Consider the following 47,453-nt stretch of genomic DNA (forward strand, 5'->3'; position numbering starts at 1 on the left):
AGTCCGGAGTGAGGGGACCCCGGAGCGTAGCGTAGGGGCCGGATGATGGGAGCCGACGGCTTTGGTTACTTTGGCCACGACCAAAGTAACCCGCCGGAAGGGCGGAAAGGTGACTACGCGCCACCTTCGCGAATGAATACCTACTTGATGTGGATGCTCACATCCAAGAAGCAAGAAGCAAGAAGCAAGGAGCGAAGTGGTCTGTTTTGACTCGGCGAACCGTCATTTGCGATGGCGACGCTGACTCACCTTTTCGCAAAAGGCTTAAGGCAGTTAGCTCTGTAACCAGCTTCTTGGCGTCCGTTGTCACGGGGCAAGCCCACCAAAAAACGCTGCGCTCCCATCATCCGGCCCCTGCGCTGCGCTCCGGGATCCCCTCTCTCCGGCCTCCTGAAGTCGCGAAGATCAAAAGCGGGAGTGAAACCTGAAATCAACGTTGATGCTGGCCCGCGAGCGGCGATAGCCGCAGGACTATCAGCACAATAGCGAACGGTGGTTGTCCTGAAACCTGCGAAAGAGGACAATTATCGGCTTCCCGTCACAACCAGCGACCTTGCATGGCCTTTCTTGCACTTGGTATCAACCATAAGACTGCCTCGGTAGACGTACGCGAGCGCGTGGCGTTTACCCCAGAGCAGCTGGTAGACGCCCTGCAGCAGCTCTGCCGACTGACGTCCAGCCGCGAGGCGGCGATCCTGTCGACCTGCAACCGCAGTGAGCTCTATATAGAGCAGGACCACCTGTCCGCCGACGCCGTGCTGCAGTGGCTGGCCGACTATCACCGCCTCAGCCTCGACGAGCTGCGCGCCAGCGCCTACGTGCATGAAGAGCACGAGGCCGTGAAGCACATGATGCGCGTGGCCTCGGGCCTGGACTCGCTGGTTCTCGGCGAGCCTCAGATCCTGGGCCAGATGAAGTCCGCCTACGCCGTGGCCCGCGAAGCCGGTACCGTCGGGCCGTTGCTTGGGCGCCTGTTCCAGGCCACCTTCAGCGCCGCCAAGCAGGTGCGTACCGATACGGCCATCGGTGAAAACCCGGTTTCGGTTGCGTTCGCCGCGGTCAGCCTGGCCAAGCAGATTTTCGCCGACCTGGGCCGCAGCCAGGCCCTGCTGATCGGTGCCGGCGAAACCATCACCCTGGTCGCCCGCCACCTGCACGAGCAGGGCGTACGCCGTATCGTGGTGGCCAACCGCACCCTGGAGCGCGCCAGCATCCTGGCCGAGCAGTTCGGTGCGCATGCCGTGCTGCTGGCAGACATCCCCCAGGAACTGGCCAACAGTGACATCGTGATCAGTTCCACCGCCAGCCAGTTGCCGATCCTGGGCAAGGGCGCGGTCGAGAGCGCACTGAAACAGCGCCGACACAAGCCGATCTTCATGGTCGACATCGCTGTACCTCGCGATATCGAAACCGAAGTCGGCGAGCTGGATGATGTCTACCTGTACACCGTCGACGACCTGCACGATGTAGTGGCGGAAAATCTCAAGAGCCGCCAGGGCGCGGCCCAGGCGGCCGAAGAGCTGGTATCCGTGGGCGCCGAAGACTTCATGCTGCGCCTGCGCGAACTGGCTGCGGTGGACGTGCTCAGGGCCTATCGCCAGCAAAGTGAGCGCCTTCGCGACGAAGAACTGCAAAAGGCCCTGCGCCTGCTGGCCAATGGCGGCAACCCCGAAGACGTGCTGGCCCAGCTGGCCCGGGGCCTGACCAACAAACTCCTGCATGCGCCCAGCGTGCAGCTGAAAAAGCTCTCGGCCGAGGGCCGCCTTGATGCGCTGGCCATGGCCCAGGAACTCTTTGCCCTCAACGAGGGCTCCACGGACAAATCCCCGCAATGAAAGCGTCGCTGCTGAACAAACTGGAAATCCTCCAGGACCGTTTCGAAGAACTCACCGCCCTGCTCGGTGACGCCGAGGTTATTTCCGACCAGACGCGTTTTCGCGCCTACTCCCGCGAGTATGCCGAGGTAGAGCCGGTCTACGCTGCTTATAAAGAGTGGCGCAAAGTCCAGGACGACCTCGAAGGCGCCCAGGCGCTGCTCAAGGACAGTGACCCGGACCTGCGTGAAATGGCCGTGGAAGAGGTGCGTGAAGCCAAGGAGCAACTGCTGACGCTGGAGGCGCAGCTGCAGCGCATGCTGCTGCCCAAAGACCCCAACGACGGTCGCAACGTGTTTCTCGAAATCCGCGCCGGTACGGGTGGCGACGAGGCAGCCATCTTCTCTGGTGACCTGTTCCGCATGTATTCGCGCTACGCCGAAAAGCGCGGCTGGCGCCTGGAGATCTTGTCCGAGAACGAAGGCGAGCACGGCGGCTACAAGGAAATCATTGCCCGCGTCGAGGGCGAGAATGTCTACGGCAAGCTCAAGTTCGAGTCCGGTGCACACCGGGTTCAGCGTGTGCCCGAGACCGAGTCCCAAGGCCGTGTCCACACTTCCGCGTGCACAGTGGCGGTGCTCCCCGAGCCGGACGAGCAGGCCGCCATCGAAATCAACCCGGCCGACTTGCGCGTGGATACCTACCGTGCCTCCGGTGCCGGCGGCCAGCACGTCAACAAGACCGATTCGGCGATCCGTATCACCCACTTGCCCACCGGTATCGTGGTCGAATGCCAGGAGGAGCGCTCGCAGCACAAGAACCGCGCCCGCGCCATGTCCTGGCTGTCGGCCAAGCTGAACGACATGCAGACCAGTGCCGCGCAGAACGCCATTGCCAGTGAGCGCAAGCTGCTGGTGGGGTCCGGTGACCGCTCCGAGCGCATCCGCACCTACAATTATCCACAGGGGCGGGTGACCGATCACCGCATCAACCTGACCTTGTATTCGTTGGACGACATCCTCAGCGGTGGCGTAGACGCGGTGATCGAACCGCTGCTGGCCGAATACCAGGCCGATCAACTGGCCGCCTTGGGGGACTGATGACTGTCATCGCCAGCCTGTTGCGCAACGCGCAGTTGCCTGAATCGCCCACTGAGCGCCTGGATGCCGAACTGCTGCTGGCTGCGGCCATCGGTAAATCGCGCAGCTACTTGCATACCTGGCCCGAGCGTATCGTCAGCAGCGAAGATGCCGAGACCTATGCCGGCTACCTGCAGCGCCGCCGTGGCGGCGAGCCAGTGGCCTATATCCTTGGGCTGCAGGGCTTCTGGAAGATCGACCTGGAGGTTGCGCCGCATACCCTGATCCCGCGGCCGGATACCGAACTGCTGGTCGAGACGGCGCTTGAACTGCAACCCGCTTCGCCCGCCAAGGTTCTCGACCTGGGTACCGGTACGGGGGCCATCGCTCTGGCGCTGGCCAGCGAGCGCCCGGCCTGGCAGGTGACAGCGGTTGACCGGGTGGAGGAGGCTGCTGCCCTCGCCGAGCGCAACCGCCAGCGGTTAGGCCTGGCCAACGCTCGGGTAAGGCTAAGCCACTGGTTCGACAGCCTGGCCGGGGAGCGTTTTGACCTCATTGTCAGCAACCCGCCCTACATCGCCGCTGAAGACCCGCACCTTGTGGCCGGCGACGTGCGCTTCGAACCCAGCAGTGCCCTGGTGGCCGGTGCCGATGGCCTGGACGACCTTCGCGTGATCGCCGCCCAAGCCCCCGCGCACTTGTTGCCAGGTGGTTGGCTACTGCTGGAACATGGCTACGATCAGGCGGCAGCGGTACGTGCTCTGCTGGCTGAACATGGCTTTATCGAGGTGGCCAGCCGCAAGGACCTGGGCGGCCATGAACGCATTACCCTGGGGCGACTGCCATGCTGAGTGATCAGGAACTGCTGCGTTACAGCCGCCAGGTGCTGCTGGCCCAGATCGACATCGATGGCCAACTGCGGCTCAAGCAGAGCAAAGCGCTGATCATCGGGCTGGGTGGCCTGGGCTCGCCAGTCGCCCTGTACCTGGCCGCCGCTGGCGTGGGTGAGCTGCACCTGGCCGACTTCGACACCGTCGACCTGACCAACCTGCAACGCCAGGTCATCCACGACAGTGCCAGCGTTGGCATGAGCAAGGTCGACTCTGCCTTGCAGCGCTTGCAGGCAATCAACCCGGAAGTCAGCTTGGTTGCTCATCGCCAGGCACTGGACGAGGACTCGCTGGCGGCTGCGGTGGCGGCTGTCGACCTGGTACTGGACTGCTCCGACAATTTTTCTACCCGCGAGGCGGTCAACGCTGCCTGTGTCGCCGCCGGCAAGCCGCTGGTCAGCGGAGCGGCAATCCGTCTGGAAGGCCAACTGTCGGTGTTCGACCCGCGGCGCGACTACAGCCCGTGCTACCACTGCCTGTACGGGCATGGTAGCGAAGCCGAACTGACCTGCAGCGAAGCTGGCGTCATTGGCCCGCTGGTGGGGCTGGTGGGTAGCCTGCAGGCGCTGGAGGCGATGAAGCTGCTGGCTGGCTTCGGTGAGCCGTTGGTCGGCCGCTTGCTGTTGATCGATGCCCTCGGCACCCGTATCCGCGAGCTTCGTGTCAAGCGCGACCCGGCGTGCACGGTCTGTGGCAAGCGCGATGGCTGAGCGCTCGGCGCCGGTCGGCGTCATGGACTCGGGGGTTGGCGGTTTGTCGGTGCTGGCCGAGATCCAGCGCCTGCTGCCCAACGAGACGTTGCTGTATGTGGCCGACTGCGGGCATATACCCTACGGTGAGAAGTCGCCGGACTATATCCGCGAGCGCTGCCGGCACATTGCCGAGTTCTTCCATGAGCAAGGCGCAAAGGCCATGGTGTTGGCCTGCAACACCGCCACGGTGGCGGCAGTGGCCGACCTGCGCGAGTTGTATCCGACCTGGCCGTTGGTGGGCATGGAACCGGCCGTCAAGCCTGCAGCGGCAGCCACCCGCTCGGGCGTGGTCGGTGTGCTGGCCACCACCGGTACCCTGCAGAGTGCCAAGTTCGCAGCCTTGCTCGACCGCTTCGCCAACGACGTACAGGTTATTACCCAGCCTTGCCCGGGGCTGGTCGAACTGATCGAAACCGGTGACCTTGCAAGTCCGGCGTTGCGCCAGATGCTGCAAGGCTACGTGCAGCCGCTGCTGGCAGCAGGTTGCGATACGCTGATCCTCGGCTGCACCCATTACCCTTTCCTTCGCCCATTGCTGGCCGGCATGGTGCCGAATGACGTGGCCATCATCGACACCGGCGCGGCCGTGGCGCGTCAGCTGCGACGGCTGCTGGGTGCCAATGATCTCTTGGCCGAAGGCCCGGCCGGCGCTGCACGCTTCTGGACCAGCGCTGACCCAGAAACCTTAAGAAAAATCCTACCTGTGCTGTGGCATAAGTCTGACGATGTGCAAAGCTTTGCGTTGTGAAAAAAACGTGAAAAAAGGCTGAACTATCGTTCCACTTCTGCTTTCTACCGCTTTGCCTGAGATGAGGCGGACACTAACAACAGCATCAGAAAGAAGGATGTTTCTTATGAGGAAACTGCTCGGCTTGGCAGCGGCTGCTGCCTTTGTTTTGGGGCAAGCGATGTCGGCACAAGCTGCCGATGTTTCGTTTTCGGTGGGGCAGACCGGCGATTCGACAATGGTTTACCGGCTAGGGCTGCAATCGAATTGGGATGCGAGTTGGTGGCAGACCAGCGTTGGTCGGCTGACCGGCTATTGGGATGGGGCCTACACCTACTGGGATGGCGACGAGACCGCAAGCAATCACAGCCTGTCCTTCGCGCCCGTGTTCGTCTATGAATTTGCCGGGGAGTCGGTGAAGCCTTACATCGAAGCCGGGATAGGGGTAGCGGCGTTCTCCAGCACCGAGCTGGAAAGCAACGAGCTGGGTTCGGCTTTCCAGTTCGAGGACCGCATCGGCTTTGGTTTGCGCTTTGCCGGCGGGCATGAGATTGGGGTGCGGGCGATTCACTATTCCAATGCCGGCATCAAAGAGCCCAACGATGGTGTAGAAAGCTACAGCCTGCATTACAGAATGGCGCTCTGAGTTCGCCTGCACTCGTCACTTCGCGGGCAATGCCCGCTCCTGCCGGCATACCACAGCACTCAAGGTCTGGGTAATCGGCAGGAGCGGGCTTGCCCGCGAAGACGGTAATGCTGATTTCAGGTGTTAACGCGCCAGTGGCCACAGGCTACTGAGGTCCAGTGTCTCCAGAACCAGTTCGGGTTCCCTGTGGGGCCACCGCCGCAGCAACTCCTCTGCGGCACTGCCGGGCGTCCACGCCTCCGGTATCGCCTGTGCCGACGTTACCGTGACCTTCAACGATTGTGGCCCGACAATGGTCAGTGCTACCCCTTGGCCCTCAAGGGCCTTGCGTTGCTCACGCATCCATTGCGGCAAATTGTTCCAGCCCGCAGTCACCTGTGTCGGTGCAAACAGCTGCAACGCCGAATAGCGGTTGAAAAGCGCCATCACCTGCGGCGACCGACTCTTTTCCAGCAACGGCAGCGCTTTGCTCAGGCAATGCTCTGCGGCCAGCTGGTTGGTAGTGACGATCGCTTCGATCAGCTCACTGTCACTGGCATTGTCTGGCAGGTAATCGGTGGTGCCGGTGTTGAGGATCAGCCCGTCCAGCGAACACCAGGCATGGCAAATCTGTTGGCACGCATGGGTAACGTGATGTTCTTCATGCAACTGCCACGGCAAACGCAACAATTGGCTGCCGTAGCGTGTCCCCAAATCATCCAGTGCATCGCAATCCTTGCCACTCGCGGCAACGCGATGTCCTTCATCGAGCATCCGCTCCACCAAAGCCAAGCCAATTCCGTTGCTTGCGCCCGTAACCCAGAAACTGCGTGAGTTAATCAAGACGTTATCCCCTAATTCTGCCGGCGTGGCAGCCCTTTGAACGCTTCCAGGGCCCGCTGGCGACTGCTGCTGAGATCTACGATTGGACTTAGGTACGAAGTATTACCGAAAAGGTCCGTCGATTTAATGGGGTGATGGATGGCTTTTTCATCGAGCTCCTGTAGTTCCGGTACCCAGTGGCGAATGAACTGACCCTGTGGATCGAAGCGTTGCGACTGTGAAACCGGGTTGAAGATACGGAAATAGGGCACCGCGTCGGTGCCGGTGGACGCACTCCACTGCCAACCGCCGTTGTTGGCGGCCAGGTCGCCGTCTATCAGGTGGCGCATGAAGTGCCGCTCGCCCTTGCGCCAGTCAATCAGCAGGTTCTTGCTGAGGAACATGGCCACGACCATGCGCAAGCGGTTGTGCATCCACCCGGTGTGCAGCAGCTGGCGCATGGCGGCATCGATGATTGGGAAGCCGGTGCGGCCCTGCTCCCAGGCCTCCAGGTCTGCCGGGGCGTCACGCCAGGGCAGGGCTTCGGTCTGGGCGCGGAAGGCGCGGTGGCGCGAGACCTGTGGATAACCGCTCAGGATGTGCTTGTAGAACTCACGCCAGAGTAGCTCATTGATCCAGGTCTGCACGCCTGTGCTGCCACTGTCGAACTCGCCCCGGTTGCCGGCCAGTGCACCGTGCAAGCATTGGCGGGGCGAAATCACGCCGGCGGCCAGGTAGGGGGAAAGCTGGCTGGTACCGGGCTTGGCAGGCAAGTCGCGCAGGTGGTGGTAGTCGTCGATGGTTTCGTCCAGGAAGCGTGACAGGCGGGATTGTGCCTCAGCTTCACCGGCTGGCCAGTGGTCGCGCAGTGCGGGCGTGGTTTTTCCGAACCCCTCTACGTGTTGCGGGATCGGGTCGCTGCCGATGTTCAGCGGGGCCTGGCGCTTCACCCGCCCTGCCAGGGCCGGCAGGCTGCGGTGCAGATGCTCCAGGCAGGTTTTCTTGAACTGGCTGAACACCTGGAAGTAATCGCCACTGCGAGTCAGTACGGTGCCCGGACGGAAGAACAGCTGGTCGAGGTAGCTGTGCGCCTGGATGGCCGACTTTTCCAGCAGTGCCCGGGTGGCATCATCCCGGCGCTGCTCATTGATGCCGTACTCCTCGTTCCAGTGCACGCTTTGCACCTGGTGTTGGCGACAGGCATCGAGCACCGCCTGTGGCGCCTGGTCCCAGGTATCGATTGTGCGGATCAGCAGGGGTATGTTCAGCTTTTCCAGTGATTGGCGCAGGTCATGCAGGTTACGCAGCCAGAAGTCGACTTTGCAGGCGGCATCGTCATGGGCTTGCCATTGTCCGGGGCTGACCAGCCACAGGGCGATGGTCGGGCCGCGCTCGGTGGAGGCGCTGAGTGCAGTGTTGTCATCGATACGCAGGTCGCTGCGCAGCCAGGTCAGGTGCATGGGGCATTTATCTCTACAGGCTGTCGATCATGGGCTTGAAGCACGCGCAATGCCGCCTGCGGGGTGTCGAACAGGAAAAGGTCGGGTAGCTCAAAAGCCTTCAAGCGGGCTTCATGCAGCGCCAGCGTGGCACCGCCCAGCAGCTTGGGGATCGGCAAGCCTTGCAGGGTGCGCAGCAACGCCTTGTCGTCGATGCGGGGCCCCAGGTGCAGGACTAAGGCGTGTGGTTTGAGTGCGTTGACGGCGCTTAGCAATTGCGGGCCTGCAACGGGCTGCTCGAGCACCTCGACCGGGAAGCCATTGCTGGTGAGCAGCCAGGCGCATAACCATAAGTCTGGGCTGAAGGTGCGTTCGCTGTCTTCGGCCAGCAGCACGGCGGGCCCTTGCAGCAGCTGGTTGTCGTGGTACACGCGGGCACCAAGCTTGCTGCGCAGCCAGCTGTGGAAAAAGACCTGCTCCAGCCGAGCGTTGAAGTAATTGCGCCAGCGCTGGTCGAGCATGTCGAGCAGCGGCAGCAGCAATTGTTCGCACAGGGTGACTGCCGGGTACAGCGCCATGGCCTGGTTAAGTTGCTGGTCGAGGGCGCGCTGTGAAAGGCCGGCGATGGCTTCGATCAGCTGGAATTGCCTGGCTTGCCAGTCCCCCTTCGGTGGGGTGCTGGCGGGTTTGTCGAGCAACTCGCGGACTTGGCCGACCGACGCGCCACGCTGCAGCCAGGCCAGGACCGCCTCGACGCGTTCGACCTGCTCAAGTGGGTACAGGCGATGCCCCTTGGCGGTGCGCTGTGGCTTGAGCAACCCATACCGGCGCTCCCAGGCGCGCAGGGTGACCGGGTTTACGCCGGTGCGACGGGCAAGTTCGCCGATGGGCAGCAAGTCCTCAGACCGCATTGCGTAAGCCCAGGCTCTCGGGGTGAGGCTGCAGGTAGGCTTGTTGCTGCAGGTAGGGGTCTGGGTGCTTGCGTAAATGGTGTTTGAGCAGGGTAAGTGGTACTACCAGGGGTACCACGCCTTGTTGGTATTGGCCGATGACTGCCTGCAACTCGGCCTTGTCCTGCTGCGTCAGAGCATCCTTGAAATAGCCGCTCAGGTGCTGCAGCACGTTACTGTGGGTGCCGCGGCTGGCGCAGCGGCGCAGGGCCTGCATCAGCTGGCTGAAATAGCGCGGGCCGATGCTCTGTGGTTCATCAGCCTTGCTCATGCTGCCAAGCAGGCGGCCGAGGGTGCGATAGGCCTGTGGGTTGTTGGCCATCAGCAAATACTTGTAGCGCGAATGAAAGCGCACCAGCGCGCCACGGTTCAGGCCCTCGGCCAGCAGGCGCTGCCAGTCGGCGTAGGCGTAAACGCGGCTTATGAAATTCTCGCGCAGCACGGGGTCATGCAGGCGGCCTTCTTCTTCTACTGGCAGGTCCGGGCGCAATGCGCAGAAAGCCTGGGCATAGACGCCACGGCCGCCATGCACGGCCGGGTGGCCGTTGTCCTGATAAACCTTTACCCGTTCCAGGCCGCATGAAGGTGACTTCTGCATGAAGATGTAGCCGCAGATGTCGTCAAGCTCGTTGGCCATCTGCTCGCCATAGGTGCGCAGCGGGTCGGTGAGGTCCTTGCCGGGCTCGCGGGTGCCGACCACTTCGGGTTGCTCGGGGTTGCCGACCAGGCGAATCGGGTCGCGCGGGACACCCAGGCCGATTGCCACTTCTGGACACACGGGTAACCAGTCGAAGTGCTGTTCCAGCTGTTTACGGCACAGGTCGGAGGCCTTGTGGCCGCCGTTGTAGCGCACGCTGTGCCCGGTCAGGCAGGCGCTGATGGCGATACGCGGCTTGCTGTGGGCGGAAGGGTCGTGCATGGCTGCCTCCGAAAATAAACCTGTACGTGACTCGAAACTTGTACAGGTTTATTTCAGCACAGCGCTGAAGTTATGCAAACTAGTATTTTTGTATAGTTCGGCATCACTCAAGGTGTTCGAGCAAGCGCCGCGCCGCTTCCTGGCCACTGAGCCATGCGCCCTCGACGCGGCCGGACAGGCACCAGTCCCCACAGGCGTACAAGCCCTGGTCAGCATCGGCCAGTGCGCCCCACTCATGGTTGCTACTGGGGCGGGCATAGAGCCAGCGGTGGGCCAGGGCGAAGGTGGGCGGTGGTACCACGCAGCCGACCAGTTCGGCGAATTCGCCCCACAACTGTTCGATCACTACTTCCTTGGGCAGGTCGATGTGTTGGCGGCTCCAGTCTGACGTCGCGTGCAGTACCCAGGTGTCCAGGTGCTCGTCGCGGCCGGGCTTGCTGCGATTGCGGGCCAGCCAGTCCAGCGGGTTGTCCTGCACGAAGCAGCCTTGCATTGGCGTATCCAGCGGTGCCTGGAAGGCGAGGGCCACGGCCCAGGTAGGTTCCATTTGCACGCCAGCGGCCACGGCCGCCAGCTTCGGTGTGGCGGCCAGAAGTGGCGTGGCCTGCGGTGCCGGTACGGCGATGACCACACGGCTGTAGGGGCCGTGGCTGCAACCTTCGGTATCTTGCAGGTGCCAGTACTGCTTGCCGCGAAACACTTCCGCTATGCGGCAGCCGAAGTTGACCGTGACGTCCTTGAGCAAGCCGCGGGTAATGGCGCTCATGCGTGGCACGCCTACCCAGCGCGTCTGCTCGTCAGGGGAAGGGGTGAGTTCGCCGTCACGGTAGTTATACAGTTGAGGCTTCCATTGTTCGGCCCAGCCGGCGGCCACCCATTGCTGCACCTGATCGACAAAGCGTCGGTCACGGGCAGTGAAGTACTGTGCGCCCAGGTCGAGCGCGCCGGCTTCGCTGCGCTTGCTGGCCATGCGCCCGCCACTGCCGTGGCCTTTGTCGAACAAGTGCACGGATTGCCCGGCCTTTTGCAAAGCCTGGGCGGCTGACAAACCGGCGATGCCGGCCCCGATGATGGCGATAGGTATTGTCATGATGGCCTCTTCAAACCTTGCTGTGAGCAGACTACGCTGTCAGGCAAACCTGTACAATGCAAAAATTCTGTATAAGGTTATTCCGTGTTAGCGGGCAGGTTGGCCTATGTTTATCCGAGAGCGTCGGGTCAAAAAAGTGCCTTGCTGTTAAAAATAGACCACCGACGCATTCTGCGAGGACACAGCCATGCATATATTGCTGACAGGTGGCACCGGTTTGATTGGCAAGCATCTGTGCCAGTACTGGCTGGGCCAAGGGCATCGGCTTACGGTTTGGAGCAGGCGTCCTGAACAGGTGGCGAAAATCTGTGGTAGCGGGGTGCGTGGTATCGCGCGCCTGGAGCAGCTGGAGGCCGACGATCATCTTGATGCGGTGGTCAACCTTGCCGGTGCGCCGATTGCCGACAGGCCCTGGACGGCCGCCCGGCGCAGCGTGCTGTGGGCCAGCCGTGTCACCCTTACCGAGCAATTGCTGGCTTGGTTGGGCACCCGTGAGCAGCGCCCGGACGTGTTGATCTCCGGCTCTGCGGTAGGTTGGTACGGAGACGGTGGCGAACGCGAACTGACCGAGGCTTCACCCCCGGTCCGTGAAGATTTCGCCAGCCAGTTGTGTATTGCCTGGGAAGAGACCGCCCAGCGTTCGCAAGCGCAGGGGATACGCGTGGTACTGGTCCGTACCGGCCTGGTGCTGGCCAGCGATGGCGGCTTTTTGTCGCGCCTGCGCATGCCCTTCAAGCTGGGGCTGGGCGGGCCTTTGGGCAATGGGCGGCAGTGGATGCCCTGGGTTCATATAGACGACCAGGTCGCCCTGATTGATTTTCTCTTGCAGCACAAGGATGCCAGCGGTCCTTATAATGCCTGCGCGCCGGAGCCTGTGCGCAACCGTGAGTTTGCCAGGCGACTGGGCCGCGCCCTGCATCGGCCGGCGCTGTTGCCAGTGCCGGCATTGCTGCTCAAGGCCGGGCTTGGCGAGATGTCCACCTTGCTGCTGGGAGGCCAGCGGGCGCGCCCGGTACGCTCGCTGGAAGCCGGCTTCACCTTCCGCTTCAACGATCTGCAATCGGCGCTGGACAACCTGTCCAGTCGCCTCTGACATAGGACGCTGCATGACCGATCACGCCCTGCTGCTGGTCAACCTGGGTTCCCCGGCCTCCACCTCGGTGGCCGATGTGCGCCGCTACCTCAACCAGTTCCTCATGGACCCGTACGTGGTCGACCTGCCGTGGCCGGTGCGGCGCTTGCTGGTGTCGCTGATCCTGATCAAGCGCCCAGAGCAGTCGGCACACGCCTACGCTTCGATCTGGTGGGAGGAGGGCTCGCCTCTGGTTGTGCTAACCCGTCGCCTGCAGGCAGCGATGGTCGAGCACTGGCCCCATGGACCAGTGGAAATTGCCATGCGCTACGGCCAGCCAGCGTTGCCTGATGTATTGGAGCGGCTGGCCGCCCAAGGTGTGCGCAAGGTGACTTTGGCGCCGCTTTATCCACAGTTCGCCGACAGCACGGTGACCACGGTGGTCGAGCTGGCAAAACAGACCGTCAGCGAGCGCCAGTTGCCGTTGCAGATGCGCGTGCTGCAGCCGTTCTATGAGCACCCGGCGTACATCGAGGCACTGGCTGCCAGTGCCCGGCCGTACCTTGAGACGGGTTACGACCACCTGCTGTTGAGCTTCCATGGTTTGCCGGAACGGCACCTGAAAAAGCTGTTTCCGAAAGGGGTCAAGCACGACCTGCGTGCTGCCGATTGCTGCCACGGTGCAACCGCCGAAGTACGTTCGGTTTGCTATCGCGGGCAATGCCTGGCTACGGCCAAAGCCTTTGCGCAGAAAATGGGCATACCGGATGGCAAATGGTCGGTATCGTTCCAGTCGCGGCTGGGCCGTGACAAGTGGATCGAACCCTACACCGAGACGCGGCTGGATGAGCTGGCCAAGGCTGGTGTGAAGAAGCTGCTGGTGATGTGCCCGGCATTTGTGGCGGATTGCATCGAGACGCTGGAAGAGATAGGCATGCGTGGCAGCGAGCAGTTTGTCGAGGCGGGCGGCCAGGAGCTGGTGCTGGTGCCGTGCCTGAATGATCACCCGGAGTGGGTGAGGGTGTTGGCTGATATGTGTGAAAAGGCCTGAATCGAAGGGGCCGCCTTGCGGCCCCTACCGACCCTTTATACATCCAGCTTCTTGTGCTTCCAGCTGTCATTACCCGGCAGAATCAGGTTCAGCGCAATAGCCACAATGGCGCACAGGGCGATGCCCTTCAGGCCCCAGTCATCCGGGCCGTCACCGCTGCCGATCAGCACGCCGCCGATACCGAACACCAGTGTCACCGAGACGATCACCAGGTTGCGTGCTTCGCCCAGGTCAATCTTGTGGCGGATCATGGTGTTCATGCCCACCGCTGCAATCGAGCCGAACAGCAGGCACAGAATGCCGCCCATCACCGGCACCGGGATGCTCTGCAGCAGCGCGCCGAACTTGCCGATGAACGCCAGGGTAATGGCGAAGACCGCTGCCCAGGTCATGATCTTCGGGTTGTAGTTCTTGGTCAGCATCACCGCGCCGGTCACTTCGGCATAGGTGGTGTTGGGCGGGCCGCCGAACAGGCCGGCTGCAGTAGTCGCCAGGCCGTCGCCCAGCAATGTCCGGTGCAGGCCAGGCTTCTTCAGGTAGTCACGGCCGGTCACGCTGCCCACTGCAATCACCCCGCCGATATGCTCGATCGCCGGCGCCAGCGCAACCGGGACGATGAACAGAATGGCCTGCCAGTTGAACGCAGGGGCGGTGAAATTGGGGATTTCCAGCCACGGTGCGGCAGCGATCCTGGCGGTGTCGACCACGCCAAAGGCGAACGACAGGGCAAAGCCCACCAGCACGCCGGAGATGATGGGCACCAGGCGGAAAATGCCCTTGCCGAATACGGCAACGATCAAGGTTGTCAGCAGCGCTGGCATCGAGATCAGCATGGCCGTCTTGTATGGCATCAGCGCTGTACCGTCCCCACCTTTGCCCATCGCCATGTTGGCGGCGATTGGTGCCATGGCCAGGCCGATGGAGATGATCACCGGGCCGATCACCACCGGCGGTAGCATGCGGTCGATGAAACCGGTGCCTTTGATTTTTACCATCAAGCCCATGAAGGTGTACACGAAGCCGGCAGCCATCACGCCGCCCATGGTCTCGGCCAGGCCGAACTGGCCTTTGGCGAGGATGATCGGCGTGATGAAGGCAAAGCTCGAGGCCAGGAACACCGGTACCTGACGACCGGTGACCAGCTGGAACAGCAGGGTGCCGATGCCGGCGGTGAACAGCGCGACGTTCGGGTCGAGGCCGGTGATCAGGGGCATCAGCACCAGCGCGCCGAATGCCACGAAGAGCATCTGCGCGCCCGAAACGACCTGGCGCCAGAGCGGGTCGTTGAAGCCGTCCTGCATGGTCAGGCGTCCTTTTGCTTGGTGCCGAAGATCTTGTCACCGGCATCGCCCAGGCCTGGCACGATGTAGCCGTGCTCGTTCAGGCGCTGGTCGATCGAGGCGGTGTAGATCTTCACGTCCGGGTGGGCTTTTTCCACCGCCTCGATGCCTTCTGGTGCGGCGACCAGCACCATGGCGCGAATCTCTTTGCAGCCGGCCTTTTTCAGCAGGTCGATGGTGGCAACCATCGAGCCGCCGGTGGCCAGCATCGGGTCGATGATCAGGGCCAGGCGCTGGTTGATGTCCGGCGCGAGCTTTTCCAGGTAGGTGTGGGCTTCGAGGGTTTCTTCGTTTCGGGCAACGCCGACGGCGCTGACCTTGGCACCCGGGATCAGGCTGAGCACGCCGTCGAGCATGCCGATGCCGGCGCGCAGGATTGGTACTACGGTGATCTTCTTGCCGGCGATTTTTTCAACCGAGACCTTGCCACACCAGCCGTCGATCTCGTAGGTTTCGAGGGGCAGGTCCTGGGTGGCTTCATACGTCAGGAGCGCGCCGACTTCCTGGGCGAGTTCGCGAAAATTTTTGGTGCTGATATCGGCACGGCGCATCAGGCCAAGCTTGTGGCGGATCAGCGGATGGCGGATCTCACGAGTGGGCATAGGGGAGGGCTCCGAAAGGCGGGCAAAAAAACCGCGCTAGATTAATCTATTCAGCCTGTGCTGTCGTCTGGTCATTCTGGACGTTAGTCCATAAATGCTTGATCTGTGACGAGCGGATGCGTACCTTTGCCCGCTTTTCCAAAATGCCCCCCGGAGCGCGCCATGTCCGCCGATCTCGAGCATATCCGTCAAGTCATGCATGAAGCTGACTGCCTGTACACCGAAGCCGAAGTCGAAGCGGCCATCGCCAAAGTCGGCGAACAGATCTGCAAGGACCTGCACGACAAGAACCCGGTTGTGTTCTGCGTGATGAATGGTGGCCTGATCTTCTCCGGCAAACTGCTGACCCACCTGCAGTTCCCGCTGGAAGCCTCGTACCTGCACGCTACTCGCTACCGCAACCAGACCAGCGGCGGTGAGCTTTTCTGGAAGGCCAAGCCGGAAGTGTCGTTCATCGACCGTGACGTGTTGATCGTTGACGATATCCTCGACGAAGGCCACACCCTCAGCGCCATCATCGAGTTTTGCAAGCATGCCGGCGCCCGCTCGGTGTACACCGCTGTGCTGATCGACAAGGACCACGACCGCAAGGCAAGCCCTGACCTCAAGGCCAACTATGTGGGCCTGCCTTGTGTCGATCGCTATATCTTCGGTTACGGCATGGACTACAAAGGTTACTGGCGCAACGCTAACGGCATCTTCGCCGTAAAGGGGCTGTAACCGTGCGTCAGCCTGCGTTCATCGACCAATCGCTGTTCGCCGGGCTGGCCGAAAAGGCCGCTGCCAACCCGCGCGGGCGGCAGCACCATAACTTTCACGCTATGGAAGAGCCCTGCCACCGCATGGCCGTCGGGCTGCAACCAAGCACCTACATTCCGCCGCATCGCCATTTGAGCGCCGACAAGGCTGAAACCTTGATAGCGCTCAAGGGGCGTTTTGGCCTGTTGATCTTCGATGAACAAGGCGCGGTGACTGACAAGCGGGTGCTGCAGGCCGGTGGCGACTGTCTGGGTGTGGATCTGGCGCCTGGTACCTACCATGGCTTGGTGGTGCTGGAGCCTGACAGCATCCTGTTCGAGTGCAAGGCTGGGCCATACCGACCAGTGGGCGAGGGCGAGCACGCACACTGGGCGCCGCGCGAGGGTGAAGCCGGCGTGGCCGATTACCAGGCCTGGATGCGCGCGCAGTTCGATTGATATCGGCTGCACCCGGCATGCTAGAGTGCTCCTTCATACAAGGAGCCTCACATGCGTGCGATTCTTCCCCTCCTGCTGGCGGTCAGCCTGCCGCTCGCTGCCGCACCGCTGCACAGTCAGTTCCTGCCACCTGATGACCAGTCCCTGCGCCAGGAAGCGCCGACCAGCCAGCAATTGCTGCAAGTGACTGACTATTCGGTGGTCGTAGGGGCCCAGCGCCAGTCCGATCAGCAGCCGATTCCGATCACATCGTCGTTGCAGGTGCGCCTGAAGGGCAAGCCGCTGAGCAAGGGCGCGACCATTGCCCAGGTGCTGCTGACGTTCGATGGTGAAGCGGCCAAAAGCCTGAAAAAGCCTGTGTATGACGCTAAAACCCGCACCTTGAGCCTGAATTACCCGGTCAGCACCTACCGTGTGGTCATGGACCTGCTGCGTAACGAAACCCTGTACGTGCAGTTTCTGACTTACGGCAACGGCCATATCTGGGCCGACCTGCACACCGGGACGGTACGTACGCGTTGAGGCGCGAAGCCTGCGGGGGGTAAACTGCCGGCCTTCGAAATTCCGTGATGGTCCAGTTGGAGTCGGCAATGCGTAAAGACAAGAAACAGGTAATCGGTGACGAAATCAGCGACGACTACATCAAGTCGTTCCTTCAGTTCGAGCCGGCCGATGGTGTGACTTCGCCGTCGCTGCACAAGCTGGTCAAGGCTTACCGTGGCCTGCGCGTGGACGACTTTGAGCGCTTTGTAGGCTTCTTCGTCGAAGCTGGCCTGGACCTGGATGGCAAGGACGAGCACGGCAAGACCTTCGTCGAGCAAATTGCCGACCAGCGCAATGCCCCTGAGTACATCGAGATCATCGATAAAGCCCGCGGCTGATCTGTAGCCAGTGCCGGCCTCTTCGCGGGCGCGCCCGCTCCCACAGGAGTCGCGCCGCCCCTGCGGGCATTACCGAACCTGTGGGAGCGGGCATGCCCGCGAAGAGGCCGGTACAGGCTGATCAAGCGCCAGGCACAAAAAAAACGCCCCGAGGGGCGTTTTTGCGTTTCAGGCCGGCTTAGGCGTAATGCTTGGCCGCCGGGCTGCTTTCTGCCAGGTCCAGGGCTGCGTCGTTATCGGCACTGATCTTGTGGTACAGCGCAGCATCGGTTGCCAGGGTCTTCTCGCGAGCCGGGAAGATTTCCTTGAGCTTGGCAGCCCAGGCACCCTTGGCCTGCTCGGGGAAGCAGCGCTCGATCAGTTCCAGCATGATCGACACGGTCACCGAGGCACCTGGCGATGCGCCGAGCAGAGCTGCCAGGCTGCCGTCCTGGGCCGAGACCAGCTCGGTACCGAACTGCAGCACGCCGCCTTTTTTCGGGTCTTTCTTGATGATCTGCACGCGCTGACCCGCCACTTCCAGGCGCCAGTCTTCGGCCTTGGCCTGCGGATAGAAACGACGCAGGGCTTCCAGACGCTGCTCCATCGACTGCATCACTTCGCTGACCAGGTACTTGGTCAGGTCCATGTTGTCGCGGGCCACGGCCAGCATCGGGCCGATGTTGCCCATGCGCACCGACAGCGGCAGGTCCATCAGCGAGCCGTGCTTGAGGAACTTGGTAGTGAAGCCGGCATACGGGCCGAACAGCAGCGAAGTCTTGCCGTCCACGACGCGTGTGTCCAGGTGCGGTACCGACATCGGCGGGGCGCCGACAGCGGCCTGGCTGTAGACCTTGGCCTGGTGCTGCTTGACGATTTCCGGGTTGTCGCAACGCAGCCACTGGCCGCTGACAGGGAAGCCGCCGAAACCTTTGCTTTCCGGGATGCCGGACAACTGCAGCAGCGGCAGGGCCGCGCCGCCGGCGCCGAGGAAGACGAAGCGGGCGTCGACTTCACGGCTGCCGCCGCTGTTGACGTCCTTGATGCTCACGGTCCAGCCGCGGCCGTTACGGCGCAGGCCGACCACCTTCTTGCTGTACTTGACCTGCGCGTCCGGCGAGTCGCCCAGCAGCTTGAGCAGCTTGTTGGTCAGTGCGCCGAAGTTGACGTCGGTGCCTTTGGCCACGCGGGTAGCGGCGATGTGCTGGTCGGCCGGGCGGCCAGGCATCATCAGCGGCATCCAGTCGTTCATCACGGCCTTGTCTTCGGTGTATTCCATCTCGGCGAAGGCGTGGTGCTGCTTGAGCAGCTCGAAACGCTTCTTGAGGAAGGAAACACCCTTGTCACCCTCGACGTAACTCAGGTGCGGGACAGGGTTGATGAAGGCACGCGCCGAGCCGAAGTTGCCCTTCTTGGTCAGGTAGGCCCAGAACTGGCGCGAAACCTCGAACTGGGTGTTGATGTGCACGGCCTTCTTGATGTCGATGCTGCCATCGGCGGCCTGCGGCGTGTAGTTCAGCTCGCACAGGCCGGCGTGGCCGGTGCCTGCGTTGTTCCAGGGGTTGGAGCTTTCCGCGGCCCCGGAGTCCATCGCCTCGACGACCTCAAGCTTCAGGGTCGGGTCAAGCTCCTTGAGCAGTACGGCCAGGGTGGCACTCATGATGCCCGCGCCTACCAGTACCACATCAACCGATTCGTTCTGCGCCATTTAACGCGTCTCCACAATCTACAGCTACCTAATTGACAGCATAGGACCTGGGTTTGCCAGGGTCGCCATGTCCGACTTTTCGCAGTTCTTGCAACTTCCGCGGACACCGCCAATCAGTCTTCGGGTTCGTGTATTGAACGCCGTTTGCCACAGGTGCGGCAATTCGACTTATGGTCAAGGTGTCGTGCGTGCGTTATGGAACGGTTCAGACACTCATACGGGATGAGCGCATCTGCCGCCTGTTCAGGGCTGTTCGGGACACATCTGCCGCTTTTGCACATGCCAGACTGTTCATTTGCTCGCCACACTCTTGTGAAGTTGTGAAAACCGTTTTTTCACGCTCTTTTGGAGACGTGAACCTCAAAAGGGGACTGCGCGATGGCAACCCGCAGGTTCATGCAGTGTGAAGGGCCAGAAAAAGCAGGCACGACAGCCGATGCAAGACCTGAGTGGAAGGCTCTCTGTGGGCGAAGCGGTGAAGTTGCCGGGGTCAATCGGCGAGTGCGGGGCCCGATCAGGAGACGTCCTTATAATCGGGGGGAGATTATAGCGATGTCGCGGGCAGAAATGTCGCCATTCGTGGTTTTTATTGCAGCGTTTGTCAGGCAGCGAGGAGGCGCTGGTGCCAACGGCGGTTTGCGCGGGCGCAAATCCGGGCTTCGATGGGCAGCTCGCGCCCCAGCCAGGCCAGCTGAATTTCGCTGATCTGCACCCAGTCGATGCCGCTTGGTGCCTGGCTGCATTGCTTGAAGGCCAGGCATTTGCCATCCGCGTCAAGGCGGGCATAGGCGTTGTGACGCGACCGTTGGAAGAGCTGAGTCCAGAGCGAGGTCATGGCGGCGAGTCCTTTGCGTGAGGGCTTGGCGCAAGGATAAGGGTGTGGCGATGAAACGATTGTGACAAGCGGGCCGGGCCGATGACTGGTCTGTGCCTGGCTAGGTATACTGTGGGCCTTTGCCGCATTTTCTGGAGAAACGCGCATGTTGCAACGTCTGTTGTTCGGTTTGATCGCCGTGGCCAGCCTTAGCCTGGTCGGTTGTGCCCACAGCCCGCAACAACTCAACCCGCAACCCACGCTCAAGGCCCAGCTGGCCCCGGTCGGCCATGGCCAGCCGGTGGTGGTCCGGGTAGTTGATGGCCGGCCTTCACAGTCCCTGGGTACCCGCGGTGGCATGTACCCCGAGACCAGCACCATCAGCGTCAGCGGTAACGACGTGGTGCCCAAGCTGCAGGCTCAGGCTGAAGCCGCTGTGCGCCTGCTCGGCTTCACCCCAACCCCGAACGCCGGCAATGCGCCGCAGCTGACCGTGACCCTGGCCGAACTGAAGTACCAGTCGCCGAAAGACAACCTTTACGTGACCGAGGCCACCATCGGCGCCACCTTCCGCGCTGATGTGACCAATGGCGGCCGCCGTTACAGCGGCCGTTATGGCGCTTCGCTGGACCAGCGTTTCGGCATGGCGCCGAATCAGGACACCAACACCCAGCTGGTGGGGGATGTGCTGAGCGATGCCCTGACCCGCCTGTTCAAGGACCCGAGCATTGGGCAGGTGCTGGGTCAGTAAGCTTCAGGTTGTGTCAGAGAACCCGCTGCCTGAGTGACAGGCAGCGGGTTTTTTGTTGCCTGGACGGCACAGATTTACGCCGCTTCTATGTGGAAATCCAGCAAGCTGAACCCTGTGCCTGCATCCACTTCGGGCAAGTCCTCATGCACATGTCCGCCAAGCGCACAGTAGACCAGCCACTGGCGGTCCTGCACATTGATGGCAAAACCATCGATCAGCGCCTGTTGTTCATCGCTCTGGGCAACGAGGTAGAGGCGGTCCTGGTTTTCGGCGTGCAACATGAAAAAGCTCCGGGTCATCAAAAGGTCGACAGGGTCGCCTGTATGGATGACGAGCGGATGACAGATGAAATTTAACGACAGTTTGTCGCCGAGGCCGGGCGCCATGGTGCGACTTGGGTAGAATGCTGGCCTTTGCCACTGCTCACACCGAGGTCGCGTGATGTCCTTGCAAGTGCTCTGGGGGTTCCTGGCCGCCCATCCCACCAAGCTGATCAACCTGCTGGCGCTGCTGCTGACCTGCCCGGGCGGTTTGCTGCTGCACAGTGCGCGGCGGCGCGAGGCCGAAACCCGCGCGTACATGGCAGTAGACGAGGGGGTAGTGGACGCTTTCGAACTTCGGGTGCCGAAATACTTCTACATCCTGGGTTTTTCGTGCCTGGCGATGGCGCTGCTGCTGTCCTGGTTCAGCACCTGGATCTAAGAACCATCGGGGCCGCGTTGCGGCCCAATCGCGACACAAGGCCGCTCCCAGGGTGGACGCAATTCCCTGTGGGAGCGGCCTTGTGTCGCGATTGGGCTGCAGCGCAGCCCCCGGGATCGATCAGGCTACAGGTGCCTGCTGCCTGACCTGGTACTGGTTGCGCACCGGCGTCGCATACTGCAACACCAGGTACGGCCGCTGCTCTTGCGGGCAGGCATCCAGACGCCGTTGCCATTCTTCCTTGGCCTTGGCCAGCTCATCCGCCGGGAACACCTTCTCGGCGCTTGGCACCTGCAGGGCTTCGTCCTTGCCTTCCCACATCGCATACGCCAGGTAATGCACCGGGAACAGTCGGTAGCCCCCCAGAATCTGCCGGTCAATCTCTGCCGCCAGCTGTTTTGTGTCTTCGTGGTACTCGGTTACCGGCGGCGCGAAGTTGATGTGGACTCGGCCCTTGTAGCCGGTAATGCCTTTGGCAATGCTGTTGTCATCTTCGCCCGGCGCCTTCTTGTAGGTGCCGGTTGTGGCGCGGATGTACAGCTCGCGGGCCTTGGCCTGGTCGCACGGGTCGTATTCGTAGCTGATCGACACCGGGGTCAGGTTCAGGCTCTGGATAACCGCACCGAACGGCTCGTCCTTGCGGCTCATGTGGAACATCTTGAGGATCGCCGAGTCGGTACGGTCGTCACCGTCCTTGGCCCGACCTTCGGCCTGGGCAATCCAGATCGAGGTGGCATCGTTGCGGATCGAGTGGTTGATGTAGGCCGATAGCAGTTGGTAGGCAGCCAGTTTTTCGCGCCGCCCGCTGATCGAACGGTGCACGATGAAGCTCTTGTTCAGGCGCATCATGTCGCTGACAAAGGGCTTTTGCAGCAGGTTGTCGCCAATGGCGATGCGCGGCGTGGGCAGGCCGGCGTGGTACACGGCATAGTTGACGAAGGCCGGGTCCATGACGATGTCACGGTGGTTGGCCAGGAACAGGTAGGCGGTGCCGGCCTTGAGCTGTTCCACACCCGAATAGGTGACGCCGTCAGTGGCGCGATCGATGGTCTGGTCGACGTAGTACTCGACTTTGTCCTGCAGGGTCGAGACACAGGTAACGCCAGCGAATTCCTTGCGCAGGCGGCGTGCGATCAAGGGCTTGAGCAACCAGCCGAGAGCACCGGCCGCACGCGGAAAGCGGAAGTGAGTGAGGATATCGAGGAATGCCGGGTCGCTGAGCAGGCGTGCCAGAACGGCAGGGACCTCAGCGTCGTCGTACGGTCGGATGGCATCGAATTCGCCCATCATGCTCTCTTGTTGGAAACGGCTAGGGTAATAAGGTAGGGACGGGCTCCGAAAAACGGCTCGGACGCACACAGACCCTGTAAACAGACCGGCAATTATACGCATAAGTCACTGCGGAGGCCGCGATGCTGGAAACCGACTTCTATGATTGCCCTTATTGTGGCGAACGTGTGGAAACTACCGTCGATCTGTCTGCGGGCGACCAGGTTTATACCGAGGATTGTCAGGTGTGCTGCCAGCCTGTGGTGTGCATTCTGCAGGTGCATGGTGACGAATGGATGCTTGAAGTCCGCCGCGAGGACGACGCCTGATGCAGCGCATCTACGAACCGGAAAGCCTGCTCGAGGCGCAAATGCTGGCAGGCATGCTTGCCAGCGAGGGGATCGATGTACACGTGGTCGGCCGTGACCTGCTCGGTGCCGCCGGCGAGCTGCCCTTGCAGGGCCTGCTGGGGCTTATCGTGGCTGATGAGCAGGCCGAATGCGCACGGCAGCTGATCGATGCGTACAATGATGCCCAGCCACTGGTTGGCGACGAACCGGAGAATGTTCCCGGTACCTTGATCTGCTAGGTTCTGAATTCCCCCATGTGTGGACGTTATGCCCTGTTTCGCTGGCCCCAGGCCCTTGCCAGTCTGCCGGGTTTTCCCGTCGGCCAGCCGCCCCAATGGAATATATCGCCAGGGGCGTCGGTGCTGATCCAGCGCCAGCTTGATGGCCAGCAGCAACTGGCCAAGGCGCGCTGGGGGTTGACCCCGGCCTGGCTCACCGACCTGTCCCGTACCCCCGCCCATGCCCGGGCCGAAACGCTGGCCGAGCAACCGATGTTTCGCGGTGCATTTCGCCAGCGTCGCTGCCTGATGCCGGCCAACGGCTTTTACGAATGGCGTGGCAACGTGCGCAAACGCCCGTTCTGGTTGACCCCGGGGGAGGGCGCGTCGCTGTATTTTGCGGCGGTGTGGGAGGCCTACCCGGTGCAGGACCAGGTATGGCTGAGTTGCGCGGTGGTGACCCAGGCGGCCATGAACCAGCGTCGGCCGCTGATACTGGACGAGGCCGGGCAGGCGGCCTGGCTCGACCCGGACACGCCGGTTACCCGCTTGCACGAGCTGCTGGCCAGCCCACCGGCGACGTTGCGTGAGCGGGCCTTGGCCAATTTCGTCAATGACCCGAAGCTGGATGCGCCGGAGTGTCTTACCCCGGCTTGAGGGGGGCTGTGCCGGCCCTTTCGCGGGCAAGCCCGCTCCTACAATGATCGTGTTACCCCTGCTGTAGGAGCGGGCAAGCCTGCTCCTACCCACGGTCGTGTTACCCCTGTAGGAGCGGGCTTGCCCGCGAAGAGGCCGGTTCAGGCGACGAAAATCTTCCCTGCGGCTATGGCAGCCACTGGCGACTCGGCCTAGGATACGGCGCATGTGGATAGGGAGTGTTTTCATGCGTAAGTCTTTTGTCGTCAGCCTGCTGAGCGCTGGCATCCTGTTGGCCGGCTGCCAGGCGGTGAATACCACCAGCGGCGGTGCTGTTGGCGTCGAGCGCCAGCAGTACATGTTCAGCATGCTCTCGACCGATGAGGTCAACCAGATGTACGCGCAGTCGTATCAGCAGACCCTGGGTGAAGCATCGAGCAAGGGTGTGCTCGACAAGTCCAGCGCCGATGCCAAGCGTGTGCAGGCCATTGCCAACCGCCTGATCGCCCAGGCGCCCAAATTCCGCCCGGATGCCGCGCAGTGGGACTGGCAAGTCAACGTGATCAAGAGTGATGAACTTAACGCCAACTGCGGCCCGGGCGGCAAGATCATCGTCTACACCGGGCTGATCGATCAGCTCAAGCTCACCGATGCGGAAATTGCCGCAGTGGTGGGGCACGAGATTGCCCACGCCTTGCGCGAGCATAGCCGCGAGGCCATGTCCAAGGCATACGGTGTGGAAATGGCTCGCCAGGGTGCCGGTGCCATCTTCGGCCTCGGCCAGAGCAGCATGGCCATGGCCGACACGGTGGTGAACTACGCCATGACCTTGCCCAACAGCCGGGCCAACGAAAACGAGGCCGACCTGATTGGCCTGGAGCTGTCGGCCCGTGCCGGCTACGACCCGAATGCCGCGATCACCTTGTGGAACAAGATGAGCAAGGCTTCCGAAGGTGCACCGCCTGAATTCATGAGTACTCACCCGGCGTCCGCGAGCCGCATTGCTTCGCTGCAGGCGGCGATTCCGAAGGTGATGCCGCTGTATCAGGCTGCAGCCAAGCAATAAATGCCTGAATCCTGGGGCTGCATGGCAGCCCCCGGTTTTCCCTTCATCCAATCCAGCCACTGGCCTTCATTGCCGAATAGACGGCCACGATCGCCAGCACGAAGAACGCCGTTGCCGCCAGGCGGCGAATCAGCGTCAACGGCAGTTTGTCAGCCGCGAAGTTACCCGCCAGAACCACCGGCACGTTGGCAATCAGCATACCCAGGGTAGTGCCGATAATGACCATGATCAGGTGCGGATACTGCGCAGCCAGCATCACGGTGGCGACCTGGGTCTTGTCACCGATTTCGGCCAGGAAGAACGCAATCAGTGTCGTCAGGAACGGCCCGAAACGGCGAGCCGGGTTCTCGTCGTCATCCATCTTGTCCGGTACCAGGGTCCACAGTGCGGTGGCGGTAAAGCTTGCGGCCAGGATCCAGTGCAGTGCCGAATCGCTGAAGAAGCTGCCGACCCAAGCCCCCACGGCACCGGCTGCGGCATGGTTGGCCAAGGTGGCGGCGATGATGCCGGCGATGATCGGCCAGGGTTTGCGGAAGCGGGCAGCGAGAATGAGTGCGAGCAGTTGCGTCTTGTCGCCGATCTCGGCCAGGGCAACGATAGCGGTGGGGACCAACAGTGATTCCAGCATCAGGATTCCTACGGGGGCGGGTCGACACGGCTATGACACGTACAGCCTCCCCGCCCCGGGTAAGGTGTGCGTGTCATAGGTCTTGTCAAACCCTCGATCCGTCTATGCGGATCTCGCCATGCAGGCGTGCATGGTGGGTCGCACGCGCCATGGTCTGTGGACCAAGTATGTTGACGCGTACCGGGCGAGCTGGGTGCTCGCGGGAGACTACTCCCCTAGGACGGTGCGGATTCTGCCTAGGCAAAACGTTTTCGGCAAGCGCTGATTTTTATCCGCGAGTGGCCTGGTAGATGCGGAAACCGTCGGCCTCGTCACGTACCTGGCAGTTGCCCAACGCCCCTTCGATCAGTGGTTGGTAGCGCAGGAAACTGTTGGCCACCAAACGCATTTCGCCACCTTTTCGCAGATGAAAGGCGGATTTTTTCAGCAAGTTTTCCGAAGCCTGATAGTTGGTATGAACGCCGGTGTGGAATGGCGGGTTGCTCAGGATAAGGCTCAGTTCGGTAGGGGCGGCGTCGATGCCATCGCCACTGATCACTTCGCCTTCCAGGCCGTTGGCAGCCAGCGTCAGGCGGCTGGCGGCCACGGCGAAGGCATCCACGTCCAGCAAGGTCACCCGGCTTTGTGGGTAACGGCGTTTGAGCGTGGCCCCCAGTACCCCGGCACCGCAGCCAAAGTCCAGCATGTGACCACCGGGCAGGCCGTCAAGATGCTTCAGGAGCAGGGCCGTACCTCGGTCGAGTCGGCCATGGCTGAATACCCCAGGCAGGCTGACCACCTGCAGCGGGCCGTCTTCCAGGGCCAGCTCGAAGCGCTCGGCCAGGCTTTCCAGCGGTTTTGCCTGCGGTGCCTGGTCGATGGTCACTTGCCACAGCTGGCAGTGCCGGGCGCTGTCGAGCTTGCGTGGCTTGCCAAAGGCCGCCAACTGCTTGGCCGCGCCCTCGATGCCACCGCGCTTCTCACCGACCAGGTACAGCTCGCGGCCAGCCAGGCGCGATGCCAGGGTGTTGAGCAGATAGGCGGCCAGCTCGCGGGATTTGGGCAGGAACAGCACGGCGCTGTCGAATGCTGCTTCAGGAGCCTCGACGCCGTAGTGGCTGCGGCCTGCGAAGCGGCTTTCGAGCATGGCCTGATCGCCGGCATGCCAGGTCCAGGCCTGGGCCTGAGGCAACTGGCCGAGCAGGTCGTCGGCGGGGGCGCCGGCGATCAGCAGCGGTCCCTGAAACAGCTCTGCCTGACGGAGCAATACTTCACTGCGCGGGTCCATGGACGACGTCTCCTGGAAAAAAGTGGCGCAGTGTAGCAGAGGCAGGCGCCTGGCTCAGCTGACCACGCGGCGTGGCTGCCCGGCGAAGAAGGCCTGGGCGTTCTCGCTGAGCTGGCCGACGATGCGCTGGCGCGACTCCACGGCACCCCAGGCGCTGTGCGGGGTGATGATCAGGCGCGGGATGCCGAGCTCCAGCAGCGGGTTGCCGTTGACCGGCGGCTCCACGCTCAGCACGTCGGTCGCCGCGCCGCCCAAGTGACCACCGCGCAGGGCATCGGCCAACGCCTGTTCGTCGATCAGGCCGCCACGGGCGGTGTTGACCACCAGCGCGTTGGGCTTGAGCAGGGCCAGTTCGCGGGCACCGAGCATATGCCGGGTGTGCTCGTTCAGCGGGCAGTGCAGGGTCAGGGCATCGACTTGCGGCAGCAACTCGTCCAGCGGCAGCCGGTCGGCGCGCTCCGGGCGGCCAGGGATCTGCCCGCTCAGCACACGCATACCGAAGGCTTCGGCCAGCCTCGCCACTGCGCCGCCCAGTTCACCGTGGCCGAGCAGGCCGAGGGTTTTGCCCTCCAGTTCGACGATAGGAAAGTCCAGCAGGCAGAACTGGCTGGCCTTGGCCCACTGGCCATCGGCCACCGCCTGGTTGTAGTCGCACAGCCGAGTGGCCAGGGCCAACAGCAGGGCCAGGGTATGCTGGGCGACAGACGGCGTGCCGTAGCCCTGGCAGTTACACACGGTGATGCCCTGGGCGCGGGCGGCGGCCAGGTCGACATTGTTGGTGCCGGTGGCGGCCACCAGGATCAGCTTCAGTTGCGGGTTGGCAGCCAGGGTAGCGGCGTCGAGCATGACTTTGTTGCTGACCACTGCCACGGCGCCCCGCAAGCGTTCCGCGACCTGTTCCGGGCGGGTGGTGGCGAACAGTTCGAACTGGTCGAACTGCTGCTTCAGGGGCGAAAGGTCGAGGTCGCCAAGGTCCAGGGACTGGTGATCGAGAAACACGGCGCGACGCGGGCTGGGCATGAAGATCTCCGGTGGCAGGGAGGGATAAGGGCGTTGTGGCCATTCGCAGGCACGCCCGCGCCCGCAAGGTCACCACAACCCTTGCAGGCGCGGGCTTGCCGGCGAAGAGGCACTCGGCTTCGGCGCAAACCTGAAGCCGCTGCCGCAGTGTCTAGCTCAACCTTGCTGCCCGTCAACGCCCGCCACTCATACCTTTGCCGCGCAAATCATTCCTTCGGCTGATTTGGCCGTCACATTGGCGAACTACAGTAAACCCAGACTTGTCCGGCCCGCTTTTCAGAAAAGGGATCCCCATGTTGCAGACACGCATCATCAAGCCCGCCGAGGGCGCCTATGCCTATCCATTGCTGATCAAGCGCCTGCTGATGTCGGGCAGCCGCTATGAAAAGACCCGGGAAATCGTCTACCGCGACCAAATACGGCTGACGTATCCACAGCTCAACGAGCGCATTGCCCGCCTGGCCAATGTGCTGACCGAGGCCGGGGTCAAGGCCGGTGATACCGTAGCGGTGATGGACTGGGACAGCCATCGCTACCTGGAATGCATGTTCGCCATCCCGATGATCGGTGCTGTGGTGCACACCATCAACGTGCGCCTGTCGCCCGAGCAGATCCTCTACACCATGAATCATGCCGAAGACCGCGTGGTGCTGGTCAACAGCGACTTCGTCGGCCTGTACCAGGCCATCGCCGGGCAGCTGACCACTGTCGACAAGACCTTGCTGCTGACCGATGGCCCGGACAAGACCGCCGACCTGCCCGACCTGGTCGGCGAGTATGAGCAGCTGCTGGCGGCGGCCAGCTCGCGCTACGACTTCCCGGACTTCGACGAGAACTCGGTGGCCACTACCTTCTACACCACTGGCACCACCGGTAACCCCAAGGGCGTGTATTTCAGCCACCGCCAGCTGGTGCTGCACACACTGGCCGAGGCCTCGGTCACCGGCAGTATCGACAGCGTGCGCCTGTTGGGCAGCAACGACGTGTACATGCCCATCACCCCGATGTTCCACGTGCATGCCTGGGGCATCCCCTACGCCGCCACCATGCTCGGCATGAAGCAGGTGTACCCGGGCCGCTACGAGCCGGACATGCTGGTCAAGCTGTGGCGTGAAGAGAAGGTCACCTTCTCCCACTGCGTACCGACCATCCTGCAGATGCTGCTCAACTGCCCGAACGCACAGGGGCAGGACTTCGGCGGCTGGAAGATCATCATCGGCGGCAGTTCGCTCAACCGTTCGCTGTACCAGGCCGCCCTGGCGCGCGGCATTCAGCTGACCGCTGCGTATGGCATGTCGGAAACCTGCCCGTTGATCTCCGCAGCACACCTGAACGATGAACTGCAGGCCGGCAGCGAGGATGAGCGCGTCACCTACCGTATCAAGGCCGGTGTGCCGGTGCCGTTGGTCGAAGCGGCCATCGTCGACGGCGAAGGCAACTTCCTGCCCGCCGATGGTGAAACCCAGGGTGAGCTGGTACTGCGTGCGCCGTGGCTGACCATGGGCTACTTCAAGGAACCGGAGAAGAGCGAAGAGCTGTGGCAGGGCGGCTGGCTGCACACCGGTGACGTCGCCACCCTCGACGGCATGGGCTACATCGACATCCGCGACCGCATCAAGGATGTGATCAAGACCGGCGGCGAGTGGGTTTCCTCGCTCGACCTGGAAGACCTGATCAGCCGCCACCCGGCCGTGCGCGAAGTGGCGGTGGTGGGAGTGGCGGACCCGCAGTGGGGTGAGCGCCCGTTTGCCCTGCTGGTGGTGCGTGACGGCCACGCTATCGACGCCAAGGCACTGAAGGAACACCTCAAGCCGTTCGTCGAGCAAGGTCATATCAACAAGTGGGCGATTCCAAGCCAGATCGCCATTGTTACTGAAATTCCCAAGACCAGTGTCGGCAAGCTCGACAAGAAACGCATCCGCCAGGACATCGTCCAGTGGCAGGCCAGCAACAGCGCGTTCCTCTCCACGTTGTAACCCTCGTGCGGGTCGCGAACGTCAGAGCGTGACCCGCATGCTAGAGAGCCCGCCGCCTTGCCAAACGACAGAAATGCGCCATCCTTGAGCACTACCAGCCCGCAACCGGAGCAAAACTGCAGCGAGTTGGTGGCATGGAGCGCAAATCACACTTTAGAGGGATCAAGCGCCTGTGCCTGCTGGCTATAGTCGGGGCCAGGGGATTTTCAGGAATGGGGGAGGGCGACATGCGCAAGCTCTGTCGCCGCGGGTGCAAGCCTGCAAACCGGTCGCTCGGGCCGTTCTTGAAAGGACTCACTGCCATAACAAAAAAGTACATGGAGTAGCGTCGATGAAATCTGCAAACCTGTTCTGGCGCCGGGCCAAGCTGCCCTTGGCCGTCAGCCTTGCTTCCACGCTCGCAAGTCCTGCTTTCGCTGTCAGTTTCAACATTGGTGAAATCGAAGGCCAGTTCGACTCGTCGCTCTCCATCGGCGCCAGCTGGTCGACGGCCAACCCCAACAAGAACCTGATAGGGGTGAACAACGGCGGCAAGGGCCTGTCACAGACATCCGACGATGGCCACCTGAACTTCAAGAAGGGCGAAACCTTCTCCAAGATCTTCAAAGGCATTCATGACCTGGAGCTCAAGTACGGCGACACCGGTGTGTTCGTGCGCGGCAAGTACTGGTACGACTTCGAACTGAAGGACGAAAACCGCGAGTTCAAGGACATCAGCGACTCCAACCGCAAGGAAGGCGCCAAGTCGTCCGGCGCCGAGCTGCTCGACGCCTTTGTCTACCACAACTACGCCATCGGCGATCAGCCTGGCTCGGTGCGGTTTGGCAAGCAGGTGGTGAGCTGGGGCGAAAGTACCTTCATCGGCGGCGGCATCAACTCGATCAACCCCATCGACGTGTCGGCGTTCCGCCGCCCCGGGGCCGAGATCAAGGAAGGCCTGATTCCCGTCAACATGTTCTACATCTCGCAGAGCCTGACCGACAACCTGTCGGCCGAGGCCTTCTACCAGCTCGAATGGGATCAGACGGTCGTCGACAACTGTGGCACTTTCTTCTCCCAGCCGGACATCATTGCCGACGGCTGTACCGACAACTTGCGCGTGCTCAATAGCAGTCGCACAGTGCCGGGCGCTGCGCAGCAGTTCCTCGCCTCGCGGGGCGTGAACATCAACGAAGAGGGTGTGATGGTGCGCCGTGGTGCCGACCGCGATGCGCGTGACAGCGGCCAGTTCGGTGTGGCCATGCGCTATATGTTCGAGCCGTTGGACACGGAGTTCGGCGCCTACTTCATGAACTACCACAGCCGTGCACCCATCTTCAGTGCCACAGGGGCACCGCCGTCCGTGTTCGCCGGGCTGAGTGCCCTGCCTGCACAGCTGCGCGCATTGGCGCCTCTAATCGTGGCGGGTAATTCCGAGTACTTTGTGGAATACCCCGAGGACATCCGCCTTTATGGCTTGAGTTTCTCCACCACGTTACCCACTGGCACCGCCTGGAGCGGCGAAGTCAGCTACCGCCCTAACGCGCCAGTGCAACTCAATACCACGGATATCCTGTTCGCCGGTGTCCGTCCCATTGGCGGCGCGTTGAGCAACGCATCGTTGCTGACCGGTACGCCGGGGCAAGACCTGCATGGGTATCGCCGCAAGGAGATCACCCAGTTCCAGACCACCCTGACCCATTTCTTCGACCAGGTGATGGGCGCCAGCCGGATGACAGTAGTCGGTGAAGTGGGTGTCACCCACGTCGGCGGCCTGGAGAATGCCCACGATACCCGCTACGGTCGCGACCCGGTGTTCGGCCCAGGTCCGTTGCCATCCACCGGTGGCGCCGATACTTGCCAGGCGCTCAATGGCAGCACCATCGCCGGCGCCGGTGCGGGGGCGTCCACCGCCAACCTGAACCGCAAATGCGAGAACGACGGCTACACCACCAGCACTTCCTGGGGTTACCGCGGCCGTGTCATCTGGGACTACAACGACGTATTCGCGGGTATCAACCTGAAGCCGAGCGTGGCCTGGTCGCATGACGTGTCCGGTTATTCGCCTGGCCCTGGCGCCAACTTCGAGGAAGGCCGCAAGGCTGTCAGCCTGGGCCTGGACGCCGAGTACCAGAACACCTATACGGCGAGCCTGTCGTACACCAACTTCTTCGACGGCAAGTACAGCACCGTGGATGACCGCGACTTCGTCGCCCTCAGCTTCGGCGTGAACTTCTAAGCATACAGATCCAGGACGACACGACATGAACAAGACCAGAAGTCTGCTGCAAGCCGGTGTGCTGGGCCTGTCCCTGCTGGCGACCAGCGTCATGGCTGCGGTATCCGCCGACGAGGCGGCCAAGCTGGGCAGCACCCTGACCCCGATGGGCGCCGAGAAGGCCGGCAACGCCGACGGCTCCATCGGCCCGTGGGAGCCGCTGTCGAAGACCGCAGGCAGCGTCGACGGCAAGGGCTTCCTGTCCGACCCGTACGGCAGTGAAAAACCGCTGTTCACCATCACGGCGCAGAATGCCGACCAGTACAAGGACAAACTCTCGCCCGGCCAGTTGGCCATGTTCAAACGCTACCCGAACACCTACAAGATCCCGGTGTTCAAGACCCATCGCGGCGCAACCGTCCCGGCCGATGTGTTCGCTGCCATCAAGGAAAACGCCACCAAAACCACCCTGGTGGAAGGCGGCAACGGCCTGAGCAACTTCCGCACGGCGGTGCCGTTCCCGATCCCGAAAAGCGGCCTGGAGGTGATCTGGAACCACATCACCCGTTACCGCGGCGGCAGTGTCAGCCGCCTGGTGACCCAGGCCACGCCGCAGCAGAATGGCTCGTTCAACCCCGTGTACTTCTCCGACCAGTTCGTCTTCCGCGACAAGATGAAGGATTACGACCCGAACAACCCAGGCAACATCCTGTTCTACTTCAAGCAGGAAGTGACCGCGCCAGCGCGCCTGGCCGGGACCGTGCTGCTGGTGCACGAAACCCTCGACCAGGTGAAGGAGCCGCGCAAGGCGTGGATCTACAACGCCGGCCAGCGTCGCGTTCGCCAGGCGCCGCAAGTGTCGTATGACGGCCCGGGTACCGCCGCCGACGGCCTGCGTACGTCGGACAACCTGGACATGTTCAACGGTGCGCCAGACCGCTACGACTGGAAGCTGGAAGGCAAGAAGGAAATGTACATCGCCTCCAACGCCTTCAAGCTGGATGACCCCAAGCTGAAGTACGCCGACATCATCAAGGCCGGGCACATCAACCAGGACCTGTCCCGTTACGAGCTGCGCCGCGTCTGGCACGTGGTTGCTACCCTGAAGCCGGGCCAGCGGCACATCTACGCCAAGCGGGACTTCTACATCGATGAGGACACCTGGCAGGCCGCAGTGATCGACCAGTACGACGGCCGTGGCCAACTGTGGCGCGTGTCCGAGGCCCATGCTCAGCCTTATTACAACGTGGAAGTGCCTTGGTACACCCTGGAAGCCATCTACGACCTGCAGTCCGGTCGCTACCTGGCCCTTGGAATGAAGAACGAAGAGAAACGTGCCTACGACTTCGGCTTCAGTGCCAGCAAGGCCGATTTCCAGCCCGCAGCGTTGCGTCAGTCGGGTATTCGCTAAGCTGAAATCACTGAACGCCGTGTGAACCCCAGAACGCCCCGGCTCGCCGGGGCGTTTCTGTTTCCTGAGCCGGCCTCTTCGCGGGTGAACCCGCTCCTACAGGTCCCGCACAGCCCTGTAGGAGGGGGTTCACCCGCGAAGAGGCCGGACAAGGCAATAAACTGCCTGAATACCTCTCCAAACCCCCGCCCCAGCCCCTGTCCATCAGCCATGTTGCTTTTTGTCGCAGTCTTTTCCATGCCAATTGCGTCCATCATCTTCAAATGCGCTGCGTTAACGGCTAGTCTCGCAAACATCCATACCGCCGTTGTCTTCCAACCAGAACGAGCCGGCCATGACAGATCTGTCCCGTACGCATGGATTCGCGAGTCAGGCCCTTGGCCTGCGGGACGGGCGTTTCTTCCGGCCGCCGCTGCCGGATGGCCATGTGCAGCGCCTGCGTTTGTGCCAGCGGCTGGAAGCCGGATTGGGCGGGCGGCTGCTGCTGGTCAATGCCCCGGCGGGTTTCGGCAAAAGCTCCCTGGCCATCGAGTTTTGCGAAACACTGCCCGAGCACTGGCGTAGCCTGTGGCTTGGCCTGAGCCAGCGGGACGCCGACCCTGGCCGCTTCCTTGAGCGCTTGCTTGAAGGCCTGCAGCAATACTGCCCGGCACTGGGCGGCCAGGCCATGGGCCTGCTGAAAATGCGCCAGCGCCACCAGCCGTTTGCCTTTGAAGAGTGGCTCGACGGCCTGCTCGACGAGCTGGCGCTGTACCTGCAAGCTGATACGCCGCTGCTGCTGGTACTGGACGACTATCACCTGGCCCAAGGGCCGGTGCTCGACCGTTGCCTGCAGTTCTTCCTCAATCATCTGCCACCTGGCCTGGTATTGCTGGTGACCAGCCGCCAGCGGCCTGACTGGCACCTGGCGCGGCTGCGCCTGTCCCGGCAGTTGGTCGAGCTTAACGAACAGGACCTGCGCCTCACCGCGGATGAGTCGTTGGCAGTGATCGGTCGCCAGCCTACCGGCCTGCGCGGCCAGGCACTGGACAACCTGATCCAGCGCAGCGACGGCTGGGTCGCCGGGCTGCGTTTCTGGCAGCTGGCGGCCAGCGACAGCGCCGACGAGCAAGCCCTGCCCCAGGCGCTGCATGGTGGCGAGGGCCTGATCCGCGACTACCTGCTTGAAGAAGTCATCGACAGGCTACCTGCAGACGTGCAGGCTTTCTTGTACGAAACCGCCTGCCAGGAACGTTTCTGCGCTCCGCTTTGCGATGCGATGCGTGGCCGCCACGACAGTGCCGCCGTCCTGAGCTTCCTGCAGGCGCATCAGGTGTTCCTTGTGCCGCTGGACGAGCATGGCCACTGGTTCCGCTATCACCATTTGTTCTCCGACCTGCTGCGTAGCCGCCAGGCGAGCGAATCGCAGGTCGCTCTGCATTTGCGGGCCTGCCGCTGGTTTGAAGCTCAGGACCTGCTGGACGAGGCGGTGGAGCAGGCTTTGCGTGCCGGCCACCTCGATGTTGCCGCCGACCTGGTGCAAAGTCTGTCCGAGGAGCAACTGCTGGCCGAGCAGAACGTCGGCATGTTGCTGCGTTGGAAGATGGACCTGCCCGACAGTCTGTTGATCAGCACGCCGCGGCTGATCGTGCTGTACAGCTGGGCGTTGGGCCTGGCTTGCCAGCTGGATGCTGCCGAGGAACTGGCCGGCTACCTCAGTCGCTTTCTGCCCGCGCCTTCGGCGACCGCGCAAAAGTCGATGCTGGCCCAATGGCTGGCACTCAGTGGGGTCATTGCCCGTGGCCGTGGCGACCGCGAGCGCACCCTGGCCTATTGCGGCGAAGCGCTGCAGAGCCTGCCGAGCAAGCGCTACGGCCAACGCCTGGTGTGTTTGTCGACGCTGTCCAACCTGGCCATTGCCGATGGCGACTTCTGGCGGGCCCGAGGCTGGAACCGCGAGGCCCTGGAGTTGGCCCAGCGGGTCGGTAACCCCTTGTTCGAGGCGCTGGCGCATTACGACCGGGCGCGGGTGCTGCATGCCCGTGGCGAGGTGCTGCGCGCGCTGGACGAAGTGCGCCAGGGGCTGCAACGTCTGCAAGGGCTTTCCGCACAGCGGCTGTATGCCGTGCGTGCGCGGCTGACGCTTTACGAAGGTTACCTGCTGGTCTCGCGTCTGCAGCCAGTTCAGGGCCGCGCGCGTTTGCGCGCGGGGCTGGGCGAGGCGCGAGCGTGCCGGGACATCAGTGTGCTCATCGGCCATTGCGTGATTGCCACGCTCGATGGCCGGGAAGGTCACTTTGCCGAGGCCTTTGCCGAACTGGCCGAGGCCGAGCGCTTGATGCACATCTGGGATGTGCCCCCGGTCTACTACCTGGCCATGATTACCCTGGTCAAATGCGAACTGTGGCTGGCCCAGGGGCGTACCGACCTGGCGGAGTCCTGGCTACAGCGCCTGGGCCAGACCTATGGCGGCGAGCAGCCGGCGGCGGCACCGGAGTTCCATCCGCTGCTGCCGTTGCACATTGCGTTGCAGCAGGCATCGCTCGATCGCATCCAGTTGCGTAGCGACGATGCCGTGCAACGCCTGGCATGCCTGGTAAAGCGCGGCCAGGCCAGTGGCGGCATGATGCTTACCGTCAGCGCCCTGAGCCAATGGCTTGCCCTGCTGCTGGACGAAGGCAAGGAAGGGCAGGCCGCACAGTTGCTGCCAAGCTTGCTGGAAGCGGCGCATGGCGGTGTGATGCAGCCGATGCAGCCACTGCTGGAAAAACACCCGCAATGGCTTCATGAACAACTGCAGGCAGGTGCCGCTTGCCCGGTTCAGGCGGAACTGCTCAAGCACCTGCCGCCAGTGTCAATCGCCAGTACGGGCAACGGCGAAGCGCTGAGTGGCCGCGAAATGGCTGTGCTCGAACTGATTGCCCAAGGCTGTTCCAATCAGCAGATCAGCGAGCGGCTGTTCATTTCCCTGCACACGGTGAAGACCCACGCCAGCCACATCAACAGCAAGTTGGGCGTGGAGCGGCGCACCCAGGCGGTGGCCAAGGCCAAATCCCTGGGGTTGCTGGCGTGATACTGGCCCTGCAGGTCATTGCTCGTTAAAGTGATGGCCTGACGCCATATTTTTTGGCCGACAATGCTCTACCCTCATCTTTCCCGACCAGCTGCCGATACAGCGATCGGTGGCATCGCCTCGCGCGATTTTTCAATCATTCCAAGGCAGGTCGTGTTGATGCTGCAGTACGGGCAAAAGAGCTTTCTGATCGTCGACGACTTTACCGACTTTCGTACGTCGACCCGTTCCATGCTGCGCGAGTTGGGCGTGCGCGACGTGGACACCGCTGACAGCGGCGAGCAGGCGCTGCGCATGTGCGCGCAGAAGCGCTATGACTTCATCCTGCAGGACTTCCATCTGGGCGATGGCAAGAAGAACGGGCAGCAGGTGCTTGAAGACCTGATCATCGACAAGCACATCAGCCATGAGTGCGTGTTCATCATGGTCACTGCCGAGAGCAGTCAGGCGATTGTCCTTAGCGCCATCGAGCACGAGCCCGATGCCTACCTGACCAAACCGTTCAACCGGGTTGGCCTGGCCCAGCGCGTCGAGAAACTGTTCCAGCGCAAGACGTTGCTAAAACCGATCCTGCAGGCGCTGGACCGCAACCGTCCGGCCGAAGTACTGGCGGCCTGCGCCGAGCTGTGCAAGAAGGATCCGCGTCTGGCACCCTTGTGCTTGCGCTACCGGGCCGATGCCCTGCGCAACCTCAACCGTTTCGAGGAACTGGAAAAATTCCTCAAGGCCATCCTGGCCAGCCGTCCGCAGCCATGGGTATATGCCGCGTTGGGCGCACTGATGCACAAGCGGGGTCAGAATGCCCAGGCCCAGGGTGTATACGAGCAGGCGCTCAAGGCGTTCCCGATCATGCCAGGCCTTTATGATGGCATGGCCGAGGTGCTGGTGGCGCAGGGTGATACCCGGCGCGCGCAGAACTTGCTTGAAGAAGCCGTGCGCCTGTCGCCTTTGTCGGTGCGTCGGCAGTCGACGCTGGGCAAGCTGGCGCTGGAGAACGAAGACTTCGAAAGCGCATCGAAGGCGTTCCGCCATGCGGTGAACCAGGGGCAGAGTTCGCGCTACAAGGATGCCGAAAACAACCTTGGCCTGGTGCAGGCGTTGATGAGCAAGAATGCAGGCTTCGGCCTGGACGCCCGTACCCGGGTCGAGATCAACACCACGCTCAGCGAAGTGGCCAAGGAAAACCCCGAGGACCAAGGCCTGCAGGTACGTGCGCGGATGATGAAGGCTGCCAGCCTGCAGCAGGCCGGCGACCCGGAAACGGCCGGCAAGCTGACAGAACAGGCGATTCAGCGCCTGGACAAGATGAACCAGTTCTTCTCTGTCGATTCGGCCCTGACGGTCGCTGCACAACTGCAGGCGATGGGGCAGGAAGCCGCCGCCATCGGCGTGCTGAAGAACTGTGTGGAAAGTTATGGCGATGACCCCAAGGTCATGGAGAAAGTGGGCAAGCTGACGGATGACCCCAGCGTGCTCAACGCCATTACCGAAGCGGTCACCCTCAATCGGCAGGGTGTGCGCAGTTACCAGGGAGGGCAGCTTGGCGAGGCGTTGCAACTGTTCCGAAAGGCATTGGGTTTACAGCCGAAGAACATCAGCATCGCCCTCAACACCGCCCAGGCGCTGCTGCGCATCGGCGGCGACAACCCTCAGCCTGCGATCATGCAGGAGTGCCGCGACGCCTTGACCAGCGTGGCCGGTATCCCTGCCAGCGACAATCGCTATGACCGTTACCGCAAACTGCACATCCGAGTGTTCGGCGCATGAATCAAGACAATCAGGGGCTGGATTTTTCCACGGTGATCGCCTCCACCGTGCACGACCTCAAAAGTTCGTTGTCGGCGCTGATCCAGTCCCACAGCCAGTGGGTGGAGCGCTTGCCCGAGGAACTGCGCGGTGGTGCCGAACAGGGGATCATGGAGCATGAATTTCGTCACCTCAACGGCATGCTGGTGCAGTTGCTGGGCTTGTACAAACTGGGTGTGAACCAGTTGCCGGTATGCCCGGACTACCATGAGCTGGATGATTTCATCGAAGCCCAGCTGGCGGCGCACGAGGAAGTACTCAAGCACAACGACATTCTCGCCACCTGGCGTATCGACACCGACAACCCGCTGGGTTTCTTCGACCGCGAACTGGTGGCCTCGGTGATCGCCAACGTCATCACCAACGCCACCCGCTTTGCCGGGCACGCCTTGCTGATCACCATCGAAGAGGCCGACAACCAGTTGGCCATTTGCGTCAACGATGACGGCCCGGGTTATCCAAAGCACATGCTCGAGCGCCAGGAGGATTACATCCAGGGCATCGACTCAACCAGCGGCAGTACCGGCCTTGGGTTGTATTTTGCGGCGCGGATCGCCGCGTTGCATGAAAGCGGCGGGGTGCGCGGGCGGATCGAGATCTCCAACGGCGGGGCGCTTGGGGGCGGGTTGTTCAGGTTGTTTTTGCCTTGAGGCCCGGCTGAATCTACGGTTGAAATTTTTGCAGTTGGAGAGTGGCTTCCCAAGGTGATGTAGGGCATTTCCTTCTTGAGGTTGCAGGGCTTTTGTCCGGCCAGGGCAGATGACAGTGTAGATACGACGTTTCTACATTTGGCTTGCAATCATTTGGAGGGTTTCTACTATGTATCTACCTTGGGAGATACTCATGCAGATCAAGATTCAACAGTGGGGTAACAGCGCCGCGATCCGCTTGCCCGCCGCAGTACTCAAGCAGATGCGCCTCGGTGTCGGCTCCACCCTGAGCCTTGACACAACGGGTGAGACGATGGTGCTCAAACCCGTCAGGTCGAAACCCAAGTACACGCTTGAGGAACTGATGGCCCAGTGTGACCTGAGTGCACCGGAGCCAGAGGACATGGCCGACTGGAATGCCATGCGTCCAGTGGGACGTGAAGTGTGAAACGGTTGAAATTCGCCAGGGGTGATATTGTTCGCGTCAACCTGGACCCAACAGTCGGGCGAGAACAGCAGGGCTCCGGCCGACCTGCACTGGTGCTTACTCCGGCTGCTTTCAATGCTTCAGGCCTGGCTGTAATCATCCCGATCACTCAAGGTGGGGATTTTGCGAGGCATGCGGGTTTCGCTGTCACGCTCAGCGGTGCGGGCACGCAGACTCAGGGGGTGGTGCTTTGCAACCAGGTGCGCACAGTCGACCTTGAAGCACGATTTGCCAAGCGCATAGAGTCGGTGCCTGAAGTTGTCATCCTGGATGCACTTGCGCGTGTGCAAACCCTATTCGATTAACCGGTTCCCGTATTCATAATGCATATCCCATCGTCAGCCCTCATCCGCGAAACCTTCCCTGTCGGCCCCTTGCAGTGCAACTGCACGCTGATCGGCGACCCCCTGACCAAGAAAGCCATGGTCGTCGACCCAGGTGGTGATGTGGACAAGATCCTTACTCGCCTGCAGGTCCACGGCCTGACGCTGGTGAGCATTATCCACACCCATGCGCACTTCGACCACTTCCTCGCGTCAGGCAAGCTCAAGGAGCTGACGGGTGCCACGCTGCACCTGCACAAGGACGACCAGATGCTGTGGGACAACCTTGAGATGCAGTGCCAGATGTTCGGCGTACCTTACACCCCGGTACCGGCACCGGACCGCTGGCTGGGCGATGACGAAGAGCTGGCCTGCGGCTGCGGTGTGGCGTTGCATACGCCAGGCCATACCCCGGGCTCGATGAGCTTCTGGTTCGCCGAGGCCAAGTTGTTGATTGCCGGTGACACCCTGTTCCGCCGGGGGATTGGCCGCACCGATTTGTGGGGTGGCGACCAGCGGGCAATCGTGCGTTCCATCAAGGAGCGGCTGTACCGGCTGGACGAAGAGGCCATTGTGGTGACCGGCCACGGGCCCGACACCCGTCTGGGCGACGAGATGCGGGAAAACCCATTCGTGCGTGCCTGATGGCACATGAAGGCACTTTCATGGAATTTTTCGTTGCCGATGCGTTCCAAGGCTGGCATAGAACCCTTTGGGATCTGCCGCATTTATGAATTTCAGTAGGAGCTTGTCCATGTTCACCATGCGTCGTCTGATTATCGTCGCAACCGCCGCTGCACTGATGACCGGCTGTGCCGGCCAGAACCCCTACGACAACCAGGGTCAGGCGCAGGGCTCCACAGGGATGAGCAAAACTGCCAAGTACGGCGGTTTGGGCGCGCTGGCCGGTGCCATCGCGGGCGCTGCCATCGACCACAACAACCGTGGCAAGGGTGCCCTGATCGGTGCTGCAGCAGTGGGTGCCGCTGCAGCCGGTTATGGTTATTACGCCGACAAGCAGGAAGCCGAGCTGCGCGCGCAAATGGCCAACACGGGTGTGGAAGTGCAGCGTCAGGGTGACCAGATCAAGCTGATCATGCCGGGCAACATCACCTTCGCCACCGATTCGGCCAACATCGCCCCAAGCTTCTACTCGCCGCTGAACAACCTGGCAGGCTCGTTCAAGCAATTCAACCAGAACACCATCGAAGTGGTTGGCTTCACCGACAGCACGGGCAGCCGCCAGCACAACATGGACCTGTCCCAGCGCCGTGCGCAGGCGGTCAGTACCTACCTGACTTCGCAGGGTGTGGATGCCTCGCGTATCTCTGTCCGTGGCATGGGCCCGGACCAGCCGATCGCCAGCAACGCTGACGCCAATGGTCGTGCGCAGAACCGCCGTGTGGAAGTGAACCTGAAGCCGATTCCGGGTCAGCAGTATGAGCAGCAAGGTCAGGTTCAGCAGTATCCCTGATTGACCTTCAGGGCTGCTTTGCGGCTCTGTGGGAGCGGGCAATCCCGCTCCCACAAGGCTTGCAAAGAAGCCTCTGCTTTTAGCGCGCCACGCTGGCCTGAATCGCCGTCAGGGCAATGGTATGCACGATATCGTCAACCTGCGCCCCACGCGGCAAGTCGTTCACCGGTTTGCGCAAACCCTGCAGCATCGGCCCCAGGCTGACCCCGTCGGCACTGCGCTGCACCGCCTTGTGCGTGGTATTGCCGGTATTCAGGTCGGGGAACACGAACACCGTGGCGCGCCCGGCCACCGGGCTAGCCGGCGCCAGCTCTCGGGCGATCGCCGGGTTGGCCGCTGCGTCATACTGCAACGGCCCATCGATCAGTAGCGCCTGCGCCGCGTCCTGTGCCAGGCGTGTCGCTTCGCGCACTTTCTCGACTTCTTCATCGCTGGCCGAATCGCTTGAATAACTGATCATCGCCACCCGTGGCGCGATGCCGAAGGCCTGCGCCGATTCGGCACTCTGTTGGGCAATCTCCGCCAGCTCGGCGGCGCTTGGGTGCGGGTTCATCACGCAGTCGCCGTACACCAGCACCTGCTCGGGGAACAGCATGAAGAATACCGACGAGACCAGGCTCGAGCCGGGTGCGGTCTTGATCAGCTGCAGGGCCGGGCGGATGGTGTTGGCCGTGGAGTGCACCAGGCCCGAGACCAGGCCGTCCACTTCGTCCAGGGCCAGCATCATGGTGCCGATCACCACGGGGTCTTCCAGTTGCTGCTCGGCCATCGGTGCGTTGAGGTTCTTGCTTTTGCGCAGCTCGACCATGGGTTCCACGTAGCGCCCGCGAATCAGTTCGGGGTCGAGAATCTCCAGCCCTGGCGGCAAGGTGATGCCCTGGGCGCGGGCCACGGCGTCGACGTCTTCGGGTTTGGCCAGCAGCACGCAGCGGGCGATGCCGCGGGCCTGGCAGATGGCTGCGGCCTGCACCAACAGTGGTTCGGCGCCTTCTGGCAGGACGATGCGCTTGTTGGCCTGCTGCGCACGCTGGATCAGCTGGTAGCGGAACACTGCCGGCGACAGGCGCAGTTCGCGCGGCGTGCCGCAGCGTTGGTGCAGCCAGGCCGCGTCGAGGTGGCTGGCGACGAAGTCGGTGATGAACTCGGCACGCTCGCGGTCGTCCACCGGGATTTCGCGGTTCAGCGAGTTGAGCTGGTTGGCGGTGTCGTACGAGCCGGTGCTGACCGAAAGGATCGGCAGGCCGGCCTGCAGTGCACCGCGGCACAGGCCAAGGATACGCACGTCAGGCTTGCTGTCGCTGGTCAGCAGCAAGCCGGCCAGGGGCACGCCATTGATCGCTGCCAGGCTGACAGCGAGGATGATGTCGTCGCGGTCGCCGGGGGTTACCACCAGGGTACCCGAGGTCAGTAGCGGGACCGTGTTGGCCACCGTGCGTGCACAGATGATGATCTTGCTCATGCGCCGCTGCTCGTAGTCGCCGGCATTGAGCACCTGGGCGCCGAGCAGCTCGGCCACATCGCGTGTCCGCGGTGCGTTCAGCTCGGGCTGGTAGGGGATGCAGCCAAGCAGGCGGAAGTCATTGCCACGCAGCAATGGCGAGTGCTCGCGCAGGCGGGTGGCGAAGTCCGCCATGCTCTCGTCGGTACGCACCTTGTTGAGGATCACCCCCAGCACTTTCGGGTCGCGTGGGCCGCCAAACAGTTGGGCCTGCAGTTCGACCCGCCCAGACAGCTCGCTGAGCACTTCGTTTTCCGGGGCCGATACCAGGATTACCTCGGCATCCAGGCTCTTGGCCAGGTGCAGGTTGACCCGCGCTGCGTAGCTGGCGTGGCGCGTGGGCACCATTCCCTCGACCACAACCACGTCATTGCCGACGCAGGCTTGCTGGTAGAGGCGGATGATTTCTTCAAGCAGCTCGTCCAGTTGGCCATCGCCGAGCATGCGCTCGACGTGGGCCAGGCTCAGTGGGACCGGTGGCTTGATGCCGTGGGTGCGGGCGACCAGTTCGGTGGAGCGCTCGGGGCCGGTGTCACCCGGGTGGGGCTGGGCGATAGGCTTGAAAAAGCCGACCTTCAGGCCGGCACGCTCCAAGGTGCGCACCAGGCCCAGGCTGATCGAAGTCAGGCCGACACCAAAGTCGGTCGGCGCAATGAAAAATGTCTGCATGCGTGCTTCTCGAAATAAGCGGTGCAAGAAATTAACGGTCAAGGGTAGCGCTATCGGCCCCTTGTGCGCACCAGCCGCAAGCGAAAGGCTGGCCGATGTGTTGCGCACGTTGTGCCGGGTCGAGCACCCAGGGGCGTGCCTGCCACGGCGGTTGGTGGCGCAGGTGCTGGGTATGGCCGCACGAAAGTTCCGCCACCCAGTGGCCTTCTTCGTCCTGATGAAAGCCGTTGATCCGACTGATGGGCCGTTGCTCGTCTGCACCACGTTCGCAATCGGATGATGGCAAGGTTACACTTGTCCGCTCTACATTCTTTTGCAAAAGGTCTTGCCCCATGCTGATCGCCGCCAATAAGGCTGTCTCCATCGACTATACCCTGACCAACGACGCCGGGGAGACCATCGACAGCTCCGCCGGTGGCGCGCCGCTGGTTTACCTGCACGGTGCCGGCAACATCATCCCGGGCCTGGAAAAAGCCCTGGAAGGCAAGCAGGCTGGTGACGAGCTGAACGTTTCCATTGAACCTGAAGAGGCCTACGGCGAGTACCTGGCCGAACTGGTCAGCACCCTGAACCGTAGCCTGTTCGAAGGTGTCGACGAGCTGGAAGTGGGCATGCAGTTCCACGCTTCGGCGCCGGACGGCCAGATGCAGATCGTCACCATCCGCGACATCGACGGCGACGACGTCACCGTTGATGGCAACCACCCGCTGGCCGGTCAGCGCCTGACCTTCCAGGTCAAGGTTGTGAACGTGCGTGACGCCAGCGACGAAGAAATCGCTCACCGTCACATCCACGGTGAAGGTGGCCATCACCACTGATTTTCTGCGCTAAGCTCAGAAAGTCGCCAGGCGCTCGGGCAAGCCGATTTGCCTTCCTACGGGAGGTGAACGGTTTGGACGAGCGCCTTTTTAGTGGGCGAAATTCGCTTGCACGGCAACCGGGAACCTGAGAGGGGATTTCATCATGAGTGCATTTCACGACCTGAAACTGGAAGCGCTGAACGGCGGAGAGCTGCCCCTCGCACCCTTCAAGGGCCAAGTGGTGCTGGTGGTCAACGTCGCCTCCAAATGTGGCCTGACGCCGCAATACAAGGCCCTGGAAAACCTCTACCAGATCTACAAGGACAAGGGCTTCAATGTGCTTGGCCTGCCGTGCAACCAGTTTGCCGGGCAGGAACCGGGTAGCGAAAAGGAAATCCAGGACTTCTGCAGCCTCAACTACGGGGTCAGCTTCCCGCTGGGGGGCAAGCTGGAGGTCAACGGGCCGCAGCGCCATTCGTTGTACCGCCTGCTGGCAGGCGAGGGGGCCGAGTTCCCCGGTGACATTACCTGGAATTTCGAGAAGTTTCTGGTAGGCAAGGATGGCCGGGTGCTGGCGCGTTTCTCACCCCGCACGGCGCCGGATGACCCGGCAGTGGTGCAGGCCATTGAAAAAGCACTGGTCTGAATAGTGCCGGGCGTGATCATTGTGGCACCTGCGAAGCCGAGCGTCGCCTGCGCGGCGCTCGCTTTCACAGGCGCTGCACATACTGCGTCGAACGCCCAGCCGCAGCACTGACATTGCGACAAGCGCTATCCAGATACCCCTCGAACTGCTCGACAATCGCCGGCCAGCCTTGGCGGCTGGCATGCTGTCGCGCATTCAGGCGCACCCTGCGCAACGTCTCCACTTCTTCCAGTAACCAGCACGCTGCATCGACAAACGCCGCCTGGTCCCCCGGCATGGCCAGCGCGCCACTGTGGCCATGGCGAATATGCTGCGCGGCGGCCGCCTCGTCATAAGCAACCACCGCCAACCCTGAGGCCATGGCTTCGAGCACCACATTGCCGAAGGTTTCGGTCAGGCTCGGGAACAGGAACAGGTCGCCGCTGGCATAGTGCTCGGCCAGTCGTTCACCGCGCTGGGCGCCGCAAAACACGGCGTTCGGTATCTCTTGTTCAAGCCTGGCGCGCTGAGGCCCGTCGCCGACCATGATCAGGCGCAGGCGCTTCTGTGGATACGTCTTGCGTAATGCCTCGAGGCAAGGCCGTAGCAAGCCCAGGTTCTTTTCCGCCGCCAGCCGCCCCACATGCAGTACGGCGATGTCCTCCGGGCCTAGCCCCCAGCTTTCGCGCAGGGCCTGGCTGCGCCGGGCCGGATTGAACAGGCAGGCATCGACCCCTCGGGCCAGCAACTCCAGGCGTTCGAAACCGCGACGCTCCAGCTCCAGGCGCTGGCTGGCACTCGGCACCAAGGTGATTGCCGTGCGCCGATGGAACCAGCGCAAGTAGTGAGTGAGCAGGCGCGCCAGCAGGCCAAGGCCGTACTGGCCGGAATACTGCGGGAAGTTGGTGTGAAAGCCACTGACCACTGCCACCCCCAGGCGTCGGGCCGCGCGTAGTGCACTGAGCCCCAGCGGCCCCTCGGTGGCGATGTACAGTACATCCGGGCGCTGCCGGCGCCAGCGGCGCAACAGTTTGTGCATCGACACCTCGCCCCACTGCAAACCCGGGTAGCCCGGCAGCGCCCAGCCACGGCACAGCATCAGGTGCGGGTCGTTGTGCGCGTGCCCTTCGCCTGCCTGGCGTGGGCGCACCACCTCGACCTCATGGCCGCGTTGGCGCAACCCTTCACTGAGGCGGCCAAGGGTGTTGGCCACGCCATTGATCTCGGGTGGGAAGGTTTCGCTGACCAGGGTAATGCGTAGGGCGGGTGTATTCATGACAAAAAGTTTCCACCTGCCGGGTTGCGCTAATGTGACCGCCTTGTGACGTAAAGATGACGCCTGACCGCTGGCACGTTTGCCTTCATGAATATTTCCTCGCACAGCACTCAAGAAGGTGTCCCCGGCAGCCGATGAAGATGCATTCGACTACGTGATGCGCTCCAGGAGAGCGGTGATGTTCAACAACAAGCTCAAGCAAGAAATCCGGCAACTGCGCGAAGACCTGATGTCCATTGAACAGGTCAAGAGTAGTCTCGACAGCGAGATGCTGGTGCTGCAGCTCGACCCTCAGGGACGGATCGAGATGGTCAACGGCAACTTCGAGAGCGAGATGCTCTACCGTGCCGAACAATTGCTTGGACGCAATATCGAGGACATCGTCCCCACCCACGTAAAGTCGCTGGACTTCTACCAGCGCATGAAAAGCGCGATCAGCCGTGGCGAACACCTGAACGGTGCGTTTCGTCTTCTGCGGGGCAATGGTCAGGAAGCCTGGCTGCGCTCTATCCTGCAGCCGGTGAAGAACTGCGAGGGGCGCATCAAGTACTTCACCCTGCATTCCAGCGACCTCACCCGAACCATCGAGACCTCACGCGAGCACGAAAGCCTGATCAAGGCGTTGATGCGCTCTACTGCGGTGATCGAGTTCGACCTCGACGGCATCATCCTCACTGCCAACGAACGTTTCCTGGCCACCGTCGGCTATCGCCTGGAACAGATTCGCGGTAAGCACCACCGCATGTTCTGTGAACCGCAGGAGGTCAACTCGGCTGGCTACCAAGCGTTCTGGGACCGGCTGCGCCGTGGCGAATATGTTGCCGAGCGCTTCAAGCGCATTGATGCCCATGGCCGGGTGATCTGGCTGGAGGCCTCGTACAACCCGATCTTCGATGCCCACGATGTGCTGTACAAGGTGGTTAAGTTCGCCACCGTGATCACCGATCAGGTCAACCAGGAGCTGGCAGTGGCCGAGGCGGCAGATGTCGCCTACAACACCTCGCTGGGTACCGATGTCAGTGCTCGCAAGGCCACCGAAGTGGTCACCCAGACTGTCACCGTGATGCGTGGACTGGAGGCTTCGATGCAAGAGGCGGCCGACGGCATCCAGGCGCTGGATACCCAGTCGCGGGTGATCGGTTCGATCATCAAGACCATCAGCGACATTGCCGGGCAGACCAACCTGTTGGCCCTTAACGCGGCCATCGAAGCCGCCCGTGCCGGTGAGCAAGGGCGGGGCTTTGCCGTCGTTGCCGACGAAGTGCGCCAACTGGCCTCTCGCACCAGCACCGCCACCGAAGAAATCGCCCGGGTGGTACAGCAGAACGAACAACTGGCGCAGGCAGCAGTGTCGATCATCGACACCAGCAAGCGCCAAGCCGAACAGGGGCTGGCGCTGGCGGATGAGACGGGTAGCGTGATTGTCGAGATCCAGGACGGGGCGAAGCGGGTGGTGGATGTGGTGGGGCAGTTTTCCAGCCGGTTGGGGCAGTGAAACCCAGGCCAGGCACGCTCTGTTTTTTTGTGGGAGCGGCCTTGTGTCGCGATAGGG

General features: G+C 62.3%; 47 protein-coding genes, 2 pseudogenes and 1 riboswitch. Of the genes and pseudogenes, 32 read left to right on the forward strand and 17 right to left on the reverse strand.

The genetic code is table 11. The features are described 5' to 3' along the window. Nucleotides 1-557 precede the first annotated feature (557 nt). From hemA to ACF8Q6_RS04480, 6 genes are all read left to right on the forward strand, one after another. Entirely contained in the window at nt 558-1,835 is a 1,278-nt protein-coding gene (gene hemA / locus ACF8Q6_RS04455) for a glutamyl-tRNA reductase (RefSeq protein WP_003247394.1), read from the forward strand. After that, nucleotides 1,832-2,914, forward strand: coding sequence for a peptide chain release factor 1 (gene prfA, locus ACF8Q6_RS04460; RefSeq protein ID WP_003247392.1), 1,083 nt, complete (start codon nt 1,832-1,834; stop codon nt 2,912-2,914). The genes hemA and prfA overlap by 4 nt, the downstream gene beginning before the upstream one ends. After that, the gene (prmC, locus tag ACF8Q6_RS04465) at nt 2,914-3,744 is read left to right on the forward strand and encodes a peptide chain release factor N(5)-glutamine methyltransferase (protein WP_392493872.1); all 831 of its coding nucleotides are present in this window, start codon (nt 2,914-2,916) and stop codon (nt 3,742-3,744) included. Before prfA ends, prmC begins: the two co-directional genes overlap by 1 nt. Then, nucleotides 3,738-4,493 carry a molybdopterin-synthase adenylyltransferase MoeB gene (locus tag ACF8Q6_RS04470; protein ID WP_392493873.1) on the forward strand — a complete coding sequence of 252 codons (756 nt, stop codon included), beginning with the start codon at nt 3,738-3,740 and terminating at the stop codon, nt 4,491-4,493. The genes prmC and ACF8Q6_RS04470 overlap by 7 nt, the downstream gene beginning before the upstream one ends. Further along, nucleotides 4,486-5,283 (forward strand): glutamate racemase, encoded by a 798-nt coding sequence (murI, locus tag ACF8Q6_RS04475; protein ID WP_392493874.1) that lies wholly within the window; start codon nt 4,486-4,488, stop codon nt 5,281-5,283. Before ACF8Q6_RS04470 ends, murI begins: the two co-directional genes overlap by 8 nt. A gap of 106 nt (nt 5,284-5,389) precedes the next feature. Then, nucleotides 5,390-5,908, forward strand: a complete 519-nt coding sequence (locus ACF8Q6_RS04480; RefSeq protein ID WP_003247385.1) for an acyloxyacyl hydrolase — start codon at nt 5,390-5,392, stop codon at nt 5,906-5,908. Between the two features lie 123 nt (nt 5,909-6,031). On the opposite strand, the gene ACF8Q6_RS04485 is transcribed toward ACF8Q6_RS04480, so the two are convergent. From ACF8Q6_RS04485 to ACF8Q6_RS04505, 5 genes are all read right to left on the reverse strand, one after another. Beyond that, nucleotides 6,032-6,730, reverse strand: a complete 699-nt coding sequence (locus ACF8Q6_RS04485) for an SDR family NAD(P)-dependent oxidoreductase (protein ID WP_392493875.1) — start codon at nt 6,728-6,730, stop codon at nt 6,032-6,034. Nucleotides 6,731-6,741: 11 nt separating this feature from the next. Continuing rightward, a complete protein-coding gene (gene phrB, locus ACF8Q6_RS04490) occupies nt 6,742-8,169 on the reverse strand; it encodes a deoxyribodipyrimidine photo-lyase (protein ID WP_392493876.1) in 1,428 nt (475 codons plus the stop codon). Further along, a complete protein-coding gene (locus tag ACF8Q6_RS04495) occupies nt 8,160-9,059 on the reverse strand; it encodes a MerR family transcriptional regulator (protein WP_392493877.1) in 900 nt (299 codons plus the stop codon). The genes phrB and ACF8Q6_RS04495 overlap by 10 nt, the downstream gene beginning before the upstream one ends. Continuing rightward, nucleotides 9,049-10,017: a YbgA family protein gene (locus ACF8Q6_RS04500; protein WP_392493878.1), complete on the reverse strand. Its 969-nt coding sequence runs from the start codon at nt 10,015-10,017 to the stop codon at nt 9,049-9,051. Before ACF8Q6_RS04500 ends, ACF8Q6_RS04495 begins: the two co-directional genes overlap by 11 nt. A gap of 103 nt (nt 10,018-10,120) precedes the next feature. Beyond that, on the reverse strand, nt 10,121-11,107 hold the full coding sequence (locus ACF8Q6_RS04505) for an NAD(P)/FAD-dependent oxidoreductase (RefSeq protein ID WP_012051188.1): 987 nt from the start codon (nt 11,105-11,107) through the stop codon (nt 10,121-10,123). Nucleotides 11,108-11,294: 187 nt separating this feature from the next. On the opposite strand from ACF8Q6_RS04505, the gene ACF8Q6_RS04510 reads away from it, so the two are divergent. Together ACF8Q6_RS04510 and hemH are read left to right on the forward strand one after the other, a co-directional pair. After that, nucleotides 11,295-12,200: a TIGR01777 family oxidoreductase gene (locus tag ACF8Q6_RS04510; RefSeq protein ID WP_392493879.1), complete on the forward strand. Its 906-nt coding sequence runs from the start codon at nt 11,295-11,297 to the stop codon at nt 12,198-12,200. Between the two features lie 13 nt (nt 12,201-12,213). Next, on the forward strand, nt 12,214-13,230 hold the full coding sequence (gene hemH / locus ACF8Q6_RS04515; RefSeq protein ID WP_392493880.1) for a ferrochelatase: 1,017 nt from the start codon (nt 12,214-12,216) through the stop codon (nt 13,228-13,230). Between the two features lie 35 nt (nt 13,231-13,265). Here the strand turns inward: hemH and ACF8Q6_RS04520 are convergent, their stop codons facing one another. Together ACF8Q6_RS04520 and upp are read right to left on the reverse strand one after the other, a co-directional pair. Then, complete coding sequence (locus ACF8Q6_RS04520) at nt 13,266-14,531, reverse strand: uracil-xanthine permease family protein (RefSeq protein ID WP_003247369.1); 1,266 nt, start codon at nt 14,529-14,531, stop codon at nt 13,266-13,268. 2 nt (nt 14,532-14,533) lie between these two features. Further along, nucleotides 14,534-15,172, reverse strand: coding sequence for a uracil phosphoribosyltransferase (upp, locus tag ACF8Q6_RS04525; protein WP_392493881.1), 639 nt, complete (start codon nt 15,170-15,172; stop codon nt 14,534-14,536). Between the two features lie 162 nt (nt 15,173-15,334). Here upp and ACF8Q6_RS04530 point away from each other — a divergent pair, with 162 nt between their 5' ends. From ACF8Q6_RS04530 to ACF8Q6_RS04545, 4 genes are all read left to right on the forward strand, one after another. Beyond that, on the forward strand, nt 15,335-15,892 hold the full coding sequence (locus tag ACF8Q6_RS04530) for a hypoxanthine-guanine phosphoribosyltransferase (protein ID WP_010951990.1): 558 nt from the start codon (nt 15,335-15,337) through the stop codon (nt 15,890-15,892). A gap of 2 nt (nt 15,893-15,894) precedes the next feature. Beyond that, nucleotides 15,895-16,368, forward strand: coding sequence for a WbuC family cupin fold metalloprotein (locus ACF8Q6_RS04535; RefSeq protein WP_010951991.1), 474 nt, complete (start codon nt 15,895-15,897; stop codon nt 16,366-16,368). Nucleotides 16,369-16,419: 51 nt separating this feature from the next. Next, a complete protein-coding gene (locus tag ACF8Q6_RS04540; RefSeq protein ID WP_392493882.1) occupies nt 16,420-16,890 on the forward strand; it encodes a hypothetical protein in 471 nt (156 codons plus the stop codon). A 68-nt stretch (nt 16,891-16,958) separates the two neighbouring features. Continuing rightward, nucleotides 16,959-17,249: a PA4642 family protein gene (locus ACF8Q6_RS04545; RefSeq protein ID WP_003247360.1), complete on the forward strand. Its 291-nt coding sequence runs from the start codon at nt 16,959-16,961 to the stop codon at nt 17,247-17,249. 178 nt (nt 17,250-17,427) lie between these two features. Here ACF8Q6_RS04545 and mqo read toward each other — a convergent pair whose 3' ends face one another. Together mqo and ACF8Q6_RS04555 are read right to left on the reverse strand one after the other, a co-directional pair. After that, nucleotides 17,428-18,936 (reverse strand): malate dehydrogenase (quinone), encoded by a 1,509-nt coding sequence (mqo, locus tag ACF8Q6_RS04550; protein WP_392493121.1) that lies wholly within the window; start codon nt 18,934-18,936, stop codon nt 17,428-17,430. Between the two features lie 601 nt (nt 18,937-19,537). After that, the gene (locus ACF8Q6_RS04555; protein ID WP_392493123.1) at nt 19,538-19,771 is read right to left on the reverse strand and encodes a hypothetical protein; all 234 of its coding nucleotides are present in this window, start codon (nt 19,769-19,771) and stop codon (nt 19,538-19,540) included. A gap of 145 nt (nt 19,772-19,916) precedes the next feature. Here ACF8Q6_RS04555 and ACF8Q6_RS04560 point away from each other — a divergent pair, with 145 nt between their 5' ends. Then, nucleotides 19,917-20,501: a YajG family lipoprotein gene (locus tag ACF8Q6_RS04560; protein WP_010951995.1), complete on the forward strand. Its 585-nt coding sequence runs from the start codon at nt 19,917-19,919 to the stop codon at nt 20,499-20,501. 74 nt (nt 20,502-20,575) lie between these two features. Here the strand turns inward: ACF8Q6_RS04560 and ACF8Q6_RS04565 are convergent, their stop codons facing one another. Further along, nucleotides 20,576-20,782, reverse strand: a complete 207-nt coding sequence (locus ACF8Q6_RS04565) for a hypothetical protein (RefSeq protein WP_003247353.1) — start codon at nt 20,780-20,782, stop codon at nt 20,576-20,578. Between the two features lie 160 nt (nt 20,783-20,942). Between ACF8Q6_RS04565 and ACF8Q6_RS04570 the strand changes: the two genes are divergently transcribed. Beyond that, nucleotides 20,943-21,203 (forward strand): hypothetical protein, encoded by a 261-nt coding sequence (locus tag ACF8Q6_RS04570; RefSeq protein WP_003247352.1) that lies wholly within the window; start codon nt 20,943-20,945, stop codon nt 21,201-21,203. Between the two features lie 120 nt (nt 21,204-21,323). Here ACF8Q6_RS04570 and ACF8Q6_RS04575 read toward each other — a convergent pair whose 3' ends face one another. After that, entirely contained in the window at nt 21,324-22,493 is a 1,170-nt protein-coding gene (locus tag ACF8Q6_RS04575; protein WP_014589682.1) for a 1-acyl-sn-glycerol-3-phosphate acyltransferase, read from the reverse strand. A gap of 122 nt (nt 22,494-22,615) precedes the next feature. Here ACF8Q6_RS04575 and ACF8Q6_RS04580 point away from each other — a divergent pair, with 122 nt between their 5' ends. The 4 genes from ACF8Q6_RS04580 to ACF8Q6_RS04595 all read left to right on the forward strand — a co-directional run bounded on the left by ACF8Q6_RS04580 (nt 22,616) and on the right by ACF8Q6_RS04595 (nt 24,742). Then, nucleotides 22,616-22,801, forward strand: coding sequence for a CPXCG motif-containing cysteine-rich protein (locus ACF8Q6_RS04580; RefSeq protein WP_003247349.1), 186 nt, complete (start codon nt 22,616-22,618; stop codon nt 22,799-22,801). Continuing rightward, on the forward strand, nt 22,801-23,061 hold the full coding sequence (locus tag ACF8Q6_RS04585; RefSeq protein ID WP_161774940.1) for a putative signal transducing protein: 261 nt from the start codon (nt 22,801-22,803) through the stop codon (nt 23,059-23,061). The genes ACF8Q6_RS04580 and ACF8Q6_RS04585 overlap by 1 nt, the downstream gene beginning before the upstream one ends. A gap of 15 nt (nt 23,062-23,076) precedes the next feature. Continuing rightward, on the forward strand, nt 23,077-23,697 hold the full coding sequence (locus tag ACF8Q6_RS04590) for an SOS response-associated peptidase (protein ID WP_392492254.1): 621 nt from the start codon (nt 23,077-23,079) through the stop codon (nt 23,695-23,697). A 226-nt stretch (nt 23,698-23,923) separates the two neighbouring features. Next, nucleotides 23,924-24,742 carry a M48 family metallopeptidase gene (locus ACF8Q6_RS04595; protein WP_003247344.1) on the forward strand — a complete coding sequence of 273 codons (819 nt, stop codon included), beginning with the start codon at nt 23,924-23,926 and terminating at the stop codon, nt 24,740-24,742. A gap of 43 nt (nt 24,743-24,785) precedes the next feature. Here ACF8Q6_RS04595 and ACF8Q6_RS04600 read toward each other — a convergent pair whose 3' ends face one another. The 3 genes from ACF8Q6_RS04600 to ACF8Q6_RS04610 all read right to left on the reverse strand — a co-directional run bounded on the left by ACF8Q6_RS04600 (nt 24,786) and on the right by ACF8Q6_RS04610 (nt 27,657). Then, nucleotides 24,786-25,370, reverse strand: a complete 585-nt coding sequence (locus ACF8Q6_RS04600) for a TMEM165/GDT1 family protein (protein WP_003247342.1) — start codon at nt 25,368-25,370, stop codon at nt 24,786-24,788. Between the two features lie 88 nt (nt 25,371-25,458). Next, nucleotides 25,459-25,598, reverse strand: a riboswitch (yybP-ykoY riboswitch). Nucleotides 25,599-25,638: 40 nt separating this feature from the next. Then, nucleotides 25,639-26,637, reverse strand: a complete 999-nt coding sequence (locus tag ACF8Q6_RS04605) for a methyltransferase (protein WP_392489436.1) — start codon at nt 26,635-26,637, stop codon at nt 25,639-25,641. Nucleotides 26,638-26,691: 54 nt separating this feature from the next. Then, the gene (locus ACF8Q6_RS04610) at nt 26,692-27,657 is read right to left on the reverse strand and encodes a 2-hydroxyacid dehydrogenase (RefSeq protein WP_392489435.1); all 966 of its coding nucleotides are present in this window, start codon (nt 27,655-27,657) and stop codon (nt 26,692-26,694) included. Between the two features lie 293 nt (nt 27,658-27,950). Between ACF8Q6_RS04610 and ACF8Q6_RS04615 the strand changes: the two genes are divergently transcribed. The 10 genes from ACF8Q6_RS04615 to ACF8Q6_RS04660 all read left to right on the forward strand — a co-directional run bounded on the left by ACF8Q6_RS04615 (nt 27,951) and on the right by ACF8Q6_RS04660 (nt 41,033). Further along, nucleotides 27,951-29,633, forward strand: coding sequence for a fatty acid--CoA ligase (locus ACF8Q6_RS04615; RefSeq protein WP_392489434.1), 1,683 nt, complete (start codon nt 27,951-27,953; stop codon nt 29,631-29,633). A gap of 331 nt (nt 29,634-29,964) precedes the next feature. Beyond that, a complete protein-coding gene (locus ACF8Q6_RS04620; protein WP_392489433.1) occupies nt 29,965-31,851 on the forward strand; it encodes a DUF1302 domain-containing protein in 1,887 nt (628 codons plus the stop codon). Nucleotides 31,852-31,876: 25 nt separating this feature from the next. Further along, nucleotides 31,877-33,241 carry a DUF1329 domain-containing protein gene (locus ACF8Q6_RS04625; protein ID WP_392489432.1) on the forward strand — a complete coding sequence of 455 codons (1,365 nt, stop codon included), beginning with the start codon at nt 31,877-31,879 and terminating at the stop codon, nt 33,239-33,241. A gap of 334 nt (nt 33,242-33,575) precedes the next feature. Continuing rightward, a complete protein-coding gene (locus ACF8Q6_RS04630; RefSeq protein WP_392490912.1) occupies nt 33,576-36,293 on the forward strand; it encodes a LuxR C-terminal-related transcriptional regulator in 2,718 nt (905 codons plus the stop codon). Nucleotides 36,294-36,452: 159 nt separating this feature from the next. After that, nucleotides 36,453-38,060: a tetratricopeptide repeat-containing response regulator gene (locus ACF8Q6_RS04635; RefSeq protein ID WP_003247330.1), complete on the forward strand. Its 1,608-nt coding sequence runs from the start codon at nt 36,453-36,455 to the stop codon at nt 38,058-38,060. After that, nucleotides 38,057-38,749, forward strand: a complete 693-nt coding sequence (locus ACF8Q6_RS04640; RefSeq protein WP_010952009.1) for a sensor histidine kinase KdpD — start codon at nt 38,057-38,059, stop codon at nt 38,747-38,749. Before ACF8Q6_RS04635 ends, ACF8Q6_RS04640 begins: the two co-directional genes overlap by 4 nt. 169 nt (nt 38,750-38,918) lie before the next feature. Further along, nucleotides 38,919-39,197: an AbrB/MazE/SpoVT family DNA-binding domain-containing protein gene (locus tag ACF8Q6_RS04645; protein ID WP_019436943.1), complete on the forward strand. Its 279-nt coding sequence runs from the start codon at nt 38,919-38,921 to the stop codon at nt 39,195-39,197. Beyond that, nucleotides 39,194-39,541, forward strand: a complete 348-nt coding sequence (locus ACF8Q6_RS04650; RefSeq protein ID WP_392490911.1) for a type II toxin-antitoxin system ChpB family toxin — start codon at nt 39,194-39,196, stop codon at nt 39,539-39,541. The genes ACF8Q6_RS04645 and ACF8Q6_RS04650 overlap by 4 nt, the downstream gene beginning before the upstream one ends. An 18-nt stretch (nt 39,542-39,559) precedes the next feature. Next, nucleotides 39,560-40,204 carry an MBL fold metallo-hydrolase gene (locus ACF8Q6_RS04655; protein WP_392490910.1) on the forward strand — a complete coding sequence of 215 codons (645 nt, stop codon included), beginning with the start codon at nt 39,560-39,562 and terminating at the stop codon, nt 40,202-40,204. 109 nt (nt 40,205-40,313) lie between these two features. After that, complete coding sequence (locus ACF8Q6_RS04660; protein ID WP_003247328.1) at nt 40,314-41,033, forward strand: OmpA family protein; 720 nt, start codon at nt 40,314-40,316, stop codon at nt 41,031-41,033. A gap of 79 nt (nt 41,034-41,112) precedes the next feature. On the opposite strand, the gene pta is transcribed toward ACF8Q6_RS04660, so the two are convergent. Together pta and ACF8Q6_RS04670 are read right to left on the reverse strand one after the other, a co-directional pair. Continuing rightward, on the reverse strand, nt 41,113-43,200 hold the full coding sequence (gene pta / locus ACF8Q6_RS04665; RefSeq protein WP_014755345.1) for a phosphate acetyltransferase: 2,088 nt from the start codon (nt 43,198-43,200) through the stop codon (nt 41,113-41,115). A 31-nt stretch (nt 43,201-43,231) separates the two neighbouring features. Further along, entirely contained in the window at nt 43,232-43,534 is a 303-nt protein-coding gene (locus ACF8Q6_RS04670; protein ID WP_010952015.1) for a DUF3565 domain-containing protein, read from the reverse strand. On the opposite strand from ACF8Q6_RS04670, the gene ACF8Q6_RS04675 reads away from it, so the two are divergent. Continuing rightward, nucleotides 43,533-44,018 (forward strand): peptidylprolyl isomerase, encoded by a 486-nt coding sequence (locus tag ACF8Q6_RS04675; protein WP_003247325.1) that lies wholly within the window; start codon nt 43,533-43,535, stop codon nt 44,016-44,018. The two genes, ACF8Q6_RS04670 and ACF8Q6_RS04675, sit on opposite strands and share 2 nt — an antisense overlap. Before the next feature lie 145 nt (nt 44,019-44,163). Beyond that, a complete protein-coding gene (locus tag ACF8Q6_RS04680) occupies nt 44,164-44,646 on the forward strand; it encodes a glutathione peroxidase (protein ID WP_003247324.1) in 483 nt (160 codons plus the stop codon). A gap of 64 nt (nt 44,647-44,710) precedes the next feature. Here ACF8Q6_RS04680 and ACF8Q6_RS04685 read toward each other — a convergent pair whose 3' ends face one another. Further along, on the reverse strand, nt 44,711-45,901 hold the full coding sequence (locus tag ACF8Q6_RS04685) for a glycosyltransferase family 4 protein (RefSeq protein ID WP_392490909.1): 1,191 nt from the start codon (nt 45,899-45,901) through the stop codon (nt 44,711-44,713). 307 nt (nt 45,902-46,208) lie between these two features. Between ACF8Q6_RS04685 and ACF8Q6_RS04690 the strand changes: the two are divergent. Together ACF8Q6_RS04690 and ACF8Q6_RS04695 are read left to right on the forward strand one after the other, a co-directional pair. Further along, nucleotides 46,209-46,802 (forward strand): annotated as a pseudogene (locus ACF8Q6_RS04690) (PAS domain-containing protein); the annotation flags it as partial. Nucleotides 46,803-46,982: 180 nt separating this feature from the next. Then, nucleotides 46,983-47,396 (forward strand): annotated as a pseudogene (locus tag ACF8Q6_RS04695) (methyl-accepting chemotaxis protein); the annotation flags it as partial. Between the last annotated feature and the right edge of the window lie 57 nt (nt 47,397-47,453).

It is taken from the genome of Pseudomonas sp. GLN_2 (assembly GCF_043106005.1).
GTDB classification, from domain to species: domain Bacteria; phylum Pseudomonadota; class Gammaproteobacteria; order Pseudomonadales; family Pseudomonadaceae; genus Aquipseudomonas; species Aquipseudomonas alloputida.

What these genes read in the sequence shown, in the direction of transcription:
- ACF8Q6_RS04625 (WP_392489432.1), top strand. Translation starts at nt 31,877, where the DNA reads ATGAACAAGACCAGAAGTCTGCTGCAAGCCGGTGTGCTGGGCCTGTCC.
- ACF8Q6_RS04565 (WP_003247353.1), bottom strand. Translation starts at nt 20,782, where the DNA reads ATGTTGCACGCCGAAAACCAGGACCGCCTCTACCTCGTTGCCCAGAGC.
- ACF8Q6_RS04605 (WP_392489436.1), bottom strand. Translation starts at nt 26,637, where the DNA reads ATGGACCCGCGCAGTGAAGTATTGCTCCGTCAGGCAGAGCTGTTTCAG.
- ACF8Q6_RS04590 (WP_392492254.1), top strand. Translation starts at nt 23,077, where the DNA reads ATGTGTGGACGTTATGCCCTGTTTCGCTGGCCCCAGGCCCTTGCCAGT.
- ACF8Q6_RS04505 (WP_012051188.1), bottom strand. Translation starts at nt 11,107, where the DNA reads ATGACAATACCTATCGCCATCATCGGGGCCGGCATCGCCGGTTTGTCA.
- hemH (WP_392493880.1), top strand. Translation starts at nt 12,214, where the DNA reads ATGACCGATCACGCCCTGCTGCTGGTCAACCTGGGTTCCCCGGCCTCC.
- phrB (WP_392493876.1), bottom strand. Translation starts at nt 8,169, where the DNA reads ATGCACCTGACCTGGCTGCGCAGCGACCTGCGTATCGATGACAACACT.
- ACF8Q6_RS04685 (WP_392490909.1), bottom strand. Translation starts at nt 45,901, where the DNA reads ATGAATACACCCGCCCTACGCATTACCCTGGTCAGCGAAACCTTCCCA.
- ACF8Q6_RS04470 (WP_392493873.1), top strand. Translation starts at nt 3,738, where the DNA reads ATGCTGAGTGATCAGGAACTGCTGCGTTACAGCCGCCAGGTGCTGCTG.
- prfA (WP_003247392.1), top strand. Translation starts at nt 1,832, where the DNA reads ATGAAAGCGTCGCTGCTGAACAAACTGGAAATCCTCCAGGACCGTTTC.
- ACF8Q6_RS04575 (WP_014589682.1), bottom strand. Translation starts at nt 22,493, where the DNA reads ATGATGGGCGAATTCGATGCCATCCGACCGTACGACGACGCTGAGGTC.
- mqo (WP_392493121.1), bottom strand. Translation starts at nt 18,936, where the DNA reads ATGGCGCAGAACGAATCGGTTGATGTGGTACTGGTAGGCGCGGGCATC.
- ACF8Q6_RS04530 (WP_010951990.1), top strand. Translation starts at nt 15,335, where the DNA reads ATGTCCGCCGATCTCGAGCATATCCGTCAAGTCATGCATGAAGCTGAC.
- ACF8Q6_RS04555 (WP_392493123.1), bottom strand. Translation starts at nt 19,771, where the DNA reads ATGACCTCGCTCTGGACTCAGCTCTTCCAACGGTCGCGTCACAACGCC.
- ACF8Q6_RS04545 (WP_003247360.1), top strand. Translation starts at nt 16,959, where the DNA reads ATGCGTAAAGACAAGAAACAGGTAATCGGTGACGAAATCAGCGACGAC.
- ACF8Q6_RS04595 (WP_003247344.1), top strand. Translation starts at nt 23,924, where the DNA reads ATGCGTAAGTCTTTTGTCGTCAGCCTGCTGAGCGCTGGCATCCTGTTG.
- ACF8Q6_RS04680 (WP_003247324.1), top strand. Translation starts at nt 44,164, where the DNA reads ATGAGTGCATTTCACGACCTGAAACTGGAAGCGCTGAACGGCGGAGAG.
- upp (WP_392493881.1), bottom strand. Translation starts at nt 15,172, where the DNA reads ATGCCCACTCGTGAGATCCGCCATCCGCTGATCCGCCACAAGCTTGGC.
- ACF8Q6_RS04520 (WP_003247369.1), bottom strand. Translation starts at nt 14,531, where the DNA reads ATGCAGGACGGCTTCAACGACCCGCTCTGGCGCCAGGTCGTTTCGGGC.
- prmC (WP_392493872.1), top strand. Translation starts at nt 2,914, where the DNA reads ATGACTGTCATCGCCAGCCTGTTGCGCAACGCGCAGTTGCCTGAATCG.
- ACF8Q6_RS04570 (WP_003247352.1), top strand. Translation starts at nt 20,943, where the DNA reads ATGTCCTTGCAAGTGCTCTGGGGGTTCCTGGCCGCCCATCCCACCAAG.
- hemA (WP_003247394.1), top strand. Translation starts at nt 558, where the DNA reads ATGGCCTTTCTTGCACTTGGTATCAACCATAAGACTGCCTCGGTAGAC.
- ACF8Q6_RS04630 (WP_392490912.1), top strand. Translation starts at nt 33,576, where the DNA reads ATGACAGATCTGTCCCGTACGCATGGATTCGCGAGTCAGGCCCTTGGC.
- ACF8Q6_RS04645 (WP_019436943.1), top strand. Translation starts at nt 38,919, where the DNA reads ATGTATCTACCTTGGGAGATACTCATGCAGATCAAGATTCAACAGTGG.
- ACF8Q6_RS04480 (WP_003247385.1), top strand. Translation starts at nt 5,390, where the DNA reads ATGAGGAAACTGCTCGGCTTGGCAGCGGCTGCTGCCTTTGTTTTGGGG.
- ACF8Q6_RS04635 (WP_003247330.1), top strand. Translation starts at nt 36,453, where the DNA reads ATGCTGCAGTACGGGCAAAAGAGCTTTCTGATCGTCGACGACTTTACC.
- murI (WP_392493874.1), top strand. Translation starts at nt 4,486, where the DNA reads ATGGCTGAGCGCTCGGCGCCGGTCGGCGTCATGGACTCGGGGGTTGGC.
- ACF8Q6_RS04610 (WP_392489435.1), bottom strand. Translation starts at nt 27,657, where the DNA reads ATGCCCAGCCCGCGTCGCGCCGTGTTTCTCGATCACCAGTCCCTGGAC.
- ACF8Q6_RS04600 (WP_003247342.1), bottom strand. Translation starts at nt 25,370, where the DNA reads ATGCTGGAATCACTGTTGGTCCCCACCGCTATCGTTGCCCTGGCCGAG.
- ACF8Q6_RS04640 (WP_010952009.1), top strand. Translation starts at nt 38,057, where the DNA reads ATGAATCAAGACAATCAGGGGCTGGATTTTTCCACGGTGATCGCCTCC.
- ACF8Q6_RS04675 (WP_003247325.1), top strand. Translation starts at nt 43,533, where the DNA reads ATGCTGATCGCCGCCAATAAGGCTGTCTCCATCGACTATACCCTGACC.
- ACF8Q6_RS04655 (WP_392490910.1), top strand. Translation starts at nt 39,560, where the DNA reads ATGCATATCCCATCGTCAGCCCTCATCCGCGAAACCTTCCCTGTCGGC.
- ACF8Q6_RS04500 (WP_392493878.1), bottom strand. Translation starts at nt 10,017, where the DNA reads ATGCACGACCCTTCCGCCCACAGCAAGCCGCGTATCGCCATCAGCGCC.
- ACF8Q6_RS04585 (WP_161774940.1), top strand. Translation starts at nt 22,801, where the DNA reads ATGCAGCGCATCTACGAACCGGAAAGCCTGCTCGAGGCGCAAATGCTG.
- ACF8Q6_RS04615 (WP_392489434.1), top strand. Translation starts at nt 27,951, where the DNA reads ATGTTGCAGACACGCATCATCAAGCCCGCCGAGGGCGCCTATGCCTAT.
- ACF8Q6_RS04495 (WP_392493877.1), bottom strand. Translation starts at nt 9,059, where the DNA reads ATGCGGTCTGAGGACTTGCTGCCCATCGGCGAACTTGCCCGTCGCACC.
- pta (WP_014755345.1), bottom strand. Translation starts at nt 43,200, where the DNA reads ATGCAGACATTTTTCATTGCGCCGACCGACTTTGGTGTCGGCCTGACT.
- ACF8Q6_RS04620 (WP_392489433.1), top strand. Translation starts at nt 29,965, where the DNA reads ATGAAATCTGCAAACCTGTTCTGGCGCCGGGCCAAGCTGCCCTTGGCC.
- ACF8Q6_RS04510 (WP_392493879.1), top strand. Translation starts at nt 11,295, where the DNA reads ATGCATATATTGCTGACAGGTGGCACCGGTTTGATTGGCAAGCATCTG.
- ACF8Q6_RS04670 (WP_010952015.1), bottom strand. Translation starts at nt 43,534, where the DNA reads ATGGGGCAAGACCTTTTGCAAAAGAATGTAGAGCGGACAAGTGTAACC.
- ACF8Q6_RS04540 (WP_392493882.1), top strand. Translation starts at nt 16,420, where the DNA reads ATGCGTGCGATTCTTCCCCTCCTGCTGGCGGTCAGCCTGCCGCTCGCT.
- ACF8Q6_RS04580 (WP_003247349.1), top strand. Translation starts at nt 22,616, where the DNA reads ATGCTGGAAACCGACTTCTATGATTGCCCTTATTGTGGCGAACGTGTG.
- ACF8Q6_RS04560 (WP_010951995.1), top strand. Translation starts at nt 19,917, where the DNA reads ATGTTGCAACGTCTGTTGTTCGGTTTGATCGCCGTGGCCAGCCTTAGC.
- ACF8Q6_RS04660 (WP_003247328.1), top strand. Translation starts at nt 40,314, where the DNA reads ATGTTCACCATGCGTCGTCTGATTATCGTCGCAACCGCCGCTGCACTG.